54 protein-coding genes and 2 riboswitches (2 of these 56 cut by a window edge) are annotated in these 57,671 nt (G+C 44.3%); of the genes, 43 read left to right on the forward strand and 11 right to left on the reverse strand.

All coding sequences use genetic code 11. From position 1 onward, the window contains the following. The 8 genes from asnB to HNQ82_RS07380 all read left to right on the forward strand — a co-directional run. Positions 1–1,280, forward strand: partial view of an asparagine synthase (glutamine-hydrolyzing) gene (gene asnB, locus HNQ82_RS07345; RefSeq protein ID WP_183248594.1) — the 3' portion only. The gene continues 571 nt to the left of window position 1, outside the view; 1,280 of the gene's 1,851 nt are visible here — the last part of the coding sequence; the start codon falls outside the window, past its left edge; it ends in the stop codon at positions 1,278–1,280. Between the two features lie 81 nt (positions 1,281–1,361). Beyond that, positions 1,362–2,882, forward strand: coding sequence for a phytoene desaturase family protein (locus HNQ82_RS07350; protein WP_183248453.1), 1,521 nt, complete (start codon positions 1,362–1,364; stop codon positions 2,880–2,882). Beyond that, positions 2,882–4,306 (forward strand): phytoene desaturase family protein, encoded by a 1,425-nt coding sequence (locus HNQ82_RS07355; protein WP_183248455.1) that lies wholly within the window; start codon positions 2,882–2,884, stop codon positions 4,304–4,306. The genes HNQ82_RS07350 and HNQ82_RS07355 overlap by 1 nt, the downstream gene beginning before the upstream one ends. Beyond that, complete coding sequence (locus tag HNQ82_RS07360; RefSeq protein WP_183248457.1) at positions 4,306–5,157, forward strand: phytoene/squalene synthase family protein; 852 nt, start codon at positions 4,306–4,308, stop codon at positions 5,155–5,157. The genes HNQ82_RS07355 and HNQ82_RS07360 overlap by 1 nt, the downstream gene beginning before the upstream one ends. Next, positions 5,144–5,872 (forward strand): carotenoid biosynthesis protein, encoded by a 729-nt coding sequence (locus tag HNQ82_RS07365; protein WP_246348934.1) that lies wholly within the window; start codon positions 5,144–5,146, stop codon positions 5,870–5,872. The genes HNQ82_RS07360 and HNQ82_RS07365 overlap by 14 nt, the downstream gene beginning before the upstream one ends. After that, the gene (locus HNQ82_RS07370; protein ID WP_183248460.1) at positions 5,869–6,534 is read left to right on the forward strand and encodes a lysophospholipid acyltransferase family protein; all 666 of its coding nucleotides are present in this window, start codon (positions 5,869–5,871) and stop codon (positions 6,532–6,534) included. The genes HNQ82_RS07365 and HNQ82_RS07370 overlap by 4 nt, the downstream gene beginning before the upstream one ends. Continuing rightward, positions 6,531–7,613, forward strand: a complete 1,083-nt coding sequence (locus HNQ82_RS07375; RefSeq protein ID WP_183248462.1) for a glycosyltransferase family 2 protein — start codon at positions 6,531–6,533, stop codon at positions 7,611–7,613. Before HNQ82_RS07370 ends, HNQ82_RS07375 begins: the two co-directional genes overlap by 4 nt. Then, a complete protein-coding gene (locus HNQ82_RS07380) occupies positions 7,589–9,055 on the forward strand; it encodes a phytoene desaturase family protein (protein ID WP_183248464.1) in 1,467 nt (488 codons plus the stop codon). Before HNQ82_RS07375 ends, HNQ82_RS07380 begins: the two co-directional genes overlap by 25 nt. Here the strand turns inward: HNQ82_RS07380 and HNQ82_RS07385 are convergent. Then, positions 9,033–10,376 (reverse strand): MATE family efflux transporter, encoded by a 1,344-nt coding sequence (locus HNQ82_RS07385; protein ID WP_425486247.1) that lies wholly within the window; start codon positions 10,374–10,376, stop codon positions 9,033–9,035. The genes HNQ82_RS07380 and HNQ82_RS07385 overlap by 23 nt on opposite strands. 123 nt (positions 10,377–10,499) lie before the next feature. On the opposite strand from HNQ82_RS07385, the gene HNQ82_RS07390 reads away from it, so the two are divergent. Next, positions 10,500–11,348 (forward strand): helix-turn-helix domain-containing protein, encoded by an 849-nt coding sequence (locus tag HNQ82_RS07390; protein ID WP_183248469.1) that lies wholly within the window; start codon positions 10,500–10,502, stop codon positions 11,346–11,348. Here HNQ82_RS07390 and HNQ82_RS07395 read toward each other — a convergent pair. Beyond that, positions 11,332–13,095: an alpha-glycosidase gene (locus HNQ82_RS07395; RefSeq protein ID WP_183248471.1), complete on the reverse strand. Its 1,764-nt coding sequence runs from the start codon at positions 13,093–13,095 to the stop codon at positions 11,332–11,334. The two genes, HNQ82_RS07390 and HNQ82_RS07395, sit on opposite strands and share 17 nt — an antisense overlap. Positions 13,096–13,369: 274 nt before the next feature. On the opposite strand from HNQ82_RS07395, the gene HNQ82_RS07400 reads away from it, so the two are divergent. The 25 genes from HNQ82_RS07400 (at position 13,370) to cobO (ending at position 38,929) form a co-directional block, all read left to right on the forward strand. Beyond that, positions 13,370–14,662 (forward strand): extracellular solute-binding protein, encoded by a 1,293-nt coding sequence (locus HNQ82_RS07400; RefSeq protein ID WP_183248473.1) that lies wholly within the window; start codon positions 13,370–13,372, stop codon positions 14,660–14,662. 111 nt (positions 14,663–14,773) lie between these two features. After that, the gene (locus HNQ82_RS07405; protein WP_183248475.1) at positions 14,774–16,057 is read left to right on the forward strand and encodes a carbohydrate ABC transporter permease; all 1,284 of its coding nucleotides are present in this window, start codon (positions 14,774–14,776) and stop codon (positions 16,055–16,057) included. Position 16,058: 1 nt separating this feature from the next. Beyond that, positions 16,059–16,901 carry a sugar ABC transporter permease gene (locus HNQ82_RS07410; protein WP_183248477.1) on the forward strand — a complete coding sequence of 281 codons (843 nt, stop codon included), beginning with the start codon at positions 16,059–16,061 and terminating at the stop codon, positions 16,899–16,901. Between the two features lie 97 nt (positions 16,902–16,998). Beyond that, positions 16,999–18,513 carry an alpha-amylase family glycosyl hydrolase gene (locus HNQ82_RS07415; RefSeq protein WP_183248479.1) on the forward strand — a complete coding sequence of 505 codons (1,515 nt, stop codon included), beginning with the start codon at positions 16,999–17,001 and terminating at the stop codon, positions 18,511–18,513. A gap of 16 nt (positions 18,514–18,529) precedes the next feature. Continuing rightward, complete coding sequence (locus HNQ82_RS07420) at positions 18,530–20,857, forward strand: glycoside hydrolase family 31 protein (protein WP_183248481.1); 2,328 nt, start codon at positions 18,530–18,532, stop codon at positions 20,855–20,857. A 16-nt stretch (positions 20,858–20,873) separates the two neighbouring features. Next, positions 20,874–21,908 carry a LacI family DNA-binding transcriptional regulator gene (locus HNQ82_RS07425; RefSeq protein ID WP_055440504.1) on the forward strand — a complete coding sequence of 345 codons (1,035 nt, stop codon included), beginning with the start codon at positions 20,874–20,876 and terminating at the stop codon, positions 21,906–21,908. Positions 21,909–21,993: 85 nt separating this feature from the next. Further along, a riboswitch (cobalamin riboswitch) is annotated at positions 21,994–22,175 on the forward strand. Positions 22,176–22,316: 141 nt separating this feature from the next. Then, the gene (locus HNQ82_RS07430) at positions 22,317–22,679 is read left to right on the forward strand and encodes a (2Fe-2S) ferredoxin domain-containing protein (RefSeq protein ID WP_183248483.1); all 363 of its coding nucleotides are present in this window, start codon (positions 22,317–22,319) and stop codon (positions 22,677–22,679) included. After that, positions 22,676–23,428 (forward strand): energy-coupling factor ABC transporter permease, encoded by a 753-nt coding sequence (locus HNQ82_RS07435; RefSeq protein ID WP_183248485.1) that lies wholly within the window; start codon positions 22,676–22,678, stop codon positions 23,426–23,428. Before HNQ82_RS07430 ends, HNQ82_RS07435 begins: the two co-directional genes overlap by 4 nt. Beyond that, a complete protein-coding gene (locus HNQ82_RS07440; protein ID WP_183248487.1) occupies positions 23,425–23,694 on the forward strand; it encodes an energy-coupling factor ABC transporter substrate-binding protein in 270 nt (89 codons plus the stop codon). Before HNQ82_RS07435 ends, HNQ82_RS07440 begins: the two co-directional genes overlap by 4 nt. Beyond that, the gene (locus HNQ82_RS07445) at positions 23,687–24,409 is read left to right on the forward strand and encodes a CbiQ family ECF transporter T component (RefSeq protein ID WP_183248489.1); all 723 of its coding nucleotides are present in this window, start codon (positions 23,687–23,689) and stop codon (positions 24,407–24,409) included. Before HNQ82_RS07440 ends, HNQ82_RS07445 begins: the two co-directional genes overlap by 8 nt. After that, positions 24,393–25,172, forward strand: a complete 780-nt coding sequence (locus HNQ82_RS07450; RefSeq protein ID WP_183248491.1) for an energy-coupling factor ABC transporter ATP-binding protein — start codon at positions 24,393–24,395, stop codon at positions 25,170–25,172. The genes HNQ82_RS07445 and HNQ82_RS07450 overlap by 17 nt, the downstream gene beginning before the upstream one ends. A gap of 5 nt (positions 25,173–25,177) precedes the next feature. Next, positions 25,178–26,704: a precorrin-3B C(17)-methyltransferase gene (gene cobJ / locus HNQ82_RS07455; RefSeq protein ID WP_183248493.1), complete on the forward strand. Its 1,527-nt coding sequence runs from the start codon at positions 25,178–25,180 to the stop codon at positions 26,702–26,704. A gap of 5 nt (positions 26,705–26,709) precedes the next feature. After that, the gene (locus HNQ82_RS07460; RefSeq protein ID WP_183248495.1) at positions 26,710–27,531 is read left to right on the forward strand and encodes a sirohydrochlorin chelatase; all 822 of its coding nucleotides are present in this window, start codon (positions 26,710–26,712) and stop codon (positions 27,529–27,531) included. A gap of 10 nt (positions 27,532–27,541) precedes the next feature. Beyond that, positions 27,542–28,318, forward strand: coding sequence for a precorrin-6A reductase (gene cobK, locus HNQ82_RS07465; RefSeq protein ID WP_183248497.1), 777 nt, complete (start codon positions 27,542–27,544; stop codon positions 28,316–28,318). Beyond that, on the forward strand, positions 28,319–28,966 hold the full coding sequence (locus HNQ82_RS07470) for a precorrin-8X methylmutase (RefSeq protein ID WP_055440511.1): 648 nt from the start codon (positions 28,319–28,321) through the stop codon (positions 28,964–28,966). It abuts the gene before it with no gap. A 2-nt stretch (positions 28,967–28,968) separates the two neighbouring features. Further along, positions 28,969–30,081 carry a cobalt-precorrin-5B (C(1))-methyltransferase gene (locus tag HNQ82_RS07475; RefSeq protein ID WP_183248499.1) on the forward strand — a complete coding sequence of 371 codons (1,113 nt, stop codon included), beginning with the start codon at positions 28,969–28,971 and terminating at the stop codon, positions 30,079–30,081. After that, positions 30,047–31,252: a precorrin-6y C5,15-methyltransferase (decarboxylating) subunit CbiE gene (gene cbiE, locus HNQ82_RS07480; protein ID WP_183248501.1), complete on the forward strand. Its 1,206-nt coding sequence runs from the start codon at positions 30,047–30,049 to the stop codon at positions 31,250–31,252. The genes HNQ82_RS07475 and cbiE overlap by 35 nt, the downstream gene beginning before the upstream one ends. Next, positions 31,249–31,950: a precorrin-2 C(20)-methyltransferase gene (gene cobI / locus HNQ82_RS07485; RefSeq protein ID WP_183248503.1), complete on the forward strand. Its 702-nt coding sequence runs from the start codon at positions 31,249–31,251 to the stop codon at positions 31,948–31,950. The genes cbiE and cobI overlap by 4 nt, the downstream gene beginning before the upstream one ends. Continuing rightward, positions 31,947–32,714, forward strand: coding sequence for a precorrin-4 C(11)-methyltransferase (cobM, locus tag HNQ82_RS07490; protein WP_183248505.1), 768 nt, complete (start codon positions 31,947–31,949; stop codon positions 32,712–32,714). The genes cobI and cobM overlap by 4 nt, the downstream gene beginning before the upstream one ends. 1 nt (position 32,715) lies before the next feature. Further along, a complete protein-coding gene (locus HNQ82_RS07495; protein ID WP_183248507.1) occupies positions 32,716–33,795 on the forward strand; it encodes a cobalt-precorrin 5A hydrolase in 1,080 nt (359 codons plus the stop codon). Continuing rightward, positions 33,777–35,150: a cobyrinic acid a,c-diamide synthase CobB gene (locus HNQ82_RS07500; RefSeq protein WP_183248509.1), complete on the forward strand. Its 1,374-nt coding sequence runs from the start codon at positions 33,777–33,779 to the stop codon at positions 35,148–35,150. The genes HNQ82_RS07495 and HNQ82_RS07500 overlap by 19 nt, the downstream gene beginning before the upstream one ends. Continuing rightward, complete coding sequence (locus tag HNQ82_RS07505) at positions 35,143–36,657, forward strand: cobyric acid synthase (RefSeq protein ID WP_183248511.1); 1,515 nt, start codon at positions 35,143–35,145, stop codon at positions 36,655–36,657. The genes HNQ82_RS07500 and HNQ82_RS07505 overlap by 8 nt, the downstream gene beginning before the upstream one ends. Further along, positions 36,647–37,672, forward strand: a complete 1,026-nt coding sequence (gene cobT / locus HNQ82_RS07510) for a nicotinate-nucleotide--dimethylbenzimidazole phosphoribosyltransferase (RefSeq protein ID WP_183248513.1) — start codon at positions 36,647–36,649, stop codon at positions 37,670–37,672. Before HNQ82_RS07505 ends, cobT begins: the two co-directional genes overlap by 11 nt. Next, positions 37,665–38,414 carry a uroporphyrinogen-III C-methyltransferase gene (gene cobA, locus HNQ82_RS07515; RefSeq protein ID WP_183248515.1) on the forward strand — a complete coding sequence of 250 codons (750 nt, stop codon included), beginning with the start codon at positions 37,665–37,667 and terminating at the stop codon, positions 38,412–38,414. Before cobT ends, cobA begins: the two co-directional genes overlap by 8 nt. Beyond that, positions 38,408–38,929, forward strand: coding sequence for a cob(I)yrinic acid a,c-diamide adenosyltransferase (cobO, locus tag HNQ82_RS07520; RefSeq protein ID WP_080730293.1), 522 nt, complete (start codon positions 38,408–38,410; stop codon positions 38,927–38,929). Before cobA ends, cobO begins: the two co-directional genes overlap by 7 nt. A gap of 40 nt (positions 38,930–38,969) precedes the next feature. Here cobO and metH read toward each other — a convergent pair whose 3' ends face one another. The 3 genes from metH to HNQ82_RS07535 all read right to left on the reverse strand — a co-directional run bounded on the left by metH (position 38,970) and on the right by HNQ82_RS07535 (position 44,950). After that, entirely contained in the window at positions 38,970–42,359 is a 3,390-nt protein-coding gene (gene metH, locus HNQ82_RS07525) for a methionine synthase (RefSeq protein ID WP_183248517.1), read from the reverse strand. Beyond that, the gene (locus HNQ82_RS07530) at positions 42,352–44,199 is read right to left on the reverse strand and encodes a bifunctional homocysteine S-methyltransferase/methylenetetrahydrofolate reductase (protein WP_183248518.1); all 1,848 of its coding nucleotides are present in this window, start codon (positions 44,197–44,199) and stop codon (positions 42,352–42,354) included. The genes metH and HNQ82_RS07530 overlap by 8 nt, the downstream gene beginning before the upstream one ends. 67 nt (positions 44,200–44,266) lie before the next feature. Next, a riboswitch (SAM riboswitch) is annotated at positions 44,267–44,369 on the reverse strand. Between the two features lie 89 nt (positions 44,370–44,458). Continuing rightward, the gene (locus HNQ82_RS07535) at positions 44,459–44,950 is read right to left on the reverse strand and encodes a YajQ family cyclic di-GMP-binding protein (protein ID WP_032100792.1); all 492 of its coding nucleotides are present in this window, start codon (positions 44,948–44,950) and stop codon (positions 44,459–44,461) included. Between the two features lie 167 nt (positions 44,951–45,117). Here HNQ82_RS07535 and HNQ82_RS07540 point away from each other — a divergent pair, with 167 nt between their 5' ends. Then, a complete protein-coding gene (locus HNQ82_RS07540; protein WP_183248520.1) occupies positions 45,118–46,083 on the forward strand; it encodes a BMP family lipoprotein in 966 nt (321 codons plus the stop codon). Positions 46,084–46,095: 12 nt separating this feature from the next. Next, a complete protein-coding gene (locus HNQ82_RS07545) occupies positions 46,096–47,748 on the forward strand; it encodes a methyl-accepting chemotaxis protein (protein ID WP_183248522.1) in 1,653 nt (550 codons plus the stop codon). Between the two features lie 31 nt (positions 47,749–47,779). On the opposite strand, the gene HNQ82_RS07550 is transcribed toward HNQ82_RS07545, so the two are convergent. After that, entirely contained in the window at positions 47,780–47,905 is a 126-nt protein-coding gene (locus tag HNQ82_RS07550; RefSeq protein ID WP_003395443.1) for a DUF3941 domain-containing protein, read from the reverse strand. A gap of 29 nt (positions 47,906–47,934) precedes the next feature. Continuing rightward, on the reverse strand, positions 47,935–48,798 hold the full coding sequence (locus tag HNQ82_RS07555; protein WP_032100790.1) for a DegV family protein: 864 nt from the start codon (positions 48,796–48,798) through the stop codon (positions 47,935–47,937). A gap of 87 nt (positions 48,799–48,885) precedes the next feature. Between HNQ82_RS07555 and HNQ82_RS07560 the strand changes: the two genes are divergently transcribed. Then, positions 48,886–49,719, forward strand: a complete 834-nt coding sequence (locus HNQ82_RS07560) for a YitT family protein (RefSeq protein WP_032100789.1) — start codon at positions 48,886–48,888, stop codon at positions 49,717–49,719. A gap of 24 nt (positions 49,720–49,743) precedes the next feature. Here HNQ82_RS07560 and HNQ82_RS07565 read toward each other — a convergent pair whose 3' ends face one another. From HNQ82_RS07565 to HNQ82_RS07575, 3 genes are all read right to left on the reverse strand, one after another. Next, positions 49,744–49,917 carry a DUF3813 domain-containing protein gene (locus HNQ82_RS07565; RefSeq protein ID WP_183248524.1) on the reverse strand — a complete coding sequence of 58 codons (174 nt, stop codon included), beginning with the start codon at positions 49,915–49,917 and terminating at the stop codon, positions 49,744–49,746. Between the two features lies 1 nt (position 49,918). After that, positions 49,919–50,071 carry a hypothetical protein gene (locus HNQ82_RS07570; protein ID WP_167338088.1) on the reverse strand — a complete coding sequence of 51 codons (153 nt, stop codon included), beginning with the start codon at positions 50,069–50,071 and terminating at the stop codon, positions 49,919–49,921. An 88-nt stretch (positions 50,072–50,159) separates the two neighbouring features. After that, positions 50,160–50,966, reverse strand: a complete 807-nt coding sequence (locus HNQ82_RS07575; RefSeq protein WP_183248526.1) for a Cof-type HAD-IIB family hydrolase — start codon at positions 50,964–50,966, stop codon at positions 50,160–50,162. Positions 50,967–51,074: 108 nt separating this feature from the next. Here HNQ82_RS07575 and HNQ82_RS07580 point away from each other — a divergent pair, with 108 nt between their 5' ends. Together HNQ82_RS07580 and HNQ82_RS07585 are read left to right on the forward strand one after the other, a co-directional pair. Then, entirely contained in the window at positions 51,075–51,830 is a 756-nt protein-coding gene (locus tag HNQ82_RS07580) for an alpha/beta fold hydrolase (protein WP_183248528.1), read from the forward strand. Positions 51,831–51,900: 70 nt separating this feature from the next. Next, positions 51,901–52,608: a YwiC-like family protein gene (locus HNQ82_RS07585; protein WP_183248530.1), complete on the forward strand. Its 708-nt coding sequence runs from the start codon at positions 51,901–51,903 to the stop codon at positions 52,606–52,608. An 18-nt stretch (positions 52,609–52,626) separates the two neighbouring features. Here HNQ82_RS07585 and HNQ82_RS07590 read toward each other — a convergent pair whose 3' ends face one another. Next, on the reverse strand, positions 52,627–53,310 hold the full coding sequence (locus HNQ82_RS07590) for a Crp/Fnr family transcriptional regulator (protein WP_183248532.1): 684 nt from the start codon (positions 53,308–53,310) through the stop codon (positions 52,627–52,629). Positions 53,311–53,484: 174 nt separating this feature from the next. Between HNQ82_RS07590 and argC the strand changes: the two genes are divergently transcribed. The 4 genes in view from argC to argD are tightly spaced (at most 14 nt apart) and all read left to right on the forward strand, a layout consistent with a single transcriptional unit that may run on beyond the window. After that, complete coding sequence (gene argC / locus HNQ82_RS07595) at positions 53,485–54,510, forward strand: N-acetyl-gamma-glutamyl-phosphate reductase (protein ID WP_183248534.1); 1,026 nt, start codon at positions 53,485–53,487, stop codon at positions 54,508–54,510. 14 nt (positions 54,511–54,524) lie between these two features. Further along, the gene (argJ, locus tag HNQ82_RS07600; RefSeq protein WP_183248536.1) at positions 54,525–55,751 is read left to right on the forward strand and encodes a bifunctional ornithine acetyltransferase/N-acetylglutamate synthase; all 1,227 of its coding nucleotides are present in this window, start codon (positions 54,525–54,527) and stop codon (positions 55,749–55,751) included. 12 nt (positions 55,752–55,763) lie between these two features. Then, positions 55,764–56,522, forward strand: a complete 759-nt coding sequence (argB, locus tag HNQ82_RS07605; protein WP_183248538.1) for an acetylglutamate kinase — start codon at positions 55,764–55,766, stop codon at positions 56,520–56,522. Further along, positions 56,519–57,671, forward strand: the 5' portion of a protein-coding gene (gene argD / locus HNQ82_RS07610; RefSeq protein WP_183248540.1) for an acetylornithine transaminase. Its footprint extends 5 nt past the window's final position; the window shows 1,153 of its 1,158 coding nt (coding positions 1–1,153); the start codon lies at positions 56,519–56,521; the stop codon falls past the right edge of the window. The genes argB and argD overlap by 4 nt, the downstream gene beginning before the upstream one ends.

Here is a 57,671-nt window from a genome sequence, read left to right on the forward strand (position 1 = left end):
CGCGCACTCCGGGACATGGCGTATTTCGAACGATTTATGAACTGCGACCGGCCCATGCGATGATCGTTGCTGAGCGTGGCGTGCATCAATGGCGCTATTGGAACGTACAAAGCGTACCGCATGTCCATTCATTTGATGAAACGGTCGAGCATATTCGAACATTGCTCATTGATGCGATTACACGTCAACTTGTGTCAGATGTTCCGGTGTGTACGTTTTTGTCAGGTGGCGTTGACTCAAGCGCCATTACAGCGATTGCGGCGCAGGCGTTTGAACGAGAAGGAAAAGGACCGCTTCATACGTATTCGATTGATTACGAAGAAAACGAACAATATTTTACAGCCAACGCATTTCAACCGAATAGCGACGGGCCGTGGATTAAGCAAATGACCGATGCGTTTCAAACCGTCCATCATACGTGTGTCATTTCGCAACAACAGTTAGCTGATGAATTGCAAGTGGCGGTGATGGCACGCGACTTACCGGGGATGGCGGATATTGATTCATCACTTCTCTGGTTTTGTCGTCAAATAAAGCAACAGTTTGTTGTTAGTTTGTCGGGTGAATGTGCCGACGAAATTTTCGGAGGCTACCCGTGGTTTCATAGAAAAGAAGACTTCGAGCGTGACGGATTTCCGTGGATGCGGTCGTTAAATGAACGGTTCGATCTTTTACATGAAACGTGGCGCGAAAAACTGCCACTTCATGAGTATGCGCATATGCGTTATAAACAAACGCTTCGTGAAGTTCCTCACGCAGACGGAGAAAGCGCGGAAGAAGCGCGCCGCCGCGAATTATTTTATTTAAATATGGTTTGGTTTATGACGACGCTTTTAGATCGAAAAGACCGAATGAGCATGGCGGCAAGTTTAGAAGTGCGCGTGCCGTTTGCCGATCATCGCCTCGTCGAGTATGTATGGAACATTCCGTGGGAGATGAAAATGCATAACAATCGTGAAAAAGGCATTTTACGTAAAGCGTTGGAAGGGATTTTGCCAAATGACGTTTTGTATCGGAAAAAAAGTCCGTATCCAAAAACGCATCATCCGCGTTATACCGACATCGTTGCTGAACGGTTAGGGACGATTTTAACAAATCGTTCATCCGTTTTGTACGAATTGTTTGATGAAAAGAAGTTAAAACAATTAGTTGAGACAAAAGGAAACTCGTTTCGCATCCCATGGTTTGGTCAACTCATGTCTGGTCCGCAACTTTTAGCGTATTTCATTCAATTTCATGAATGGTTTGAGCATTACAACATTCATTTAAAAGACAGCTAAAAATGGCTGTCTTTTTTCTTTCTTGTTTCTTTATTATCTTGTATAATATTTGTATAACTTTTGTTTAATGGAGTGGATAACGTGAAAAAAATTGTTGTCGTTGGGGCGGGACCTGGTGGGCTTGCGGCGGCGATGTTGCTTGCCGCGAAAGGATATGACGTTTCCGTATTCGAAAAACAATCGTACGTAGGCGGGCGAAATGGACGATTCGAGCTGGGACCGTATCGCTTTGACATCGGTCCGACGTTTTTAAGCATGCCTCATATTATTGAAGAACTATTTACAGCCGCAGGAAGAAACATACATGACTACGTGAAACTAGTTGAATTAAATCCGATGTATGAACTTATTTTTCCTGATGTGAAGTTAGCGATGACGATGGATCGGCAGCGAATGAAAGAACAAATTGCTGCGCTATTTCCAGGGGACGAAGATGGTTATGAGCGGTTTATGAATGAAAACGAGCGGAAGTTGCAGGCGCTTGCACCCATTTTGCAAAGGAAAATGGACAGATTATACCATTATTTGCGACCGACGGTATTAAAAGCGTTGCCGCAATTGACGTTATCGCAGTCGCTATACGACATATTAAGTCGATATTTTCATGATGAGCGCCTTCGTTTAGCATTTACGTTTCAAGCGAAATATTTAGGGATGTCCCCGTGGGAATGTCCGGGTGCGTTTTCCATTTTATCGTATATGGAACATGCGTACGGCATTTATCACGTCATCGGTGGATTAAACGAAATTCCGAAAGCGATGGCGCGCATCGTTGCAGAATATGGGGGGCGCGTACATGTCAACACAGGGGTAAAAAAGCTTTGGCTTGATGGCCGTACGGTGAAAGGCGTCATATTAGAAAACGGTGAAAAAGTGGCGGCTGATGAAGTCATTATGAATGCGGATTTTGCTTATGCGATGACAAATCTCGTTGACGATGGGGTATTAAACAAATATCGGAAAGAAAAATTGCAACAAAAGAAATATTCATGTTCAACGTTTATGATGTATGTCGGGATAAACAAGCCGGTCGATCTTGCCCATCATACGATTATATTTGCGGATGATTATAAGCGAAATGTCGATGAAATTACGAAAGAAAAAACGATTCCGCACGATCCATCTATTTACGTACAAAATGCGATCGTCACAGATGCGACAGTAGCACCAAAAGGAAAAAGTGCGCTTTACATTTTAGCCCCTGTACCGAACAATACGAGCGGAATTGATTGGGAAACAGAGAAAGAACCGTTTCGCCAAAAACTATGGGATACGCTCGCGAAAAAGTTAGGATGGGGGCGTATGGAACAACATATTGAATATGAAAAAATCATTACCCCACATGATTGGCAACATGACATGTTCGTTTACGAAGGGGCGACGTTTAACTTAGGGCATCAGTTGTCGCAAATGATGGTGTTTCGTCCACATAACGAATTTGAAGAGTTAGAGCATTGCTGGCTTGTCGGTGGTGGGACGCATCCGGGAAGCGGTTTGCCGACGATTTTTGAATCGGCTCGCATTACCGCAAACGGCATATTGCACGCTCATCGTCAACCGCTTATTCCTGTTGGCGCTTTGCCGAAACGGAGGGAAGCGTGATGAACGTTGCTGTTGTCGGTGGCGGAATTGGTGGAATGATGACGGCGTTATGGCTAGCGAAACGCGGCGCGCATGTGACGATTTTTGAGCAAAACGATCGACTTGGCGGACGGCTTTCGTTTATTGAGCGAGACGGGTTTCGCATCGATGCTGGTCCAACGATTGTATTATTGCCAGAGAAGCTACGCACGTTTCTTTCCGATGTTGGTATAACGGAAGATGAATACGAGCTCGTTCATTGCGATCCGATGTATACGATTCATTTTTCAGACGGCGTATCGTATACAAAATATGCGGATGTAGAAAGACAAAAACAAGAAATTGCTCGCCTGTTTCCTGGAGAAGAAAAAGGATTTCAACGTTTTATGAATGAGATGAGGGAATATTTTGCAAAAGGCGATGAGCTCATTTTAACGAAGTCATTTATAAAGAAACAAACGTTTTTCACGAAAGAAACGATGGCGCTTTTTTCGCGCATGCGCGCCTATCAATCTGTGAAAACGAGCATGGCGCGTTATTTTCACGATGAACGGTTGCAGCTTGCTTATTCGTTACAAACGTTATATATTGGCGGCAATCCGTATACAACGCCATCGCTTTACTCGCTCGTTTCGTTTAGCGAGCATGCGCACGGCGTGTATTACGTAAAAGGTGGCTACGCAAGTCTCGTTTCTTTGCTTGCAAGAAAGCTAGAAGAAGCGGGTGTCACCGTCCGACTGCAAACGAAAGTTGAGCAGTATGAAGTGAACGGCTCCACTGTTGAGGCGCTTTATGCGAAAGGAGAAAAGTATCGTTTTGATGCATTTGTTATGAATACCGATGAGCCGACGATGATGACGAAAAAAAGAAGATGGATCCCTTCATCGAGCTGTGTGCTGCTTTATATGGGGCTTCGGAAAACGTACGATGCACCAATTCATCAATTTTTTTTACCCCATGATTTTCAACAACATATGGGCGATGTATTTGATCGCAAAGTCGTTCCGCAAGATCCGTCATTTTATACGTTTTATCCGTCAGCGGTCGATCGTACGCTCGCACCTGAAGGAAAAAGTGTGTTATATGTGTTAATTCCTGTACCAGCTGGACGGCATATCGATTGGATGAAACAAGATCGTTGGATCGTCCGCATCGTCGATGAAGTAGAAAAACGGGCGTTTCCGAATGTCAAACAGGCGATCGAGTGGATGCACGTGCGTACGCCGCTTGATGCGCACAGAGAAGGGTTGTATGATGGCGGCATGTTTGGGATCGCACCGACGTTATTTCAATCCGGTCCATTTCGCCCACAAGTGAAGTCGACACGTTACGAAAACGTATATGGCGTTGGTGCGTCGATTCATCCCGGTGGCGGGGTGCCGGTTGTCATGCAAGGGGCAAAGTTATGTGCACAACAAATATCTCGTGATTGGAGTGAAGAGTGATGAATATAAGGCAAGCGTATGCGCAATGTGAAGCGGTGACGGCACATCATTCGAAAACATTTTATCGCGCATTTTCAGTTTTACCGTTACATGATCGCAACGCCATTTGGGCGATTTATGCGTTTTGTCGTCGCGTTGATGATATTGTTGATGAAGGAAAACAGCCACATCAACAACTACGACAGTTTGAAAAACAATGGGAATCGTTTTTAGGCGGATATACAGAAAATGACTTTATGTGGGTAGCGCTTCGCGACGTATTTTCCCGCTATGATATGGACGCTGAACCGTTTTCGCATATGATTGAAGGACAAAAAATGGATTTGACTGTTCATCGTTATGATACGTTTTCCCAGTTGTTGCGCTATTGTTATTGTGTCGCAAGCACCGTTGGCTTAATGTTATTGCCGATTTTAGCGCCGCATCGTCGCGAACAGTTAAAAGAAAGCGCCATCGCGCTTGGAGAAGCGATGCAACTGACGAACATTTTGCGCGACGTCGGAGAAGATATGGCGCGTGGTCGTATTTATTTACCGCGTGAATGGATGAGCGTGTATGGAGTAAGTGAACAAGATATCGCTTTTGGTCGGGTGACGAACGCATTTATTGATTTATGGGAGCATATTGCACAAAAGGCAGAAGAGAAATATACGTATGCCGAAGCGGCATTTTCGCTTTATCCGCTTTCAGCACGTTTTGCCGTACGGGGAGCGACATTGATGTACAAAAGCATTTTACACGTTGTTCGTGAGCAACAATATGACGTATTTGCGAAGCGGGCGTTTGTGTCGGAAGAACGAAAAAAAGCGTTGCTCCAACAAATTGGGGGCGAAAACGTTGAAGTGGGGTGAGCGCTTATACCGCCTTTTTCTCATTTGGTATGGATGCGGACTTGTGCTCGTCGGTTTTCATCTTCTACCGCCGTGGTTAGAATGGGCGAACGTTGTTTTTTTAATGCTTGCGGGAATGATTGGTGCATTATTTTTAATTGAAAGGTACGGTCAACGGGGGATCATCGCAACAATTGCGATCTTCATTGGTACGATGGCGGTCGAGTATGTTGGGGCGACGTATAGTCTCATTTTTGGCTCATATGATTATACGAATCAATTTGGTATGACCATATTTGGCGTTCCAATAGCGATCGGCTTTGCTTGGCTTGCTGTGATCGGTTGCACGCATGCGCTCGCGTTACGTTTCGTTTCCCAAACAAGTCCCATCGTTGCTTCCGTTGTTGGCGCATCTTTGGCGGTCGTATTAGATTTAGTGATTGACCCGGTCGCATATGTTGCGAAACAATATTGGCTTTGGGAAGGAACGAGCATATATTATAACGTTCCGCTCCAAAATTTTGCTGGGTGGTTTGTTGTTGCGTTTGTCATTCATCTTTTATTGTTCGTTCTTCCTGGGCGCAAGGCAAGCTCAGAAAGGAGAGCGATGATTCTTTTTTTTCTTCTTGAGGCGATGTTTTTATTTCTTGCTTTACTAGAACAATTGTACGTTGCTTTTTTGCTCGGAGTATCGTTTGCGACGTTTATTTTTTGGAAATGGAGACGGTCGACATGATTGAAGCGAAAAAAAGTCGTTCGTTTGAATGGATGTTTTCCCTTTACAACACATGGTTGTTGCGCACGTCGTTTCATCGGCTATATGTGCGTGGACGCATCGTGCACACGCCTGCGTTATATGTGGCGAATCATAGTTCATGGTGGGATGGGCTAATCGCCTTTCAATTGAGCCGTTTTCTGTTTCAACAAAATAGTTATGCGATGATGAGTGAAGAAGGGTTAAAACAATATCCGTTTTTTCGTAAGCTTGGCGGTTTTTCGATTGATCGGACGAAACGAAAAGAAATAATGAAGTCGCTTGATTACGCCGTTTCGTTATTGTGCGATGGAAAAAGCGTTTGGATGTTTCCACAAGGGGAAGAACAACATATTGAAAAACGTCCACTTCATTTTTTTACAGGAGCTATATATGTCGCGGAACGAGCGAACGTGCCGATCATGCCACTTGTGTTTTATCATAGTTTTCGTCACCATCGTAAGCCGGAATGGTTTATTCATATTGGCGAGCCGTTATGGGTGGCTCATATGACAGGAAGCGATCGGAAGGAAAAAACGGCTGAACTCGAACGCATTTGCACCGCACAACTAGATGAAGTGAAGAGGTTGGTTGTGAGTGAACAGCTTCAATCGTTTACACGTTGGAACGGAGGGGCGTTATGATCGGGGTGTGGGTAAGTTTTTTCATTTGGACCGTTTTTAACGCTTTGTTTCTTATTTCGCTTCCGAAACGTCCACAAATCGTCGCTCGCCCGCTTGTCAGTGTCCTCGTTCCTCTTCGCAATGAAGAGCGGAATGTTGTCCGTCTCGTTCGTTCGTTAAAGCAGTTGACGTATGAGTCAGTCGAATTTTTGCTTCTTGATGACCAATCGACTGATCGCACGTATGAGTTATTTTTGAAAGAAACGAAAGAGGACGATCGTTTTCAAATATGGCAAGGGAAGCCTCTTCCTAACGGTTGGGTAGGGAAAGTGCATGCGTGTCATCAACTGGCGAAACAGGCGAAAGGGGCGTATTTGTTTTTTATTGATGCGGATGTCGAGTTAAAGCCCGCAGTCATTGAAAAATTGTTGGCGGTCGCAGCCGCGTATGATGCGAAATTAGTGACGGGCTTTCCGTCGTTTCATCCGTCGTCGCTTCCGTTGATCGGCAAATGGCTCGTGCCGTTGCAACATTTTTTTATTTTGTTTCATTTGCCTTTATTTTTAGCAAATTATACGCATATGCGTTCCGCGACGGCGGCGCACGGAGCATGTTTGTTTTTCGAACGCGCGGCGTATGAAGCGATCGGTGGGCATGCGTCTGTAAAAAGTGAGCTTGTTGAAGATGTGATGATTGCCCGCAAAATGAAAGAGCATCGTTATCGTGTCATCCTCGCGAACGTAAGCACTGATGTCGTTTGCTATATGTATGAAACGAATAAAGAAGTATGGGAAGGCTTTTTGAAAAATGTGTACGTCGGATTGAATCGATCACCTTTTCTTGTTTTTTTACTTGCGATGTTTTACGGGATATTTTACGTCGCACCGCTCATTGTTGCTCCGTTGTCATTTATGTATGGAGCGGCGTATGCGACGCCACTCATCATCGTTATTGCTCAAAAAGCGTATGTCGAATGGAAGACGGAGCGCTCGATTTCGACGTGTTATTGGATGCCGATAAGTGCAGGAGCGTTTATCGCATTAATGTATGCATCGATGCGCGCGAAACGTTATGAATGGAAAGGGAGGACGTACACGTGAAAAAAGTCGTCATTATTGGCGGTGGGCTCGGTGGGTTGTCTGCTGCTGTGACGCTCGCCCATCGCGGTGTGGATGTGCAGTTATTTGAAAAAAATCGCCATTTTGGCGGGAAGTTAATGCCCGTTCAACTTGGCGACTATTATTTTGATTTTGGGCCGAATACGATTACGATGCCGTTTGTGTTTCGCCACGTCATTGAGCAAACAGGTGAGCGCCTTGAAGATTACATGACGTTTCGGAAATTGGCTGTCCATACGAAAAACGTGTACGAAGACGGCACAACGTTTTTTCTGTCAAGCGATCGCGACTATATGAAAGAGCAGCTTGCGCGTATTGATCGCATCGGGGCGTTGCGATACGACGATTTTATTCGCGAAGTGGAGCGGCTGTATAAACTCGCGAAAACGTACTTTTTTCCGCGCATGTTTCGCTCGTTTGTTGATTATATGTCGCCATCGCTTGCGCTTGCTCTTTTGTCTGCTCGTCCGTTTGAGACGCTTCATTCTTTTTTTAGCCGCTATTTTACAAATGAACATGTCATTCAAGCGTACGACCGTTATGCGACGTATATTGGTTCATCACCGTATATGGCGCCAGCGACGTTTGCGATGATCGCCTATTTAGAAATGGTTGACGGGGTATATTATGTGGAAGGAGGAAACGCCCGAATTGCCCATACGTTTGCGATGCTTGTGAAACGAGCAGGGGCAACGTTACATACGAATCGGGCGGTCAAACGCGTCATTGTAAAAAACGGTACGGTAAAAGGAGTCGAGCTTGAAGATGGGGAAAAGGTGGAAGCGGACGTCGTCATTATGAATGCCGATTTGTTGCGGGCATATCGAGAGCTTGTTGATCCTCACGATCGTTCGTATGAACGAGTGGAGCCGTCCATTTCTGCATTTGTCATGTTAGTTGGTACAAAACAAACATGGGATGATTTAGCTCATCACAACGTTTTCTTTTCGGCGAATTATAAACAAGAGTTTGAACATCTATTTGCCGGACGGTATAGCGAACATCCGACAATATACGTTTGCGCTCCGCCGTTTACAACCGATGGTACATCGTTGTTCGTGCTAGTGAATGCTCCGCCGCTTACGAAAGATGGGCGTATGCAAGTCGATGAACAAGCATATAAGCAGCTCGTGTATGAAAGGCTTCGGGCATATGGGTTGGACATTGTACCAGATGTCGAACAAGTGATCACTCCGCTTCATATTGCGGAACAGTTTGGCGCATATCGCGGGGCGTTATATGGGATGGCGTCCAATCGACGTCGGGATACGTTTTTACGTCCGTCGAACGCATGTCGGCAGGTGAAAGGGTTATATTTTGTTGGCGGGACGACCCACCCAGGAGGCGGGTCGCCGATGGTTGTCATTAGCGGACAAAATGTCGCGAACCATTTGCTCGGTGCTAAGCTGTCGCTCCCTTTTTGACGAACGATTTTGTGCGCCATACGTTTGATTTCCAACGCCAATAGACGAGCAAGCCACGTAACCATTCGTCCGCAGTAAACGCGAGCCAGATACCGACTAAGCCGAGATCGAGCGAAATGCCAAGCACATAAGCAAGCGGAACGCTCACCCCCCACATTGAAGCGATGCCGATATAGACGGGAAATTTCACATCGCCGGCCGCGCGTAAAGAGTTAATGATGACGAGATTAAACGAACGCCCTGGTTCAAGAAGCATCGTAAGTAAAATGAGCGTTCCGCCTGTTTCAATCATCTGTTTGTTACTTGTGAAAATGGAAAACAGTTGATCAGAAAAAACGGAAAACAACGCTGCTATCGTAAACGAAATGATGACTGCAAGACGCAAACTTCGTAAGCAACGGGTATACGCTTCATGAAAGCGTTCTGCCCCAACGAGATGACCGATCATGATTTGCGTCCCTTGCCCAATGGCGACGCTAAATAAAAAAATAAACATCATGATGTTTTGTGTGTATACTCTCGTCGTTAACGCCTCAGTGCCGAGCATTGTAATGAAATAGGTGATGGCAAGTTGTGACGTATTGTAAGCGACATGCTCGCCAGCCGATGGGATGCCAATTTTTAATAATTGTTTGATGTAACTAAATGCAAACGCCTCTTTCGATAAAAGCGGGAGAGGGTGCGGGAGACGTTTCATGATGAGCAAAAATCCAATGACAAGCCCGATGATACGGCTAATCGTTGTTGACCAAGCGACCCCTTCAACACCTAAAACCGGTAAGCCAAACGGTCCGAACAACACGAAATAGTTGCCGATGATGTTTAATATGTTCACCCCAATTGTAATATTCATCATATCGCGTGTAAAACCGTAGCTACGTAAAATGGCGCCAAGCGTCATAATAAGCGCTTGCACAAACGAAAAGCCACCAACAATCCATAAATAAGCACGCGCATCAGCCATCAACTCGTGTGGAACGTTCATTAGTTGAAGTAAACGATCGCTTCCTGCCCAAAGCGCAATGCTTAATATGACGCCAAATAACAAATTCGCCCAAATGGAAGCCGCTCCAATATAGGAAGCTGTTTTTTCATCATTTGCTCCAGCATATTGCGCAATTAAAATCGATGTGCCGGTCGCGATAAAACCAAACATGACAACGACCATAAACAATAGTTGATTCGCAACACCGACAGCCGCCACCGCTTCATCAGCATATTGACTGAGCATAAACGTATCGGCATTGCCCGTCAACATATGAAGCGTCAATTCAATAAAAATGGGCCATGTGAGCGCAAATAAAGAAAGCTTTTTTGCCAAACAAGACAACCCCTTTACGATTTCCGACTTACAAACTGTTTTTAGTTTAATGGATTGTATATAATAGTGAAAAGAGAAAAAGGCGATGACTTTTGTACATTTCCGACTTAAAGGGGAGATTGTATGTATATATCGTTTTCCGTACCACCGTTTCCTGTTTTTATTAAAGGGGGAGAGGCGGTTTTTCAAAAAGGAATGAAACATTTTCGGCGTACATTTTCCGTATTTGATTTACTGTATGTACAAAAAGGGACGTTATATATGACAGAACAACAAGAAACGTTTGCTGTTCGTGAGGGGGAATACGTCATTTTATGTCCGGGCTTTGAACATTATGGACATGAGCCTTGTGATGAAGATACATATTTTATTTGGGTTCATTTTTCTGCACCACAATACGAGCGTGTTGAAAAACAGCCATGCGGATGGAGTGATATTATTGAACGAGAGGCAACGTATGTGGACTATGCGCAATATCGTTTATTGATTCCGCAATACGGGAAGTTGAACCAAACAGGAATGGAAACGATGCTTCAACATATCGTACATGAACAGCAAACACCTGATCATTCGCTGTCGCAACAGTTGTTATTTGCACAGTGGATCGTTCAACTGCAAAAACAAACGCTTCATATTCCATCAGCGGCTGAACATGTGTGTAGAGAGGCGATGGAATATATTCATCGTCATTATGATGAACCGTTTGAAATGGAGCATCTTGCTCATGCGCTTCGACTTCATCCTGACTACATTTCGCGCTGTATGCAAAAAACGATCGGAATGAGTGCGCTGCAATATGTAAACGATTATCGATTGAAAGTAGCGAAGAAAAAATTAGCCGCGACGAATGAAACGGTCGCGGCGATTGCAAAACAAGTCGGATTTGAAGATGGCGCATATTTTTCGCGCGTATTTAAAAAAATGGAAGGGATGACACCGAGCGAATATCGTCGTTTTATACAGCGGACGTAGGCTGTACAAGCAGCATGAGAAACCCGTATGGTTCAATATTTATCGTTTGTTCACTCATGCATTCGTTTGTCCAAAGGTTGATGACCGTTTTGTCTTTCAGTGAAAATGGAACGGTCCATGTCAGCGATGTGTCTGCATTGTTTAACACGCAAACGATCGTTTCATCATCGTACGTTTTCACGTAAGCGATATGATTTGTTGTGTCGTTTGCTTCTAACATATGAAATTCTCCAAAACGCAAGGCGCGATATTGTTTGCGTAATGAAATAAGCGTCTGTACGTGCGCGAATATATCGCGGTCTTGCTTTTCTTTTTCCCATACCATACATTTTCGGCAAAGCGGGTCTTGCCCACCTGTTAAGCCGATTTCATCCCCATAATAAATGCATGGGGAGCCGCTGAAAGAAAGCTGGAATGTAAACATGAGCTTCACTTTTTCTTTTTGTTCACCGCATTGCGTTAAAATGCGCGGTGTATCGTGGCTACCGAGCAAGTTAAACGCCACTTCATTTACGTTGTTCGGATAGTTATGCAACACGTTCACGATCGTATGAGCAAATTCGCTCGCTTTTACGTTTTCTTTCGCAAAGTAGTTGAGCGCCCCGTTTGTAAACGGATAGTTCATAACCGCATCAAATTGATCTCCGCGAAGCCACGGCATTGCATCATGCCAAATTTCCCCGAGAATATAAATGTCCGGTTTGATCGCTTTTACCGCTTGACGAAACTCGCGCCAAAATTGGTGATCGACTTCATTCGCAACGTCTAAACGCCAGCCGTCAATGTCAAATTCGCGAATCCAATATGTCGCGACATCTAATAAATATTGTTTCACTTCCGGGTTTTCTGTATTTAATTTTGGCATCTCTGGCACAAACGCAAACGTATCGTAATTTGGAATCGGTCCCGTTTGAAGCGGGAATTCACGAATGTGGAACCAATCTTTATAGCGTGATTTCGCGCCGTTTTTTAATACGTCTTGAAACGGGGCGAAATAATAGCCGCTATGGTTAAATACTGCATCAAGCATGACGCGGATGCCTTTTGCATGGCATGCTTCAACGAGCCGTTTAAATGTTTGTTTGTCGCCAAATTGTGGGTCGATTTCGAAATAGTCGATCGTATCGTATTTATGGTTCGATGGCGCTTTGAAAATAGGTGTAAAATAAATGCCGTTAATGCCGAGTTCGACAAGATAGTCTAATCGTTCAATAATGCCTTCAAAATCGCCACCAAAAAAGCTCGTTGTCGTTGGTTCCACGCTTCCCCATGGCAATGTATTTGGTGGGTTTAAGTGTGGATTGCCGTTAGCGAACCGTTCAGGGAAAATTTGATACCAAACGGTGTCTCTCACCCAGCTAGGCGCATGAAACACGTCGATGCGGTTTAAAAATGGAAAACAAAAATAGTATGCTGTATCGTCTGTCGGTGCTTGTTTATAAAAGCCTTTTTCTGTATAAATAAGCACGTCTTCTCCTGCGTGCAATTCAAACCCATAGCGCAAGCGGCGATGCGGGGGTTGCACAGCGATAAACCAATAATCAAACAAAGCGTCACAACCGCTTTTTTGCATAGATTGTTTGTCAAATTGCCATGCGCCGTCTTTCCAAACGTACGGGTCACCAAATAATAAGTATACTATATCGACATCATCTTTTTTTGTCCGCAGACGAATATGTAGCGTTCGCTCGTCGTATGCATAAGCAAACGCATCTTTTGGACGGTGGTAAATCGCTTCTTTTAACATGTTTCAAACACTCCTTTCAACTGTAAGCGCAATCGATTGCGCTTTTTATCACATATTTGTACACTCTTTCTGTTTTGAATGAAGGAAGCGGATACATTGCTTATGTCAAGCGTAAAATGAACGGAACTAAAAAGTCAACATTCATTCAAAAAAAGATGAAAAAAATAGTTGTCAAAACGGAAAATGATTGTATAATGAAGATAAAGGTTGTGCAATCGTTTTCGCAAAAATGAAAGCGTTTGTACGTATTGCTTAAAACACAGGAGGGGTCGAAATGAAAAAGACGGTATCCATTTTTTCATCGCTTGCATTACTTGCAGGTGTGATGGCAGGTTGTGGTCCACAAGATGAGGCAAAGCCGAAAGAAAATGAAAATGAGGGAAAAACAGAAGTATCAGAAGACGGCATGCCGCCAAAACCAGAAAAACTTGTCGTTTGGGAAGACGTGAAGCGCGGTGTGGCGTTAGAGCCAGCGATTAAAGCGTTCGAAGAAAAGTATGGTATTAAAGTCGAGTACAAAGAAGTGGAAATGGCGACAAAACAGCGCGATCAACTGCGTTTAGACGGCCCGGCTGGCACAGGTCCTGACGTCATTACTGTTCCACATGACCAAATCGGTCAGCTCGTTACAGAAGGACTTATTCGCGAAATTCAAGTCGATCAATCGGTATTAGATACGTTTACAGAATCTTCGATCGCAGCGCAAATGTATGATGGAAAGTTATACGGACTTCCAAAAGCGGTAGAAACTCCTGTATTCATTTATAATAAAAAATTAATGGACAAAGCGCCGGAAACGATGGATGAGTTGTATCAATTCTCTAAAGAATTTACAAAAGGCGAACAATACGGTTTCTTAGCGCTTTGGGATAACTTCTATTTTGCACACGGTGTGATCGCTGGTATGGGCGGTTACGTATTTAAAAACAATAACGGTGCGTTAGATCGCAACGACATCGGTTTAAATAATGAAGGAGCAGTCAAAGGAACAGAATATATTCAAAAATGGTATAAAGAATTGTTCCCGAAAGGTATTATCGGTGAAAACGGCGGTTCAGCTATGGACGGCTTATTCAACGAAGGAAAAGCAGCATCTGTCATGAACGGTCCGTGGGCATTCCAAGGTATGCGTGATGCAGGCATCGATATCGGTGTCGCACCAATGCCGAAATTGCCAAACGGTGAGCCTGTGAAAACATTTATGGGTGTAAAAGGATGGCACGTATCTGCGTTCTCTAAACATCCTGAATGGGCAACAAAACTAATCGAGTTTATTACAAACGAAGAAAATGCGAAAAAACGTTTCGAGTTAACGCGTGAAATTCCGCCTGTGAAGTCGCTCATTAACGATCCGTTAATCGCAGAAGATGAAGGGGCAAAAGCGGTTGCGATCCAATCTCAATACGCGATTCCAATGCCAAACATTCCTGAAATGGCAGAAGTATGGGGACCAATGGCGACAGCACTTCAACTTGTGGCAAACCAAAAAGCGGAGCCAAAACAAGCGCTTGATGAAGCTGTAAAAACAATTAAAACGAACATTGAAACAAACCATCCAAGCAAGTAAGAAATAAGCGGTACCTCTCTTGTAGAGGTACTGCTTCAACTTTCTTTTATTTGTTTAGTTATTCACATTCAAGTGCGCTCCTCGCCATTGTTTAGAAAGGAGACAAAATCAATGGAAACACCAATGTATCAATCGAACCATCGGAAAATTGCCCTCGGTTTATCACTTATTCCGGGATTTGGACAACTGTATAATCGTCAATACGTGAAAGGTATCTCATTTTTTATTTTAGCTGCTTCGTTTTTTATCGTTTTTAAAGATTTATTAAATATGGGATGGTGGGGAATCTTTACGCTCGGTGAAGTTGTCGGACGTGACCATTCCATTTTCTTGCTTGTTGAAGGGATTTTAGCGGTTATTATTTCGGTATTTGGACTTGGGTTTTATGCGTTTAATTTGCGCGACGCCTATAAAAATGGGCAAAAGCGCGATTTAGGGTTGAAAATTAGCTCGTTGCGTGAGCAATATCGCGCGCTCGTGGACAACGGCTTTCCATATTTAATGATTTCACCAGGTTTCATTTTACTTGTGTTTGTCGTCATTTTTCCGATTATTTTCGTCGTGTTATTGGCGTTTACAAACTATGATTTGTATCATTCTCCGCCAGCAAAACTTGTTGATTGGGTTGGATTTCAAAATTTTATTGACTTAGTGAAGCTCGATCTTTGGCGGAAAACGTTTATTAATGTACTTGCTTGGACGATCGTTTGGACGTTTGGGGCAACAACGTTACAAATTGCGCTCGGTATTTTCCTAGCCATTATCGTGAACCAAAAAGATTTAAAAGGAAAAGCGATCATTCGGACGATTTTCATTTTACCGTGGGCCGTTCCAGCGTTTGTAACGATTCTCGTTTTCTCAGGTATGTTTAACGAATCGTTCGGTGTGATTAATAAAACGATTTTAGCATCGCTCGGCATCGGGCCGATTGAATGGATGACAGATCCGTTTTGGACGAAAGTAGCACTTATCCTCATTCAAACGTGGCTCGGCTTCCCGTTCGTCTTTGCCATGACAACAGGGGTATTGCAAGCGATTCCGAACGAATTGTATGAAGCGGCGACAGTCGATGGCGCTTCAAGTTGGCAAAAGTTTACGAAAATTACACTTCCGCTCGTGTTGTATGCGACAGCGCCAATTTTAATTACGCAATATACGTTTAACTTCAACAACTTTAACATCATTTACTTGTTTAATGGTGGCGGCCCTGCGGTATCTGGGCAAAATGCAGGTGCGACAGACATTTTAATTTCGTGGATTTATCGTTTAACGATGACGTCTGCGCAATATTCGAAAGCAGCAGCGATTACGTTATTGCTTTCTCTCGTTGTCGTATCTGTGGCATTATGGCAGTTTAGAAGAACAAAATCATTTAAAGAAGAGGATATGATGTAATATGGATATGAAAAGACAAAAACTCATTCGGTTGACGTTGTCGTATGCAGTCATTATAGCGATGACGATCATTATCGTCTATCCGCTTCTTTGGGTCGTTGGCTCGTCATTTAACCCGGGGCAAAGCTTATCAGGGTCGAAAATGATTCCAGATAACGCCACGCTTGCCCATTATAAGAAGTTGTTTGATACATCGCAAAGCGATTATCTCACTTGGTATTGGAACTCGTTAAAAATTTCGACGTTAACGATGATTTTTTCCGTCATTTTAGTTAGTTTAACAGCATATTCGTTTTCGCGTTATCGGTTTATTGGACGCCAAAATGGGTTGATGACGTTTTTAATTTTGCAAATGATCCCAAACTTTGCAGCACTCATTGCGATTTTCATTTTGGCACTTTTAACGGGATTAGTCGATACGCATTTAGGGTTAATTCTTGTATACGTCGGCGGTGCCATTCCGATGAATACGTGGCTGATGAAAGGATATTTAGATACGATTCCGAAAGAGCTCGATGAATCAGCGAAAATTGACGGAGCAGGGCATTTGCGTATTTTCTTTCAAATTGTTTTACCGCTTGCGAAACCGATTATCGCGGTTGTGGCGCTCTTTACGTTTATCGCGCCGTTTGGAGATTTCATTTTAGCGAGCGTGCTACTTCGCAGTAAAGAAAAATATACGCTTGCGGTCGGATTGTACGATTTAGTCGCAAAACAATTTGGTAGTGAATTTACAACGTTTGCGGCAGGATCCGTTTTAATTGCGGTGCCGATCGCTATTCTCTTCCTTTCATTCCAAAAGTATTTCGTCTCTGGCTTAACGGCAGGTGGAACAAAAGGGTGAGAAACGGAAGGAAAGAATCGCTTAGGTTCTTTCCTTTCTTACTATTTCGAGATATATTATCATAAGAAGCTTTGGAATGAATGGAGAGTGAAATGAAATGAAACGTGTATTTCGCGCGCTACTTATTTTTGTTTTGTTGTTGTCCGTAACGACGCCAGCGAGTGCGAAAACGGAGCGAACGTGGCAAGATGAACGCGTGTATTTTATTATGGTCGACCGTTTTAATAACGGCAATCCGAAAAATGACTATGAAGTGAACGTACATGACCCGAAAGCGTATCATGGCGGTGATTTGCAAGGAATTATTGACAAGCTTGACTACATAAAAGAGATGGGTTTTACAGCGATTTGGCTGACCCCGATTTTTGCGAATGAAAAAGGCGGGTATCACGGTTATTGGATTGAAGACTTTTACAAAGTGGAAGAACATTTCGGCACGCTCGATGATTTTAAACGGCTTGTAAAAGAAGCGCATAAGCGCGATATGAAAGTCATTTTAGATTTTGTCGTCAATCATACAGGATACAATCATCCGTGGCTAAACGATCCAGCGAAAAAAGATTGGTTTCATGAGAAAAAAGACATTTTCAATTGGGCGAATCAACAAGAAGTCGAAAACGGCTGGCTATTTGGTCTCCCCGATTTAGCACAAGAAAATCCGGAAGTGAAAGCGTATTTATTGGATGTCGCGAAATGGTGGATTCAAGAAACGGACATCGACGGCTATCGTTTAGATACGGTCAAACATGTGCCAAAGTGGTTTTGGGACGAATTTTCTAAAGAAGTGAAATCGGTGAAACAAGACTTTTTCCTTCTCGGTGAAGTGTGGCATGACGATCCACGCTACGTTGCGGAATATGGGAAGCATGGGATTGATGCATTAATTGATTTTCCGTTTTATAAGGAAGCGTCTGCTATTTTTTCAAACGTCGATCAATCGCTTGAACCGCTTTACAACGTATGGAAGCGAAACGAGGCGTTTTATGAACGTCCGTATTTGCTTGGCACGTTTTTAGATAATCATGATACTGTTCGTTTTACACGATTAGCATTGCAAAATCGCATTAATCCGGTGACGCGTTTAAAGCTTGGATTGACGTATTTGTTTTCAGCACCAGGCATTCCGATTATGTACTATGGAACAGAAATAGCCCTTGATGGCGGGGAAGATCCAGACAACCGTCGTTTAATGAACTTCCGTACCGATAAAGAGCTCATTGACTATGTGACAAAGCTCGGTGAATTGCGCGAGAAGCTTCCGTCGCTTCGCCGAGGTGATTTTGAGTTGCTTTATGAAAAAGACGGCATGGCGCTCTTTAAACGAACGTACGAAAACGAAACAACGGTCATTGCGATTAATAACACGTCAAAAACGCAAAAAGTGACGCTCGATGACGAACTGGAACAAGGAAAGGAATTGCGCGGGTTGCTTGCAGGCGATTTAGTGCGCAGCAAAGACGGCAAGTACGACATCATTTTAGATCGCGAAACGGCGGAAATTTACGTGCTTGCGCCAAAAACGGGATTAAACATTCCGTTTATCGCGGCACTTGTTGCGGTATATACGGCATTTGGACTGTTTTTATACTTCGCGAAAAAACGAAAAGCATGATGATGGGGGAGAGAACATGCTAGAGGATACGAGTTTTGCGATTCGACCGATCGATCAAGCGGACGAAAAAGAAGTGTGGCAACCGATTGGAGATGTGCAAAAAATTGAAGGTAAAAAACAAATATTTGCATTGACGTGCGACGAAGCAGTTGTTAATATTCATTTTTATCGTGGCGATATCGTTCGGGTGACGATCGATCCGTTCGATGGGAAGTACGATTCGGTTAGCCCAGCGGTCATCGCAACGCCAGAAAAAGTAGACGTGCACGTTCGTGAAGGAGAAGATGGCTGGGAGTTGCAGACAAAACGATTAACGGTCGTCATCGAGCGAAGCCCGTTTCGGTTAGCGATATACGACAATGAAGGAACGCTGCTTGTGCGCGATGAACAACCTGTATGTTTTCAAGCAAAAGGGCGTATGCGCTGTGCACACGCGCTCACCCCGACCGATGTCGTATATGGATTAGGAGAAAAAACAGGTGTGTTAAATAAGCGCGGTGCAGTATGGACGATGTGGAATACGGATGTGTACGCGCCGCACAATTTAGAAACAGACCCGTTATATCAGTCGCATCCGTACATGATGGTGTTAAAAAACGGGCATGCGCACGGCATTTTTTTCGATCATACGTACAAAACAACGTTTGATTTACGCCATGAATTGTTTTATACGTTTACATCAGATGGTGGGGCGCTTAATTATTATGTGTTTGCTGGGCCACATCCGAAAGATGTGTTAGCGCAATATACGCATCTTGTTGGACGCATGCCGCTGCCACCGAAATGGGCGCTCGGGTATCATCAATCGCGTTATAGTTATGAAACAGAGCAGGAAGTGCGTGAACTTATCGATACGTTTCGGGCGAAACATATTCCGCTTGATGCGGTATATTTAGACATTCATTATATGGATGAATATCGTGTTTTTACGTTTGATCAAAAACGGTTTCCACATCCGAAATCGTTGATTCAATATGCAAAGGAACAAGGGGTTCATATCGTGCCGATTGTTGATCCGGGCGTGAAAGTTGACGCGGAGTATGATACGTATCGTGATGGAGTGCAAAAAGATTATTTTTGTAAATATGCTGACGGAACGTTGTACAAAGGAGACGTTTGGCCGGGGACGAGCGTGTTTCCAGACTTTTTAAAGAAAAAAGTGCGCAAATGGTGGGGCGAGCAGCATACGTTTTATACGGACATCGGCATTGAAGGTATTTGGAACGATATGAATGAGCCATCGGTATTTAACGAGACAAAAACGATGGATGAACAAGTCGTCCATGACGGATGGAAAACGCATCGCCAAGTGCATAACGTATACGGGATGATGATGACAGAGGCGACGTATCACGCATTGAAAAAGCAACTGAAAGGAAAACGCCCGTTTGTGTTGACGCGCGCAGGATTTGCCGGTATTCATCGCTACGCAGCTGTATGGACAGGCGATAATCGTAGCTTTTGGGAGCACCTTGAGCTGTCGATACCAATGTGCTTAAACTTAGGATTATCCGCAGTGGCGTTTTGCGGGGCAGATGTCGGTGGGTTTGCACATGATGCGAATGGAGAACTGCTCGTTCGATGGACGCAAGTTGGGGCATTTTTCCCGTATTTTCGCAATCATTGTGCGATTGGTTTTGCTCGGCAAGAACCGTGGGCATTTGGGGAAACATACGAACAAATCGTAAAACGATATATTGAATTGCGATACGAATGGTTGCCACATTTATATTCGTTATGCTTTGAAGCGTATCAAACAGGTGTGCCGATGATGCGCCCGCTTATGATGGAATATCCGAACGATCGCGAAACGTGGAACGTCTCGGATCAATTCATGGTTGGCGATCAAGTGATGATCGCACCAATGATACGTCCATATACAGCGCATCGCATCGTTTATTTCCCAGAAGGACGTTGGATTGATTATTGGACAAAAGAAGTGTTTGAAGGCAGTCGGCGGTATATCGTGGAAGCTCCGCTTGATCGTTTGCCGATATATGTAAAAGAAGGGGCGATGATTGCTCACGCCGATGTGAAGCTATCGACGGCTATGGCTGATGAACAAATGACATTGTACGTGTATACAATGAAAGAAGGAACATCGACATACACGCTTTATGATGATGACGGAACAACGTTTGCGTATGAAAAAGGGGAATATATCCGCATGCATATTCGAGCGACGTTTGTTGATCATACCGTTCATTTTGACGTAAAAACAGATGGGACGTACCAACCAACATGGCAATTGCATGTCGCGTTTGTTGGGGACGTGCCGACAACGATTGTTGTCAATGGGGAACAACGAGTCATCGACGAAGCGACAAACACGTTTGTTTTGTAAGAGATGGGGGATTTTTATGACAGTAACGATTAAAGATGTAGCGAAGCGAGCAAATGTGGCGCCATCGACTGTTTCCCGCGTCATCGCAGATAGCCCGCGCATTAGTGAGAAAACGAAGAAAAAAGTGCGTGAGGCGATGAAAGAGCTTGGCTATCATCCGAATTTTATCGCGCGCAGTTTAGCAAATAAGTCGACGCAAGTGATCGGGCTCGTTATGCCAAGTTCAGCAGATAAAGCGTTTCAAAACCCGTTTTTCCCAGAAGTTATCCGTGGCATTAGCAAAGCGGTGCATGATCGGCAATATGCATTGCAGTTATCGACAGGGGAAACGGAAGCGGAAATTTACGATGGCGTTGTGCATATGGTGCAAGGAAAGCGCGTTGATGGTGTAATTTTGCTGTATTCGCGTGCGAACGATAAAATTATGGCTTATTTACAAAAAGAAGATGTGCCGTTTGTTGTCATTGGAAAACCGCATAAAAAAGCAGAGGAAATTACGCACGTTGATAACGATAACGTGCGTGCGGCGCGCGAAGCGACAGAATATTTAATTGAACTTGGTCATGAGCGCATCGCGTTTGTCGGTGGAAACGTCAATCTCATTGTGACGATGGATCGTTTGCGCGGTTATGAAAAAGCGTTAAAATCTGCAGGGCTTGTATACAGAAAAGATTACATTGTGCATGAAGAATTTTTAAAAGAAGGCGGACAAGAGGCGATGAAAGAGTTGCTTTCACTTGCTGAGCCGCCAACCGCACTCGTCGTGGCGGACGATTTAATGGCGCTCGGTGTGTTAAATACGCTCGCTGAAATGGGATTAAGCGTGCCGGGAGATGTATCGATCGTCAGTTTTAACAACGTACTTTTATCGGAAATTTCTCGTCCACCGCTTACATCGGTAGACATTCATATTTTTCAACTTGGCTTTGAAGCGGCAAGAAATTTAATTCAACAAATCGAAAACCCGAATGAGCCAATTAAACGAATCATCATCCCACATACGATTGTGAAACGATTTTCGTGCGATTACTACAAAGCGCCTTCTGAATAAGAAGGTGCTTTTTTATAAAACAGGCTAGGCGAGAAGAAAAAAATGGTGTATCATATTCTTAACATTCGTGCTCTTTGAAAAACAATATACGATGAAGCAAGTACGGTGCATACGTCCGTATGCTTAAAAGGGAAGAACGGTGCAAAGCCGTCGCGGTACCCGCCACTGTGATGGGGAGTTTCGTTGCAATATGCCACTGATTTTTGGGGAAGGCGCAACGAGATGATGAACCTAAGCCAGGAGACCTGCCTGCTTGCGATACGTCGGCTGCCTACGGGAATATAGGTAGACGTGCGGGGACGATGAAAAATAAACAACAATTGTGAAAGTTTTATTGTTTGAATCTTTCGTTTTTTCTGCACCTCTACCTAGAGGTGCTTTTTTATTTTTAAAAAAGGAGCGACATATATGGCGACATGGGATTTACAAGGAACGAAACATCATGTGTTGATTTGTAACGGAGGGAGTTGTATGCGAAAAGGTGGAGAGGAGGTGACGCAAGCGATTCGTGATGAAATTGACAGGCTACAATTACATGAGTACGTTCATACAACGCGGACACGATGTAACGGTCGCTGTGAAGATGCGTGCGTCGTTATCGTTTATCCTGAAGGAATTTGGTATCGTGCCGTTGATGAGCAGATCGGAAAGGACATCGTACGAAAACATGTACGCGATGGTGAAATGTTGCATGAATATGTGACGTACACATACGATGAAGGCTTTGTCATGCCTAAATATAGCGTTGCGACAAGGGGGAAGAAAAAGTGAAGAAACCGTTGTTTTGGATTGTTAGTATGTGCGCTACGGTCTATATTTTATTTGCACTTTCACCTTCCGCATATGCGATGCACATTATGGAAGGGTTCTTACCTTGGCAATGGGCGCTCATTTGGTGGTTGCTATTTTTACCGTTTTTCTTTATTGGTTTACGTACAATGACGCGTCTGATGAAACAAAAGCCGGAGGTGAAATTACTCCTTGCACTCGCTACAGCGTTTACATTTGTTTTGTCGGCATTAAAAATTCCATCTGTCACAGGCAGTAGTTCGCATCCGACAGGGACGGGGTTCGGGGCGCTTTTATTCGGACCGTTTGTTATGACGGTCATCGGTACAGCAGTATTATTGTTTCAAGCGTTTTTGCTTGCGCATGGTGGATTGACAACGCTTGGGGCGAATGCATTTTCGATGGCTGTCGTTGGTCCATTCGTTGCGTACGGCTTGTTCGTTTTATGTAAAAAGTGTGGAATATCGTTGCGTATGTCCGTCTTTTTAGCGGCGATGATGGCTGATTTGGCGACATACGTCATGACGTCGTTTCAACTCGCCCTAGCATTTCCAGATGTAACGAGTGGCGTATGGGGCGCATTTTTAAAATTCGCTTCAATTTTTGCGGTGACACAAGTACCACTTGCGATTACGGAAGGACTCTTTACTGTTGTCGTATGGAACTTTTTGCATACGTACTCGGAGCGAGAGTTAGATGTGTTAGAGGAGAGGGGAGTGTTTTTTAAATGAGCAATCGTATATTGTTGTTCATTGCCGCATTGTTGATCGTGTTGCCGCTATTTATTGTGAAAAATACGGAGTTTGCTGGAGCGGATACGCTTGCGGAAAAAATGATTCAACAAATCTCACCACATTATGAACCTTGGTTTGATGTCGTATTTGAACCACCGAGTGGAGAAGTAGAGACGTTATTATTTTCTTTACAAGCTGCGCTTGGTGCTGGGGTAATCGGCTACATCATCGGTTTATACAAGGGAAGAAAAAGAAATGGTTAGTTGGCTTGATCAATGGGCGTATCGGAATCGCCTTTCGAAATTAAATGCTACATTTAAGCTAATATTTGCGCTTATTTTGCTCATATGGGCGCTTCTTGGGACGAATGTTGTCCGCTTAATCATTATCGTTTGGTTGCTCGTTTGGTTGCTTGGATATGCACGTTTGCCTTCGAGTGTTTGTTTACGCGTTTGTATGCTCATATCGCTCGTTATTCTCGGAAGTAGCATACCGCTTCTTTTTTCATTTGATGGCGCAATTCACTTCATAAGTGAAAGCTTTTCATATGTAAGTACAGTTTTTTTACGGGCGTTTACAAGTTCGCTTGTTCTCTTTTTCCTTGCAGCAACAACACCATTTTTTCGTATTGCTCACGCATTAAGCAAATGGCACGTTCCTAAAGCATTTATTGAACTGTTGTTGTTGACGTATCGTTTTATTTTTATAGTAGAAAAAACAGCAAAAGAACTGTTTGTTACGGTGCAAATAAAACGTGGGGAGCGGGATTGGCGCTTTGCTTCACTAGCTGTTGCACAGTTGTTACGTCAAACATTACATCATTATGAGGCGATGATGATTGCACAACAGGCGCGCAACGTTTCTTTTGCTGTTCCAATGTGTGCAGATGAACAGTTGCCAAGAAGGTATGTCATCGAAGCGTTTATTGGAATTGTTGTTCTATTTATTTTGGAGGGCTTATATGCTACGGTTTCATAATGTTCATTATACGTATCGGAACGGCGCATACGTGTTAAAAGGAGTATCACTTACAATTGAACGAGGAAAAAAATATGCGCTCATCGGAAAAAACGGTTGTGGGAAAACGACGTGGTTGCTTCATGCAAACGGTATTTACCGACCGACCAAAGGGGATGTGTATTGGGAAGGAGAGAAAGTAGCAGATCGTCAGCAATGGCGAGATTTGCGAAAGCATGTTGGTGTCGTTTTTCAAAACCCAGAACATCAATTTTTAGCACCGATGATTGAGGAAGAACTAGCGCTTAGTTTAGAAGGAAATCACGAGCAAATGGCACAAATTATGAAACAATTTTCGCTTGAGAAGTGGCGCGATATACCGATACATCATTTAAGTCTTGGACAAAAAAAATGGTTATCGCTTGCGGTGGCGATGGCGCCCAAGCCTCATTTACTTATTGTCGATGAACCATCTGCTTATTTAGATGTTTCGCAGAGCGAGCGCTTAGTCATGAAACTAAATGAGCTGCATAAAGAGGGTACAACGCCCGTTGTCATTACGCACGATCTTGATTTCGTTTGGCAATGGGCGGATGAAGTGTTTGTTATGCATGATGGTCGCATCGTTTTGCATGGAACACCGGCCTTTGTATTTACAAAAACGAACATATTTTATGAGCTTGGTTTGCCGCTTCCACTTCTTTTACGCATATGGCTGAAGGAAAACAAGATGTGTACAGAACAGCAATTGTTTGAATGGATTGAACGATGGAAAAGGGAGTGAAAAGGATGGCTGGAAAATTGTTTGTTGTCGGCTTTGGTCCGGGAAGTGTCGATCATATGACAAAGCGAGCTCGCGAGGCGATTGAAGAAAGCGATGTTATTGTCGGCTATAAAACGTATGTCGATTTAGTCATGGATCTCATCGATGGAAAAGAAGTCATTAGCACGGGAATGACAGAAGAAGTGAGCCGGGCTCAAGAGGCGATTAAACAGGCGGAACGTGGTAAAAAAGTGGCTGTCATATCAAGTGGAGATGCAGGGTTGTACGGTATGGCGGGGCTCATTTACGAAGTGTTAATTGAAAAAGGATGGGAAAAAGAAACAGGCATTGAAGTGGAGATTATTCCGGGTATTTCAGCCATTCATTCTTGCGCCGCTTTATTAGGGGCACCCATTATGCACGATTCATGCACGATTAGTTTAAGCGACCATTTAACGCCATGGAACGTCATTGCAAAAAGAATAGAAGCAGCTGCCGCAGCGGATTTCGTTATTGCGCTATACAATCCGAAGAGCGGTCGCCGTACGCAACAAATTGTCGAGGCGCAGCGTATTTTATTAACATACCGTTCACCAGACACGCCCGTTGGTCTTGTGAAAAGTGCGTACCGCGAGCGGCAACATATTGTATTAACGAGTTTAGGGGAAATGTTAGAGCATGACATCGGCATGTTAACGACGGTCATTATCGGAAATTCTTCCACGTTCGTTCATGACGGTCTGATGATTACCCCTCGTGGCTATGAGCGAAAATATAAGCTATCAAGCGCTGTCCAACCGTTAAAACTGCACGAGCGATTGCGACCAGAAGCGGAACCATGGGCGTTAACGAACATGCGCTCATTAGCGGAAGAAGCGTATGAAAAAGTGGCTGCTCCAAAGAAACAAACAACGGAACGGTTGGAAGTAGCAGTTAGTCCGGGAGTGGTAAATAAAACATTTACGCCAAAGCAAATGATGGATCTCGCTCGCATCGTCGGCGAGCAAGGGATGATTACGTATACGGCGGATCATTATTTAAAAGTAACGGTGGAAACAGAACGACCAGACGACATCGTCCGTGAACTTTTAGAAGCAGGTTTAACGGTTGCACCAACGGGAAATGTGTGTGTTATAAAAGCGTGTGACTTTTGTGAGGGAGAAAAAAAAGATGCGATTCCTTATGTCGAGCAACTGCATAAACAATTTGGCGGCATGGATTTGCCAAAAGAACTGCGCCTTGGATTTAACGGGTGTGGCATGGCATGTTACGGGGCTGTCCATGAAGATATCGGAATTGTTTATCGTAAAGGGGCGTTTGATTTATTTTTAGGTGGGAAAACAGTAGGAAGAAATGCACATCCTGGACAGCTTGTCGCCGAAGGCATTCGTCCAGATGACATTGTGGAAACGATCGCTCGTATTATTGTGCAATATAAAGAAGAAGGATATGCAAACGAGCGATTTCATAAGTTTTTTGAGCGAAAAAAAGAGGTCGGTGGCTTTGCTTATGGACAAACGATCAAAGCAGAGCCTGCGGCATGTGGGGAGTGATGAAAATGAAAGCTGTTTTATTTGTTGGACATGGAAGTCGAGATGAAGAAGGAAACGAACAAGTACGTCAGTTTGTTCAAACCATTTGTCCACAAATTGATGAGACGTTTTATGTGCATACATGTTTTTTAGAATTTGGTGTTCCATCAGTCATTGATGGCATTGCCCATTGTGTAGAACAAGGGGCAACAGATGTTATTGTCATTCCAATCATTTTACTTCCAGCTGGACATTCCAAGCTGCACATACCGGCAGCGATTGACGAGGCGAAAGAGCGCTATCCACACGTTTCATTTACGTATGGGCGACCACTTGGTATTCATAATGATACGTTTACGATTTTAAACGACCGACTGCAAGAAGCAGGAGTTGTTACGGATGAGCAAACAGCAATCATTTTGCTTGGACGCGGAGGAAGCGACCCCGATGCGAATAGCGATTTATATAAAATTGCTCGCTTATTTTGGGAGCGAAATAAACAGGCGATCGTTGAACCTGCGTTTATGGGTGTCACAAATCCGTCATTAGATGAGGCTGTCGTAAGATGTGTTAAGCTCGGAGCAAAAAAAATCGTTGTTTTACCTTACTTTTTATTTACAGGCGTGCTTATTAAGCGATTAGAAAAGAAAGTTTCTGAGTTTCAAAGCATGTATCCGCATATGTCATTTGTATTGGCGCATTATTTTGGCTTTCATCCGTCGCTACAAACGATTGTGCTTGATCGGTTACAAGAAGTGCTTAGTCATTCGGTTCATATGAATTGTGATACGTGCCAATATCGGCTTCATATGGCTGAACATCACCACCACCATCATCATGATCATTGAGGTGAGATGAATGATTATTATGTTGTCGGGAACGAGCGATGCAAGGCAATTAGCGTTAGCCATTCGTGACGCAGGGTATGACGTATTGGCTACAGTTGTCACCGAACACGCCGCAGAACAAATGTCATATGTCGGATTGCGTGCGCATATCGGACGTTTAAACGCGCATGAAATGGTTGAGATCATAAAACAACATAAAGCGAAAGCGATCGTTGATGCGAGCCATCCATTTGCAGAAGAAGCGTCGCAACAAGCGATGCAAGCAGCAGAGGAAGCGAACGTTCCGTATATCCGCTATGAACGAAAAGAAAGCGTCATTATGTATGATCGCGTTACATTCGTCGATAGCTACGAAGCGGCAGCAGAGTACGCAGCGAAAAAAAGAGGGGTCATCATGCTTACGACAGGAAGCAAAACGTTGCATATTTTTGCAGAAAAGTTGCTCCCGCTTCCTGATGTTCGTCTCATTGCACGTATGTTGCCACGGAAAGACAATATGGAAAAGTGCGAACAATTACGCTTTCCGCAAGAAAATATTATTGCGATGCAAGGACCGTTTACGAAGCAACTAGATATGGCTTTGATGAAACATTTTGGTGTGACGCTCCTTGTAACGAAAGAAAGCGGACGAGTGGGATTTGTCGATGAAAAAATTGCAGCAGCGCAACAACTTGGCATTGAAACGGTTGTCATCCGCCGTCCGAAACTTTCTTATCCCGTCGTTTATCATGAGTTTTCTGACGTCATTCGTGCGTTGGAAGAAATGAAAGAGAAAGGAGAAAAATAAATGGATTTTCGAACAACGTTTCGCCCATTAACTGTTCAGCCAGAACAAATTGAACAAAAAAGCTTTCAAATCATTGATGATGAGATAGGAGAGCACTCATTTGCTGAACAGCAATACGCTATCGTTCAACGCGTCATTCATGCAAGCGCCGATTTTGAGTTAGGAAAGAGTCTTTTATTTCATCCTCGTGCGATTGAAGCGGGCATTTCAGCGATTCGCGCGGGAAAAAAAGTCGTTGCTGATGTACAAATGGTACAAGTTGGAATAAACAAAGCACGTCTTGAAAAATATGGTGGGAGTGTGCACGTGTATATTTCTGATGATGATGTCATGAAAGAAGCGAAGCGATTAAACACGACGCGTGCGATTGTTGCGATGCGCAAAGCGGTGAAAGAAGCGGACGGAGGCATTTTTGCCATTGGCAATGCACCAACCGCTTTGCTTGAATTAATTCGATTAGTGAAAGAAGGAGAGGCACGCCCAGGTTTAATTATCGGTCTCCCTGTCGGCTTTGTCTCAGCAGCGGAATCGAAAGAAGAGTTAGCGAAACTGGATATTCCATTTATTACGAACATCGGAAGAAAAGGAGGGAGTACGGTGACAGTGGCCGCGTTAAATGCCTTGTCTATTTTAGCGGAGCGAGGATAAGTATGGAAAAGGGAAAATTACGTGAGGGGTATACGACCGGGGCATGTGCAACGGCTGCGACAAAAGCGGCGTTATGTGCGCTTATTACCGGCATCAAACAAACAGAAGCGACAATTATGTTGCCGATCGGGCGGGAAGTCACTTTCCCGATCGTTTCTTGTGAAATGGAGAAAGATCGAGCGAGTGCGACCGTGGTGAAAGATGGGGGGGACGACCCTGATGTGACGCACGGTGCTTCCATTGTTGCGACAGTTAGCTGGATCGACGAAGGCATTCTTATTGATGGAGGAGAAGGGGTCGGTAGAGTAACAAAGCCCGGACTTCCCGTTCCAGTTGGCGAAGCGGCCATTAATCCGGTACCACGGCAAATGATGACCGATGTTGTTCACGAGTTGCTTACGGAATACGGTGTGAAGCGTGGGGTACGCATTGTTATTTCCGTACCGAACGGAGAAGAAATTGCGAAGAAAACGTTAAATGGTCGTCTCGGCATTATTGGCGGCATTTCTATTTTAGGCACCCGCGGCATCGTCGTCCCGTTTTCGACATCTGCTTATCGAGCAAGTATTGTGCGTGCGCTTGAAGTTGCCGTCGCGTGTGGTTGTGACCATGTGGTTATTACTACAGGAGGACGAAGTGAAAAATATGCGATGATGCAATATAGCCATCTTCCAGAAGAAGCGTTTATTGAGATGGGAGATTTCGTCGGTTTTACGCTGAAACAATGTAAGCGTCTCGGTATGAAAACTATATCGCTCGTTGGGATGATGGGGAAATTTTCAAAAGTCGCTCAAGGAGTAATGATGGTGCACTCGAAAAGTGCTCCTGTCGATTTTCATTTTTTAGCAGATGTTGCGAAGCAAGCAGGTGCTCCGCCACCTCTCATTGAAGCGGTGAAACAAGCGAATACAGCGTCACAAGTTGGAGATATGATGTACGCAGCAGGATATATGTCGTTTTTCGATTTGTTATGTGATTATTGTTGTCAACATGCGTTGCGGGAAGTGCATGGTGGAATGGTCATTGAAACGACGCTTTATACGTTAAAAGGACAACGGTTAGGAAGGGCGGTGCGAAACGATGGAGCGAATGAAATTAATCGGAATTGGAGCTGATGGGACAGATTCTCTTCCTTCCCTGTATGAACGATGGATTCATGAGAGCGAGCGGCTCGTGGGCGGAGAAAGGCAGCTGTCTTTTTTTCCTCACTACAAAGGGGAAAAAATTGTTATTCGAAGCAACTTATCATCACTTTTTGAAACGCTTGTAAACGAGCCGAAAAAAACGGTCGTTTTAGCATCAGGTGATCCGTTATTTTACGGAATCGGTAGTTATTTAGCGAAAAAAGTTCCGATTGAAGTATATCCCTCTATCAGTTCACTCCAATGGGCGTTTGCGAAAATAGGGGAAAGTTGGCATGATGCGTACGTTGTTAGTTTACATGGACGTTCGATGAAAGGGTTTGCTCAGCGTATAGATGGAAAAGAAAAAGTAGCTATTTTAACAGATGAAACGAACGATCCGCGTGCGATTGCTTCATATCTTTTAGAATATGGAATGACGGAATATGAGGCGTTTGTTGGCGAAAATCTTGGTGGGGAGAACGAGCGTTGTCGCTTTTTTACATTAGAGGATATGATGCATACATCGTTTTCCCCATTAAATATCGTCGTTTTACGACGTGTAAATAAAGAACCGAGCTGGACGTTTGGTATAGAGGATGAAGAGTTTTTTCAGAGAAAACCAGAAAAAGGGCTCATTACGAAAAAAGAAGTGCGTGTATTAAGCTTGCAAGCACTTCGCCTCCATGAAAAAAGTGTCGTATGGGACATTGGTACGTGCACAGGATCGGTCGCTATTGAAGCGGCGAAAATCGCTCGGGAAGGAGCGGTATTTGCTGTTGAGAAAAACGCGTTAGATATTGAAATATGTCGGAAAAATATGAAAAAATTCCGCACAGACTTTACACTCGTGCACGGTCGAGCGCCAGAACATTTAGAGCAGTTTCCTGATCCAGATGCCGTCTTTATTGGGGGGACATCAGGAAGTTTACGGGATATTATTGCAGTTTGTTGCACGCGGTTAAAACAAGGGGGACGCATCGTCATCAATGCGGTCACAATCGAAACGTTATATGAAGCGACAGATGCGTTACGTCATCACGGTTACGATGTCGATATTTTGCTCGCTCAGTTTTCACGAAGCAAGCCAATTTTACAATTGACACGGTTTGATGCATTAAACCCGATATATATTATTTCAGCACGAAAGGGGGAAAGCAAGTGATCGGTACGTTATATGGCATTGGTGTCGGACCGGGCGATCCAGAACTATTGACAGTCAAAGCATTTCGGCGATTGAAAGAAGCGCACGTGATTGCTTATCCAAAAAAGACGAATGGCAGTAAAAGTTATGCGCAACAAATTGTTGATGCGTACTTTTCTTCAGCGGAAAAAGAGATGCTTGGTCTCGTTTTTCCAATGACGAAAGACGAAAATGTATTGCGTGAAAAATGGAATGAAACAGTCGAAACGGTATGGACTTATTTGCGTGAGGGGAAACATGTGGCGTTTGTGACAGAAGGCGATCCACTTTTATATAGCACATTTATTCATTTTATGCGCACGATGCAAATAAAATATCCAGACGTGTCAATTGAAATTGTTCCCGGCATTTCATCTATAAATGGCGCAGCAGCACGCCTGCAGTTGCCGCTAGCGGACGGCGATGAAACGATCGCTATCGTTCCCGCACGCGATGATTATGATGCGATGAAAAAAGCGATTCAAGAGCACGAGTGCGTCGTATTTTTAAAAGTAGCAAAAGTCATGCCACTCCTTCTCTCTCTTTTAAAAGAGATGAATTTGGTGAAGCAAGCGGCAGTCGTGACAAAAGTGACGTCTCATGAAGAGGTCATATGGGACATTGAGCAATTAGAACATGTGTCGTTGCCATATTTAACGTTAATGGTGGTGAGAAAGTGAAAATATATATTGTTGGAGCTGGTCCGGGAGCGAGCGATTTAATTACAGTCAGAGGAATGAAGTTGTTGCAGCGAGCGGATGCCATTTTTTATACGGATTCGCTTGTCAATGATGAATTGCTTACATATGCAAAAAAAGACGCGCGCATTTTTCGGACATCGGGCATGCATTTAAAGCAAATTGTCTCACTTATGTGTGAAGAAGTGAGAAGCGGGAAGATGGTCGTTCGTCTTCATACAGGTGATCCATCAATTTATGGAGCAACGATGGAACAAATCGTACTTTTGAAAAAAGAAGGCATTGACGTCGAAATTGTTCCGGGAGTTAGTTCTGTATTCGCTGCTGCCGCTGCGGCGCAAATGGAGTTGACCGTACCTAATTTGACGCAAACGGTTATTTTAACACGTGCGGAAGGAAGAACACCGGTTCCAGAAAAGGAGAAGCTCACTTTGCTCGCTGAACATCATTGTACGATTGCTCTTTTTTTAAGTGCAACGTTAACAAAAAAAGTGACAGCTGCATTTCTTGAAGCTGGCTGGAGTGAGCATACCCCTGTCGTTGTTGTATATAAAGCGACGTGGCCGGACGAAAAAGTCGTGCGTTCGACTGTTGGTACGCTTCATGAAGATATGCAGCGCCATGGCATTCGACAACATGCACTTATTTTAGCAGGTTGGGCCCTTTCTAACGAACTTGATGAATCATGTCGTTCTAAATTGTACGATGAAACATTTACACACGGCTATCGTAAAGGAGAGAAGTAAAATGTATGCCGTTGTAGCGATTACGAAACATGGGGTAGAAATCGCAAGAAAACTGTATGACCAACTTCCGCATGCGCACATTTATTACACTGATAAATTTGCAAAAGGCGACGAAGCGAAAAAAGGCATTCATTTATTTTCGGGAAACGTTCGCTTTCTGTTGGCGGAATTGTTTTCCGCATATCGCGGGCTCATTCTTATCATTTCACTCGGTGCTGTTGTGCGCATGATTGCTCCGCTATTAAAAGATAAAAAAACAGATCCTGCCGTTGTAGTGATTGATGATAAAGCAGAACATGTCATTAGTGTATTATCTGGTCATTTAGGAGGAGCCAATGAGCTGACAAGAAAAGTGGCGAATTTGCTTGACGCTCGTCCGGTCATTACGACAGCATCCGATGTACAGCGAACGATTGCGGTTGATTTATTCGGTCGCTCGTTCGGGTGGGAATGGGAAAATGAAAACAATTTGACGCCTGTGAGCGCTGCGGTTGTTAATGAGCAACATGTTGCGATTGTACAAGAATCAGGAGAGCGCAATTGGTGGACGTATGATACGCCGATTCCATCAAACATTCGGCAGTATGCTTCGGTTGCCGAAGCGCTTGAAGCGGAGCCGGATGCGGCGCTCGTTGTGACGCATCGCTTGCTTGAAAAAGAAGAAGAAGACATTTTACAAAACGGGGTGTTGTATCGTCCGAAAGTGATTGTCATCGGCATCGGATGCAATCGCGGAACGAGTGCAGAAGAGATTGAACGAGTGATTTGCGATACGTTGCAGCAGCTCCGCTTCTCTATGAAAAGCGTGAAAGCATTATGCACAATTGATTTAAAAAAGGACGAGGAAGGTTTATTAGCTGTCGCAAATAAATATAACTGGCCGCTTATTTTTTACACGGCAGAACAATTAAACGCTGTCCCGATCGACGAACCGTCTGAAACAGTGTTTCGTTATGTAGGGGCATACGGCGTCAGCGAACCTGCCGCGAAGCGATATAGCGGACAACAACAACTTGTTTTAACGAAGAAAAAAAGCGGTAACGTGACGATTTCCGTTGCGCTATGGGAGGGAGAGCGGTGAGAAGAATTGTCGTGGCGGGAACGGGAAGTGGTGTTGGGAAAACAACGGTGACGCTCGGATTAATGAGCGCATTTAAACAAAAAGGATATGTTGTTCAAGGATTTAAATGTGGACCAGATTACATTGATCCAACGTATCATACCGCCGTGACGGGGAGACGTTCGCGCAATTTAGATAGTTGGATGGGGAATGAAAACGTTGTGCGCGACGTATGCAAAAGAGGAAGCGAAGGAGCGGATCTTTCCATTATTGAAGGGGTTATGGGGCTATTTGATGGAAAGTGGGCGACAACAAATGAAGGATCGACTGCGGAAATTAGCATCATGACCGAAAGCCCTGTCTTATTAGTCGTTGATTGTTCAGGAATGGCGCGTAGCGCCGCAGCGATTGTACGCGGCTTTCAATCGTTTCATGAGCGCGTTCGAATCGTTGGCGTCATTGCGAATCGGGTCGGAAGCGAAGGGCATTTTCGGCTTGTGAAAGAAGCGATTGAACAACAATGTCACATTCCTGTCGTCGGCTATTTGCAAAAAGAGAGCGATGTAACGATTCCAGAGCGCCATTTAGGTCTTGTTCCATCTGTCGAACGAGGAGAACTTCAGCCGTTTTTTGATGAGCTTGGCAAGCGAACGTCTAAAACGGTTGATTTGGATGCAATATGGGAATTGGCGGAGGCGAATGATCTATCAAGCGCGCCTTTTTTTAAACCGAAGCAAACGTATGACGTGCGTATTGCCATCGCGAAAGATGCCGCATTTCATTTTTACTACGAAGAAAATTTGGAGATGCTTCAGGCGTATGGAGCGACGCTCGTGTACTTTTCACCGCTTGCCGGCGAACGTGTACCAGATGACGTTGACGGTTTGTACATTGGAGGGGGATTTCCAGAGGAATTTGCCGCGGAACTGGCGCGTCATGAAGAAGTAAAACAGTCGATTGTCGAAGTGATTGAAAGTGGTTTGCCGACGCTTGCGGAGTGCGGGGGATTTATGTATTTAACAGAAGGGATCGTGACGACAGCTGGGCAATATTACGAAATGGTCGGCGTCATTCCTGGGCATGTGCGCATGCAACGAACGCTTGCGGCGCTCGGCTATCGCGAAGTGATGGGAGCAGAAGGAAACTTTTTGTTTGAACAAGATCGAGCGAAAGGGCACGAATTTCATTATTCAACATTTATTCCGAGAACGGAAGGGAAGTTTGCGTATGAAGCAAAAGGGTTGCGCGGATGCAAAAAAGATGGTTATATGGACAAACGCCTCGTCGCTGGTTACGTTCATTTTTATTTTCCATCCAACCCTTCGATTGTTGAACGATGGCTGAAAACGTGTGAAGAGGTGAAGTGCGATGCGTAAGGCGCTTCCGATTATGTTTCAAGGAACACATTCGGATGCTGGAAAAAGTGTCATTGCGACCGCTTTTTGCCGCATTTTTGCACGAAACGGCTGGAAGACGGCACCGTTTAAATCACAAAATATGTCGCTCAATTCATATGTGACAGTCGATGGAAAAGAAATCGGGCGCGCGCAAGGGGTACAAGCGGAAGCGGCAGGTGTGTTGGCAACGACGCATATGAACCCGATTTTAATTAAGCCGAGCCGCGATCAAGAAGCGCAAATTGTCGTGCATGGAAAACCGTATGCAAATATGAAAGCGACCGCTTATCGCAACGAGTTTTTTAATATCGGTCTTGAGCTCGTTCGACAGTCGCTCGACACATTGATGCAACAATACGATCGTCTTGTCATTGAAGGAGCTGGCAGCCCAGCGGAAGTAAATTTAAACGATCGCGAGCTCGTGAATATGCGCGTGGCGCGTATGGCGAATGCGCCTGTCGTGCTTGTTGGCGATATTGAGCGCGGTGGAGTGTTTGCGAGTTTAGTTGGCACGTTGCAGCTATTAGAGGAAAAAGACCGCAAGCGTGTCATCGGGGTCATTATTAATAAATTTCGCGGCGATGCTTCGCTTCTTCAGCCTGGATTGCGTTGGTTTGAACAATATACAGGTGTGCCGGTGCTCGGTGTTGTGCCGTACGTGCCGATGCGAATCGATGCTGAAGATTCGGTCGTGCTTTCCCGGTATGCGACAAAAAAAGACGATACGAAAGCGATTGATGTTGCGGTCATTCAATATCCGCGCCTGTCGAACTTTACAGACGTCGATCCGTTTTTTGCTGAACCGGATTGTTCGGTGCGGTTTGTGACCGATGTGTCGGTATTAGGAGAGCCCGATATACTTATTTTGCCCGGAAGTAAAAATACGATTGAAGACGTTCAATTTTTAAGAGAAACAGGGTTGTTTTCTGACATCCAGCGTTTGTATGAGCGAACGGATGTGACGATCATCGGCATTTGCGGCGGCTATCAAATGCTTGGTGAGCGCATCAAAGATCCGTTTCATGTCGAAACACCGCTCGATGATATAGATGGATTAAGTTTGTTGCCGGTGGCAACGACGCTTTCGTGTGAAAAAACGACGGTGTTATGCGAAGGAAGATTAACCTATAAAAACAAAACGTTTCATGTAAAAGGATATGAAATTCATATGGGACGTTCGATCGTGAAACACGGTGAGCCACTTATTTTGCTCAACGGAAAAACAGATGGGTGTAAAACGAAAGATGAGCGCGTGATCGGAACGTATATGCACGATTTGTTTCATAACGATGCGTTTCGTCATTACTTGTTAAATGATATGCGGTGCAAAAAACAGCTTCCACCACTAGTGGAGCGACCGCTTTATCGGCAATTACGTGAGCAAGCATTCGATGATCTGGCAAATTGCATTGAAACACATGTCGATGTAAAAGCGATTGAACAAAAAATGATCGCATTTCAAGGGGGAGAGGATCATGCTTTATAAACAAATCGGGGAAGAAGTGCGCAACTATATTGATCAACTAACAAAGCCGCGTGGCAGTCTCGGACGGCTTGAGGAACTAGCGATCGAGGTTGCGAAAATGACAGGGGAACGTTTTCCGCGCGTGACACCGCCGGGCGTGCTCGTCTTTGCAGCCGATCACGGCATCGCAAAAGAAGGGGTGTCTGCTTATCCGCAAGAAGTAACGGCGCAAATGGTGCTTAATTTTGCACGTGGCGGAGCCGCGATTAACGTATTTAGTAAACAAATTGACGCCACGTTTGCAGTTGTCGATGTTGGTGTGGCGGTTGATATTCATGAAGAAAGCGTCATCAATGAAAAAGTGGCGTACGGAACGAACAATTTTGCGTACGAAAAAGCGATGACGAAAGAAGACGCAGAGCGAGCAGTGCAAGTCGGATATCGGCAAGGAAACCGAATGATTGACAGCGGTATTCGTTGTTTGATCGTTGGGGAAATGGGAATCGGAAATACGACAACTGCAAGTGCATTGTTAGCGGCAATGAGCGGTCGCCACGTTGCAGAGCTTGTCGGGAAAGGAACAGGCATTCATAATGAGGCGGTGAAACATAAACGGGCAGTCATTGAACGAGCACTTATGCTTCATCAGCCGAAAGCGTCTGATCCGATTGATTTATTGACAAAAATCGGCGGACTTGAAATTGCAGCGATGGCAGGGGCGATGATTGCAGCGGCGGAGCGGCGCATTCCAATTTTGCTTGACGGTTTTATTTGTACCGTTGCCGCACTTGTTGCGACACGTTTTGATGAAGACGTCGTTCATTATATGATTGCTAGTCATGAGTCTGTGGAGCCAGGGCATCGCATCGCCCTTCAGTTGTTAAACAAAGAGCCGCTCGTTCGTTTACATATGCGCCTTGGCGAAGGAAGCGGAGCAGCGGTCGCCTTTCCGATTGTCAATATGGCAATGGCGATGCTTCGTATGGCGACATTTTCGTCAGCTAACGTATCAACTGGGAGCGATCATCATGAATAAAGGAAAAGTATACATTGTTGGTGCAGGTCCTGGTGATCCGAAGCTGATTACTTTATATGGACGGGAGTGTATCGAAAAGGCGGACGTTATTATTTACGATCGGCTCGTCAATACGCAGTTGTTAACTTATGCGAAAGAAGAAACAGAGTTTTTATATTGTGGCAAAGAGCCAAAAAAGCACGGAAACATTCAACAACAAATTCACAAATGGCTTGTGGAATATGCAATGAAAGGAAAAACGGTCGTTCGGTTAAAAGGTGGTGATCCGTTTATGTTCGGTCGCGGCGGCGAAGAAGCAGAATATTTACGAGCACATGGCATTCCGTATGAAATCGTGCCGGGTGTGACAGCTGGTGTGGCAGCGCCAGCATATGCGGGCATTCCGGTGACGCATCGCAACTATGCGGGTGGAGTCACGTTTATTGCGGGACACCAAAGCGGGGAACGTGATCGCATTCGCTGGGATGCGCTCAGTCATGCGACGGATACAATTGTATTTTATATGGGGATGGGAAATATCGGTTACATTTGTGAACAGCTGCAACGTCATGGAAAAGATGGCCATACACCTGTCGCAGTAATTGAATGGGCAACGACAAATAAGCAGCGGACGGTCGTTGGCACGTTACAAACGATTGTTGACATCGTACAAGAGAAAAAACTTTCTTCTCCTGCCATTATTGTCGTCGGGGATGTTGTGAAGCTGCATGATCGGTTAAAGTGGGTGGAAGAAACGTGGTGATTGTTTATACGGGAGACGGAAAAGGGAAAACGACTGCAGCAGTCGGTCTTGCTGTTCGCGCGGCAGGACATGGAAAAAAAGTGATTGTCATTCAATTCATTAAGTCGCCGCACCGTCCATATGGTGAGGCGAAAGTATTACAGCAGCTCGGCATTGGCGTGCATCAAACAGGTGTAGGATTTACATGGACGAAAACGCCGACCGAGCATCGCGAAGCGTTACAAAAAGGGTGGGCGCTCGCGAAAGAACGTGTGCTGTCAGGAGAGTACGATATCGTTATTTTAGATGAGCTAAACGTCGCGTTAGCGATTACATCGTTTCCGATTGATGATGTTTTGCCACTTCAAGATGTTGTGCATACGTTGCTGAATAAGCCAGCGCATACGCATGTTGTCGTGACAGGAAGAGGTGCAAAAGAGGACATCATTCAACTTGCTGATTTAGTGACGGAAATGAAAGAAGTGAAACATTACTATCATCAAGGCGTTCAAGCGATGAAAGGGATTGATTTATAAAGAATGGATATTGTGAAAAAGCTGATGGCGATCAGCTTTTTCACAATACGTTAAAGTATCTTGCCTCCGGATGGGCGAAGACGATCGCTGAAACGGACGCCTCTGGTTCCATCATATAGCCTTCCGTTAAATGAATGCCGATTTCTTCTGGGCGTAAAAGGCGGAACAGCTTTTCTTGGTCTTCAAGATTTGGACAAGCAGGATAACCGAAAGAAAAACGTTGTCCTTGGTATTTTGCCGCAAACCGTTCTTCCATTGTAAAATCAGGCGAATCAGGAAAGCCCCAACGGTCGCGCATAATTTGATGAACGCGCTCGGCTAATCCTTCCGCTAGTTCAAGCGCTAACGCTTGAATCGCGTGGCTTTTTAAAAACTGCCCTTCTTCTTTGAAACGTTGGGCTAAATCGCGCACGCCTCGGCCAGCGGTGACGGCAAATAGTCCGACGTAGTCGATTTGTTCATTAGAAAGATAGTCGGCTAAACATAAATACGGTGCTTTCGTTTGTCTTGGAAACGTAAATGTCTCGATAACCGTTTGTTGATCGCGTGGGTCGTAAATGATGACCGTATTGCCGTCGCTTTTTGCTGGGAAAAATTGATATACCGCTTTTAGTGCAAGTGACGTTGTTTGTTTGGCTTCAGCGAGCAGTTCGTCGATCAACTCTTTTAACATCGTCGCTTTTTCATTTCCTTCCGCCAGCAGCTTTTTTACGCTTCCTTTTAAACCGAGATGGTGACCAAGAAGCATTTGCCAATTGACGTACGGTTCAATATGGGAAAGCGGAATGTGTTGCAATATATGTCGCTCTGTATCGGTCGGAACATAAACGGGTGCTGGCTTCACGTTCGATTTTGTCATAACGGCGACGGCGCTTTGTCGTTTTGTGACATGTTCGATTTTTTCTTTTTTCTCATAGGTGATGTCTTGTTGGACGATGCGATTCGCAAGCGTAAGTCCTTCCATCGCGTCTTTCGCATATAAAACGATGCCGTCATATTCTGGGGCAATTTTTGTATCGGTAAATTTGCGCGATAGCGCTGCACCGCCGACTAAAATCGGTAGCGAAATGCCCGCTTGTTTTAAGTCTTGCGCAGTGAGCACCATTTGTTGTGCGGATTTCACAAGCAACCCCGATAAGCCGATCATATCGGGCTGTTCGTGACGCACCGCTTCGATGAGCTGTTGCGGTGTTACTTTAATGCCTAAATCGACGACGCGAAACCCGTTGTTGCTTAAAATGATGTCGACTAAATTTTTGCCGATGTCGTGCACATCGCCTTTGACGGTCGCAAGCAACACTTTTCCTTTCACGCTCGTTTCATTTTTCTCCATATGCGGTTCTAAAAAGGCGACTGCTGCTTTCATCACTTCTGCGCTTTGCAGCACTTCGGCAACGATAAGCTGGTTATCATTAAACAAGCGACCGACTTCATCCATTCCGTTCATGAGCGGCCCGTTAATAATGTCAAGCGGGCTGTACGTTTGTAAAGCGAGCGTCAAATCTTCGATCAGTCCGTCTTTCGTTCCTTCAATGACGTATGTGGCGAGCCGTTCTTCTAACGTCATATGGACGTTTGCTTGTTTTGGCTGTTTTGTTTTATCGCGATAAAATTGAATAAACGCGTTTAACGTTTCATCATTCGTGTCAAATAACAATGCCTCGGCTAAGCGTACTTCTTCTTCTGGAATGGAAGCGAATCGCTCTAATTTTTCTGTATTGACGATTGCATAATCAAGTCCGGCTTGTGTGCAATGGTATAAAAAGACGGAGTTTAACACTTCGCGTCCGACAGGTGGCAAACCGAAGGAAACGTTACTAATGCCGAGCATCGTTAAACAGTTTGGCAAATGTTGTTTAATGAGCCGAATGCCTTCGATCGTCTCTTTTGCTGCGCCAATATATTGTTCGTCTCCTGTGCCGATCGGAAAAACGAGCGGATCGAAAATAATGTCGTGTGGTGAAACACCGTATTTGTTGACGAGCAAATCGTACGAACGAAGGGCGATGTCTAGCTTTCGTTTTGCGTCAATCGCCATCCCTTGTTCGTCAATCGTGCCGACGACGACCGCTGCCCCGTATTGATGAAGAAGCGGAACAATTTTTTCAAACCGCTCTTCTCCGTCTTCTAAATTAATGGAGTTAATGATCGCTTTTCCTTGCGAATACGACAATGCGCAGGCGATGACGTCTTCATCGGTCGAGTCGATCACAAGCGGCACTTTCACTTTTTTCACGACTTGTTGAATAAATTGCTCCATATCTTCTTTTTCATCGCGGTCAGGGTCCGCTAAACAAATGTCGATAACGTGCGCCCCGTTTTTTACTTGAGCGCGGGCAATTTCTGCCGCTTCTTCATATTTTCCTTCGGCGATGAGCCGCTTAAATTTGCGCGAGCCGATGACGTTCGTTCGTTCGCCGACAAAAAGCGGGCGCATCGTTTCGTCGTAAATAAGCGCATCGATGCCAGAGACGGCGTGCACCGCAAACTGCTTCGGAATCGTGCGCGGTGGGATGTCACGCACAGCTTCGGCAATGGCGCGAATATGTTCCGGCGTCGTTCCGCAGCAGCCGCCGACGATATTTAACCATCCTTTTTCGGCAAATTGGCGAATTTTTTTCGCGAGCATGTCCGGTGTTTCGTGATAATGTCCTTCTTCGTCTGGAAGACCGGCATTCGGATAACAGCTGACGGCCGTGTTCGCTAATGAAGCGAGCGAGCGCAAATGATCGGTCATAAATTCAGGACCTGTTGCGCAGTTTAAACCGACCGCAAATGGCTTCATATGTTGAATGGAAATAAAAAACGATTCGATCGTTTGCCCGGCAAGCGTTGTTCCCATCGGTTCAATCGTTCCAGAAATCATAAGCGGCACTTGCTTTCCAACCGTTTTGAACGCTTCGGTAATGCCGAGAAAAGCAGCTTTCACGTTTAACGTATCTTGGCACGTTTCTAACAACAACAAATCGACGCCGCCAAGCAGTAAGCCGCGCGCTTGTTCTTCGTAGGAAGAAACGAGTTCAGCAAACGTTGCTCCCCCTGTGACGGACAGCGTTTTTGTCGTCGGACCTATCGAGCCAGCGACAAAGCGCGGGTGTGCAGTCGTCGTATATTTTTCTGCCGCGCGTTTCGCGAGTTTCGCGGCTTCGATATTTAATTCAAGCGCCAAATGGCCGAGGTTGTATTCGTCTAAGACGATGCGTGTCGCTCCGAACGTATTCGTTTCAACGATGTCTGCTCCTGCGGCAAAATAAGCTTCATGAATATGTGAAATGACGTGCGGAGCAGTGAGTGTTAAATATTCGTTACATCCTTCGTACGCTTCACCGCCAAAATCGTCCGCTGTTAAGTTGGCTGCTTGAATCATCGTTCCCATCGCACCGTCAATAATTAAAATTTTTTTCTCAAGCTGTTCAAATAAACTAGCCATGATAAACCGTCCTTTCTTTTGTGAGCCGCTCTTTTTCATGAATGTAGCGAACGAGTTCGACCGTCATATCGTAACGTAAAAATGGTGTAATTAAATAAATGCCTTGGAATAAATCGAATGCTGCATCGATGAGTGATTTGGCGATCGCCAAGCCTTCTTTTGTTGATTGAACAGGATCGTTGGCGCACGTAGCCATGCGGGCACGAATGTCGTCTGACAGCGTAATGCCTGGCACTTCATGATGTAAAAAGTCAGCGTTGCGCGCGCTTGTAATTGGCATGATGCCGATGTAAATCGGCGTTGGTAAATGTTTTGTCGCTTCATATACGTCTTTGATTTGTTTTTCGCTATACAGCGGTTGTGTTAAAAAGTAGTGCGCCCCGCATTCAATTTTTTTCTCTAGCCGCTTGACCGCTTTATCTAAGTGGCGCACGTTCGGGTTAAAGGCCGCAGCGATGGAAAAGTTCGTTTTTTGTCCGAGCGGTTTACCCGAGTACGAAAGCCCTTCGTTAAATTGCCGAATTAACGAAATGAGGTCAAACGATGATAAATCATATACGGACGTTGCGCCAGGGAAATCGCCTACTTTGGACGGGTCGCCTGTTAAAGCGAGTACATCGGTCATGCCGAGCGTATGAAGTCCCATTAAATGCGACTGTAAACCGATTAAATTGCGGTCGCGGCACGTAATATGAATAAGTGGGCGCATATTTAGTTGTTGTTTGACGATTGTTCCGACAGCGACGTTGCTAATGCGAGGTGTCGCAAGCGAGTTGTCGGCAAGCGTTAGTGCGTCAATATGTGCGTCTTTTAATGCTTTTGCGCCTTCTAAAAATTTCGTTAAGCCGAGTTTTTTTGGCGGATCGAGCTCGACGATAATCGACCGTCGCGTGCGTGCAATATCGGCAAGGGAAGGTTGTTTCGTTTGTTCTGCTTCTTGAACGACAATGGTATGCCGTTGTTTCACTTCTTTTTTATATACAGGTGTGCGATCGGGAAGGGCGCGAGCAATCGCGGCAATATGTTTTGGCGTCGTGCCGCAACAGCCGCCAATGAGTCGAACCCCTTGATCACGAAACGCCCGTGCCGTTTCTTCAAAATATTGTTCGCTCGTTTCGTAAATGAATCGACCGTCGCGATATTGTGGCAAACTCGCATTCGGGTACACCGATAAAAAGGCGCGCGTTGGAATCGGTACTTCTTCGAGCGAGCGCAACATATGATACGGACCGAGATGGCAGTTTAAGCCGACGACATCGGCACCAAGTTGTTCTAATTGACGAAGCGCCTCGGTAAGCGGCATGCCATGTTGCAAGACGCCAATGTCATGAAGCGTGACGTGGGCGATGATCGGCAACGTCGTTTCTTTACGAGCGATGGAAAGAACGGTTTGTAATTCTTCGAAATCGTAATACGTTTCAAGTAAAAGCCCGTCAACGTCTTCGCTTAACAGGACATACAACTGTTCCCGAAACGTCCGTTTCACTTCTTCAAGCGAAATCGTACTTTTGTTTGTGCTGCGCAATCCTCCGATCGTACCGAGGACGTAGGCACGTCCTTTTGCTGCTTGTTTTGCAAGTTGGACAGCCGCTTTATTGATTTCTTTTACATCGTCCTGCAAACCGTAGCGAGCAAGTTTCACATAGTTGGCGCCGTACGTGTTCGTTTGGATCACTTCAGCGCCTGCTTCGATATACGCTTCGTGAATATGAACGATTTCTTCCGGTTTTGTTACGTTTAATTCTTCAAAGCAACGGTCGATGCCGTGCGCATATAATAACGTTCCCATCGCTCCGTCGGCGATGACGATGCGTTGTTTTAAATCGTCTAACAGTCCCACGTCCATTCCTCCGTTTCTTTTTCAAACTAAAACGTCTTCTTCATAAGAAGAAGACGTTGTGCGCTCCTTCTTATCTTCCAAGCGAATCGCTTGTCTGGACTTAGCACCTTGACGATCGTCAGGTTGCTGAAGGTTCATCGGGCCAGTCCCTCCCCTTCTCTCGATAAGATGTTGTATGAAGTTACTCATAAATGTAACTGATTTTTTAGAAATATTCAACTATTTTATTTGAAAATAAAAAAGAAGGCGTGTTGCCCTCTTAACGATAGTTGACGAATTGGACGTCGATTGGCAAGTCTGCTTCGCGAATGGCGGCGATCACTTTTTGTAGATCGTCTTTACTTTTGCCGCTGACGCGAATTTGATCTTCTTGAATTTGACTTTTTACTTTCAAGCCTGTATTTTTAATGATTGTGTTAATTTTTTTCGCGTTGTCTTTGTCGATGCCTTGGACGAGTTTGGCACGTTGGCGCACCGTTCCGCCAGAAGCAGGTTCTATTTTTCCGTATTGAATGTTTTTCGTTGGCACACCGCGCTTAATGAGCTTGCCGATGAGCACGTCTTTGAGTTGTTCGAGCTTAAATTCATCATCAGAAATGAAAATGAGTTCATCTTTTTCAAGCGAAATGTCGCTTTTGCTTCCTTTAAAATCATAGCGGTTTTGAATTTCTTTTAACGCGATGTTGATGGCGTTTGTTACTTCTGACAAATCGACTTTCGACACAATATCAAATGAACTTTCTTTTGACATATACATCACCTCAATATAAATTCGTTGTGTTTCCATTATAGTCGATTGTTGACATATGAACAACTTTACAAAATCTTTATATATAAAAAGTAAACAAACTGTCGAATGTTGTCGATATAATAAATGAAGTAGGATTTGATCGAAAGATAAGGAGATGAGGGAATTTTATGAAAAAAATCATTTCACTCATGATGGCATTCGTTTTGTTGCTTGCCGCTGGGTGTTCACAAACGAGCTCCTTTCAGCCGAAAGAGCGTGTGAAAATTGGCATTATGTTATCAGACGTCGGACTTGGCGATCAATCATTTAGCGACTCGGCATTTCAAGGGTTAATGAAAGCGAGAGATGAGCTCGGCATCTTTTTTGACTACCGTGAGTTAAAAGAAACAGGAACGTATGAAAAAGGGTTAACAGAACTTGTTGAAGCAGGAAACGATCTCGTCATCGGACTTGGCTTTATGGTGCAACAAGATTTAGAAAAAGTCGCAAAAAAATATCCGAAACAGCAATTTATATTAATTGACGCGGTATCTAACCTCCCAAACATTACGTCCATTACGTTTAAAGAAGATGAAGGGAGCTTTTTAGCAGGTGTTGTCGCAGCAATGCTGACGAAAACAAACAACGTCGGCTTCGTTGGTGGAGCGGATGTGCCATTGATTCGGAAGTTTGCGAACGGCTTTATTCAAGGGGTAAAAGCGGTGAAGCCAGAAGCAAACGTGCAAGAAGTGTATGCCGGCAATTTTGGCGATGACAAGCTTGGAGCACAAATTGCCAAACAAATGATTGCCAACGGCGCAGATGTGTTGTATGCGGCGGCTGGGTTTACAGGTGTCGGGGTGCTACGCGAGGCGGAGATGAACAAAAAGTACGCGATCGGTGTCGATAGCGACCAATATTTTTATGCGGAAAAAGCGGTGGTCACATCGATGTTAAAAAATGTAGATGTTGCGTTATATACGGTCATTAAACAGTATGTTGAAAAGAAAGAAGTGCCAAAAGGAACGGTCGAACTTGGGTTAAAAGAAAACGGCGTCGATTTAGCACCGATTCGTGTCGTGACGCTCAGTCCAGAGCAACAGGCGACGCTTGAAAAATGGAAAGAAAAAGCGACAAACGGCATCACGCAATAAAGGAGGGATACGATGTCGATTAAACAACGATTATTATTTCATTCATTAGCAACGCCAGTCATTGCCGGCGCTATTATTGTGTTTATTATTATAAATATGCTTTCGATTCAATCGTCCAACCAAGATTTCGTGCCGCTTATGATGAAGGCGCAACATTTACAAGCAGAGCTGAAAGCGACGAAGCAAAGTTTAAGCAACTATGCGTATAGCCCAACAGAAGGAAATAAACAAGAAGTACTTATTCATTTGGAAGAATCAGAAAAGTTGCTTCGCGTATTAAATAAAGGACTGACCCAATCGTACATTCGTGCTGCACTTGAACAAGCGAATAAAAAATTTGACGTGCTAGCTAAAGAATCGAAAGCGGCACTTGATGGGCGGAACGTAGCAGAAATTCGCCGCCAATCGATGCGAGCAGAAGGGGTATTAAACGATATATATGTCGTCAACACATATGTGAGCGAATATTATACGTACATGCAACAAACGTTACAAAAACAAATTTCAGGCGTTATTACGATTTCGATTATTGCGATTGCAGTGGTGTTATTGTTTGCAGGATTTAGCGGATTTAGACTAACACAAAAAATTACGGTGCCGCTAAGAAAAATCGCTGAAAATGCGAAACAAATTGCAAGCGGCGATTTGCGTATTGAGACTGTGAAGTATAGCGGGAGAGACGAGCTTGCTGATTTAAATGAAGCATTTGCAACGATGGCTGATCAGCTGAATGGCTTGCTTCAATCGGTTGATACAGTCAGTAAGCAAGTAGAGGCGTTTGCGAAAGAAATTGATGAGGAAACAAAAACGTTAACAGAAATTAATAATCAAGTAGCTGTATCAACAAACGAATTGTCCGCTGGAGCGCAAAGCATTTCTGAAGATTTACAACATGCGGTACAACTCATTGAACGAATGGAACATACTGTACAAGAAAACGTTGGGCGCACTGAACAAACGGCTCGTTATAGCGATGAAGCGGTCGAAGCGATTGTGCACGGTCAAGCGGCGTTAGCGGAACAAAAAGCGTTTATTGATGAAAATGCACAGGCGACTGCCTCTATTGAACAATCGACGGAACAGTTTGCGACGTATGCAAGAAAAATTGAAGATATGGCAAAAGCAGTATCCGACATTGCAACGCAAACGAACTTATTGGCGTTGAATGCGGCGATTGAAGCGGCGCGAGCAGGAGAAGCAGGAAAAGGGTTTGCGGTTGTCGCTGAAGAAGTGCGCAAACTTGCGGAAGAATCATCGAAAGCGACAAGCCAAATTTTTGAGATGGTTCACCTCATTCAATCGGGGTTAACGAACGTCACCGAAGCCGTTCGTCGTGGGGTAGATATTGCTGAAGCACAAACGAAAGCCATTGAAACGACGACAGAGGCGTTTAGTGCTATTGAGAAAAAAGTACACCATATTACGACCGATATTCAAGCGCTTGTCATCGGCATGAATGAATCGAAAGAGCTTGGCAAAAACGTCTTGCAAAACGTTGAAAGCATTAGTGCGGTCGTTGAACAATCGGCAGCAGGCAGCGAAGAAATTGCCGCGTCGATGGTGGAGCAGTTAGAAGCGTTCAAAAAAATGAGCGAAAAAGTGACGACGTTGCGTCAACTTACAGATGATTTACAACGGACGATGGCAAAGTTTCAAATGAAATAGAAAAAGATGCTCCGCGCGAGCATCTTTTTCTTTACAAATGATTCGTTTCTTTTGAGTAGGCGCGTTTGCCAGCTTGACGGTTTTTTTCGCGCTCCATATTTTTTTCGTGTCGTTTGGCATTATTGTCTTTTGCTTTTTTGTCGTTATCGCTTGTCATATTCTTGCCCCCTTTGAAAAGTAGTGTAATCATTGCTCGAGTTGTTTATTCAAGAAAAAGAGGGCGATCGTGCCTGGACCAGCATGCGCTCCGATGGCGCCGCCAATTTCAGAAATGAAAAATTGTTTGCAACCGAACGTTTCTTCAATCATCGCTTTTAGTTCGAGCGCCGTTTGTTCGTCATCGCCGTGACTAATGCCGATGAGTTGGTTTTGCACGTCTGCTCCGCGCTCTTGCATAAGTTCGACCATGCGCTTCAGTACTTTTTTCCGTCCGCGCACTTTTTCAATCGGAATTAACTTTCCGTCCTCGACGTGAAGAAGCGGTTTAATGTTTAATACTCCACCGACAAACGCCGCTGTTTTGCTGACGCGCCCGCCACGTGCTAAATATTGCAAATCATCGACCGTAAAAATATGTTCCATATGACGACAATACGTTTCAATGGTTGTCACGACATGTTCATACGGCATGTCGCTTTCCGCAAGCTCAACCGCTTTTTTCACGACAAGCCCAAGACCGAGTGAGGCGCATTTCGAGTCGATGACCGTCAATTTTGCGTGAGGGTATTGTTCAAGCACATCGTTTTTTATCATGACAGCTGTTTGATATGTACCTGACAAAGCGGAAGAAAAGGCAATATAAATGGCAGGGATGTTTTCTTTGGCGAATGTCGTAAATAGCTCTTCCATTTGTGAAGGTTTTGCTTGCGACGTTTTCGGTGCATCCCCATTGCGCATCGCATCGTACACTTGCTTTGGTTGAATGGTTAGTTGGTCGTCGTAGTCGCGGTCGTTTATATGTACAGCTAACGGTAAAAAAGCAATTTGTTTTTCTTGTATAAAAGAAAGTGGCAAATCGCACCCGCTATCCGCTATAATTTTAATATTCATTTCCATCACCCCTATGTATGTACTTATTTTAAGTGTAGCGATTATGATGAAAAAAAACAATCTTAGTGCTTTGTAGGAGGATGTTCTGTGGACGTAAAAAAACTATTTGTCGTCATCATCGGTGGATTATTAAACGCCATCGGCATGAATTTATTTTTAATTCCAGCGAACGTATATACGAGCGGGTTTGCTGGAGCTGCACAGCTTATTTCTAAAGTTGTCGGCGACTACACACCTTATGCGATTTCGACAGGTTTGTTGCTTTTTGTATTTAACATTCCTGTCGCTATTTTAGGATGGAAAAAAGTAGGGAAGTCGTTTACGTTTTATAGCTTTTTGAGCGTTGTATTTATGTCGCTATTTCTCGAACTCATTCCCGTTCGTTCGCTTTCTGAAGATATTTTATTAAATGCGGTATTCGGTGGGGTCATTGCAGCTGTCGGAACGGGTTGGACGTTAAAATGGGGGGCGTCGACAGGGGGACTAGATATTATTGCGCTCGTGTTGTCGCGCGTAAACGATCGATCTGTTGGGACGTACATTTTTGCGCTTAACTCGATTATTATTTTAACGGCTGGATATATGTACGGTTGGGAGAAGGCGCTATATACGCTCGTGACGTTATATGTGACAACGCGCGTCATTGATGCGATTCATACGCGCCATCAAAAATTAACAGCGCTTATTATTACGACAAAAGGGGAAGAGATGAAACAAGCGATCAAATCGCAAATGATTCGAGGCATTACTGTCATTCCAGCAAAAGGTGCATTTTTAAATGAAGATAAAGATATGTTAATGATCGTCATTACACGTTATGAATTGTTTGATTTAAAGCGCATTATTAAAGAAGTCGACCCGAAAGCGTTCACGAACATCATGCAAACGACAGAAGTCGTCGGGTTTTTTAGAAAAGAGTAAAAGCTGCGCGACGTGCGCAGCTTTTTACAAAGTATCAAGTTCATCTTGTAAATCGTGTAGTTGTCTTCGCTCGGCGTCGTTAGCGTTCGCAAAAGCGGATGAAAGCGTATTTTTTGCGACAGCGATCGCGCGTTCTGTGCGCTCTGCTTTCGCTTTGGCAACCGCCTTTTTCGCTTGTTGAAATAACGGATTCCCCATATTAAAATCCCCCAAGATTTGCATGATCCGCTTTTTCTGCTTTGCGTCGTTCCGCTTCTTCATACGTCATATGATATGGAATGCGCTCATCATGTTTATACACTGCATCGGCACCTTGTTGAACGAAACGTTTTGATTTATTTCGTTTACCCACACGACATTCCCCCTTGTTTGCCGCTTGTGACGCATATGGCGTCGCATATAGTTTGCGCATATGGCGCTACAATACGTGAGGGAATTTTTTATAACTTTAATAATGATTGCAAATAAATAGCGATGCCATCTTCTTCATTTGTTTTTGTCACATCGTCTGCGATTGCTTTAAGCGGTTCAATCGCATTGCCCATCGCAACGCCTACGCCTGCCCATTTTAACATCTCGATATCGTTATCTTCATCGCCAAAAGCGATGACACGCTCGCGTGGGATGCCGTAAAAAGAAGCAATTTTTTCAAGACCGACCGCTTTATGAATGCCGGTACGGACGATTTCGATGACGTGCCACGGGGCTGTCCAACTGCGATGGTCGATGACGTTTGCGTGCACTTCTGACAAATATGTGCGAATGTGCTCAACGTTTTGTTCGTCAGATAAAATTAAAATGCTTGTCGGCTCTTTACGTAAAATGTCATGCAAGTTTCCGATATATACGTTTGGGTTCCCTAAATTAAATAAATCAAGCAACTGCTCGTCATGTTCATGAAAATAAACATCATCCATCACTTCGGCTAAAATGTTGCGCACGTTGTACTTTCGGCTTACTTCAACAATTTCTCTTACCGTTTCTAACTGCAATGGCGTATGGTACATCCCCCAACTGTCGTCTTTCGGATGATGGACGAATGCACCGTTAAAATTAACGATCGGTGTCGTTAAGTCGAGTTGTTCATAATACATTTTGCTGGCACGATACGGTCGTCCTGTCGCAATGACAACGATATGACCGGCTTGCTTTGCTTGTTGAATGACATCGTATGTACGATCAGAAATCGTTTTATTCTCTTTTAATAACGTGCCGTCTAAATCAAGCGCAATTAAATGTTGTTCCATCGTCGTTCCCCTTTTCGTTAAAATCGTTTCTTTATTAGTGTATCGTTTTTCCAAAATATTTGTCTATATGGTAAGATAATGTTAAAACATAAACTGGGAGATGAGAACATGGTGTCAATTATTCGCGAGTCGATCGCAAACGTTCCGTGTTTGCATGTAGTGAAAGAAGATGATAAACATCATATGCGCCCACTTGTCATTTTTATTCATGGATTTACGAGCGCGAAAGAGCATAATCTCCATTTCGGCTATTTGCTTGCGGAAGCTGGATATCGTGTCGTTTTGCCGGATGCGTTGTATCATGGGGAACGTCCAAATCCGCTTTCTGACAATGAATTACATTTGTCGTTTTGGGATATTGTGTTAACGACTATTCGCGAATTAGAACAAATAAAAAATGAGCTTGTGGCGCGAGAACTTGTTGATCCAAAGCGCATTGGCGTCGTTGGGACATCGATGGGGGGCATTGTGACGTTCGGTGCGTTGACGCAATATGACTGGATTCGCGTAGCAGGTTCGCTTATGGGAAGCCCGTGCTATCAAACGTTTTTTGATTTGCAATTGCAGTTTGCCGAGCGAAAAGGGATGACATTGCCACTTTCTAAACAGCAACTCGACGCGTTACGCAACACATTAACGGTATACGATTTATCGCTACAACTAGAAAAATTAAACGGTCGTCCGCTTTTCATTTGGCATGGAAAACAAGATGACGTCGTTCCGTTTGATTATACATACGCCTTTTATAAACAAATCGAACCGTTTCATCAGCCGCTTACAATGCTAGTTGATGAACATGCGGGGCATAAAGTGACGCGCGAGGCGTTTTTACAAACGGTTCAATGGTTTGTCACACATTTATAAAAATATGTGATGAGAGTCACAAAAAAAGAGGGAAGGTGATGATACAATCGAAGATGAAGGAGGGGATGTGATGGTTATTCCAAAACAACACGGCGCTTGGGCGATGTTAATTATTCCGTTTTTGTTTGGTATCGATATCGGTCAGGCGACGTGGCTTCATCTTCCACTTTTTATCGCATGGTTTTTTCTTTATTTAGCGACGTATATATGGACGTTAATCGTGAAAAAACAAGCGAACGCTCGTCATAAACAATGGTTTGCCACATATATGTTGATCGCGCTCGTCTTTGTCGCAATTCCACTTGCTTACAAACCGACGCTTTTGTATTTCGGTTTAGTTATGATTCCATTTTTTGTCGTCAACATGTATTTTGCGAAAAAGAAAAAAGAGCGTTCGTTTACAAATGATGTCGCTGCAATTATCAACTTTTCGATTGGCGGGCTTGGAAGTTATTACATCGGTACAGGGAACATCGATGAAAAAGCATGGTTGTTGTTTGTTGTCTCGATGTTATTTTTCATCGGAAGTACATTTTACGTCAAAACGATGATTCGCGAAAAAAATAACCCACGCTATAAGTGGGCATCATGGTTGTTCCATATCATCATCATTGTCGCATGTGTGGCAACGGGAAACGGTTGGCTTGCTCTCGCGTATGTACCAAGCGTCGTGCGTGCCATTTATTTTTATGGAAAAGCGATGTCGATTAAAAAAGTAGGGATTTATGAAATTGTAAATGCTGTTTATTTTGCGCTTGTTATCATGATTATTTATTAAGCCGACAAATGTGTCGGCTTATTTCATGTTACATATATCAATGGGGCAGCCTTCACAGCGAATTTCATCTTTTAAAAATTGCACATCGTGAATCGTGATTTTCCCTTTCTCGACGGAAATGATCTCAAGCTCTTTTAATTCTTTTAATAAGCGGCTGACGACTTCGCGGGCGCTGCCGCAAAAGTTGGCAAGCTCTTGGTTTGTCATTGGGAAGTCGATTAAAATGCCGTCGTCTGTTTCGACCCCATAGCTATTTGCTAACCGAATAAGTGTGGAATACAGTGCCCCTTTTTTTCCGTGTAAAATTAAATCGCGTATTTTCGTTTGCATCCGCTGTAATTGTAAATGAATCCATTGCATAAATTGCAACGCAAACACATGATCTATCAACAATTTTTCTTCGAGTTGCTGCTTGTTAATCACAGCTAACGTTCCTGTTTCCATCATTTTTGCGCTGACGGTACATGTGCACGTCAACTGGAACGGAACGATCTCCCCAAACGCATCGCCTTGCTCACAAATGCGAAGCAACAGTTCGCGTCCTTCCTCGGTCGTTTTGCTTAATTGTACTTTTCCTTTGCATACAATATATAGTTCGTTTGTCGTTTCCCCTTCGCGAAAAATATATTCTCCTTTTTGTATGTCGATGATATGGTGAGGGAGGGAAAGAAGCTCGGATAAGGAGATCGGTCGAATTGTCATACGCTAACCACCTTTTGTTGTTATCTAATTCCATTAAAAAGAAAAATATATATGGCGTCAATAAAGGAAGTGGAAAAACGAAAAAATATTTAAATATACATTTGATTTTATTTTTATGCAGTATTATAATGATAACTAAATTTATAAAATATACAGAAAGTGGGGAACGGTTTGATGAAAGTCTCCATTATTGGAGCGACAGGATATGGGGGAATTGAGCTCATTCGCTTATTGCAACATCATCCGTATATGCATGTCGCTTCCGTCCATTCATCTTCACAAAGTGGTGTTTTGCTACACAATGTATATCCGCATATGAAAGAACGTTTTGTATTGCGCGATATCCGAATCGACGAAATGGAAGGAGAGCTCGTTTTTTTAGCGACGCCGCCGGGCGTATCGAGCGAATGGACGCCAAAATTGCTTGCGGCAGGATATAAAGTCGTCGATTTATCTGGAGACTTTCGTTTGCGTGATGGGAGCGTATATGCGAAGTGGTATAAAAAAACGCCGCCGAGCGAAGAAGTGTTGAAACAGGCAGTATACGGTTTAACGGAATGGAATCATGAACACATTGCGAAGGCGAACTTAATCGCCAATCCTGGATGTTATCCGACAGCAACGTTGCTCGGATTAGCGCCACTTGTTATTGAAAAATGGATTGTGCCGCATTCCGTCATCGTTGATGCGAAATCAGGCGTATCTGGCGCAGGACGAGGCGTTTCGCTTGGCGTTCATTTTGCAGAGACGAATGAAAACGTAAAAATATACAAAGTCAATACACATCAGCATATCCCAGAAATTGAACAAATGTTAGGTGATTGGAACGAACATATCGGACCGATGACGTTTAGCACGCATTTAATTCCGATGACGCGCGGCATTATGGCGACGATTTATGCGGAGGCTGCATGCGCATTATCGCATGAAAGAATCATAGAGTTATATAAAGAAACATATAAACATTGCCCGTTCGTGCGCGTTCGGGAAGCGGGATCTTTTCCGTGCACGAAAGACGTGTACGGCTCAAACTATTGCGATATCGGGATCGCTTATGATGAACGAACAAACCGCATCACCGTTGTGAGCGTCATCGACAATTTAGTGAAAGGTGCAGCGGGGCAGGCTATTCAAAATGCAAATGTGATGTGCGGATTTGATGAACAAACGGGATTGACGTCAATGCCGCTGTATCCGTAAATGGAGGGATAAAAGTGAAAGTGAAAGAAAAAAAAGTGAAATATATAGCCGATGGAACGATTGTCACGCCAAAAGGATTTCAAGCAGCAGGTGTGCATGCGGGCTTACGTTATACGAAAAAAGATTTAGGGGTGATCGTTTGCGATGTGCCAGCGACGTGCGCGGCAGTATATACGCAAAACGTGTTTCAAGCTGCACCGTTGCAAGTAACAAAGCAAAGCATCGCTGTTGAAAACAAGCTGCAAGCAGTAATCGTCAACAGCGCGTATGCCAACGCATGTACAGGAGAACAAGGCTTAAAAGATGCGTATGAGATGAGAAAATTGTGTGCGGAGACGTTCGGGCTCCATGAGCATCTTGTCGCTGTGGCATCGACAGGGGTGATTGGTGAATGTTTGCCGATGGAAAAAATTCGTGCAAGCGTTCCAAAGTTGAAACCAACAGCGGAATGGACTGGAGCGGTTGATTTTCAAACAGCGATTTTAACGACCGATCTTGTCATGAAAAAAACGTGCTACGAAACGATCGTGGACGGTCAAGTGGTGACCGTTGCAGGAGCGGCAAAAGGATCGGGAATGATTCATCCGAATATGGCGACGATGCTTGCTTTTCTTACGACGGATGCAAACGTTCCGTCAGATGTGCTGCAACATGCGCTTCGTTCGATTACAAATGTGTCGTTTAATCAAATTACTGTTGATGGAGAAACGTCAACGAACGATATGGTCATCGTCATGGCGAGCGGATTAGCAGGCAATGAACCGCTTTCTCCTCAACATCCGGATTGGGAAAATTTTTATGAAGCGCTTCGCCAAACGTGTGAACATTTAGCGAAACAAATTGCGCGTGACGGTGAAGGGGCAACGAAATTAATTGAAGCGCGTGTGAAAGGTGCAAAAACAGATGAAGAAGCAAAATGGGCAGCCAAACATATTGTCGGTTCGAATTTAGTGAAAACAGCGGTGTATGGAGCGGATGCAAACTGGGGAAGAATTATCGGCGCGATCGGTCATAGTGGAGCAACGATCAATCCCGACTGTGTTGACGTATGGATTGGCTCCATTCAAATGTTAAAGCAAAGCCAACCGGTACCGTTTTCAGAGGAAGAGGCGAAAGCGGCCTTAATGGAAGATGTTGTCGTCATTACGGTCGATTTACATCTCGGTGAAGGAGAAGGTATCGCGTGGGGGTGCGATTTAACGTATGACTACATTAAAATTAATGCGAGCTATCGCACGTAAGGGGGGAGCGGTGTGATTGTTATTAAATGTGGCGGCAGCGTGCTTCATGAGTTATCCCCATCGTTTTTTACGAGCGTAAAACAACTGAGAGAAAACGGGCTTGATGTTGTCATCGTTCATGGCGGCGGGCCAGACATTGGGCAGTTGTTGAAGGCGCTCAACATTCCGTCTGAATTTGTGAACGGATTGCGAAAAACGACAAAAGATGTGTTAGCCGTTGTCGAAATGGTGTTAAACGGAAAAGTGAATCAAACGCTCGTCTCTCTTTTGCAAGCGAACGATATTCGCGCAGTCGGATTATCGGGTGTGGATGATCGCCTTTTACAAGCAAGTCCAATCGATCTCGATGCGCTCGGCTATGTCGGTGAAGTCGTGAACGTTCGTGGGAAGCTTGTGCATACGTTGTTGCGTCACGGATACGTTCCCGTCATTGCGCCAATCGGTGTAGATGAACGTGGGCAAACGTATAACATTAACGCAGATACAGCCGCAGCGGCTGTGGCGCAGGCACTTTCGGCTGATAAACTCGTTTTTGTCACAGATGTGGATGGCATTTTAAACAATGGGGAAGTTGTGAAAGAAGCAACAGCACATATGATTGAAGCGATGATCGCAGATGGAACGATTTCAGGTGGGATGATTCCAAAAGTCAAAGCCGCCCTTCATGCGCTCAACTCGGTCAATGAAGTGGCGATTGTAAGCGGAAAAGTTCCATTTTTTAAAGAAGGAACGTGGCGTGGAACGATGATGAAGAAAGAGGTGTATGTATGATTTTTCCTACTTATCAACGTTTTCCGATTACGGTTGCAAAAGCGGAAGGCACGAAAGTAATCGCGACGGATGGAAAACAATATATCGATTTTGTTGCAGGCATTGCGGTATGCAATCTCGGTCATCGCCATCCTATTGTGCAGCAAACGTTAGAAGCGCAGTTAAACGAAGTATGGCACGTGTCCAATTTATTTCATCTTCCGATTCAAGAAGAAGTCGCTTCCCTTCTTGTTCAACATTCCGTTGGCGATGCGGTGTTTTTTTGCAATAGTGGAGCGGAGGCGAACGAAGCAGCGATCAAGCTTGCACGTAAACATACAGGACGGTCGAAAATCATTACGTGCGAACAGTCTTTTCACGGCCGTACGTTTGCGACGATGTCAGCGACAGGGCAGGCGAAAATTCACGATGGCTTCGGCCCGTTGTTACCGACGTTTGTGTATGTGCCGTTTAATGATATAGATGCCCTTGAGAGAGAAATGGATGAAACAGTTGCAGCTGTGATGGTCGAAGTTGTGCAAGGTGAAGGCGGTGTTGTCGTCGGAGAAAAATCGTTTTTGCAGGCGGCAGAACAGCTTTGCCAAACGTATGGTGCGTTGTTCATTGTCGACGAAGTACAAACGGGCATCGGTCGAACAGGAACGTTGTTTGCTTATGAACAATTTGACATTTCACCAGATGTCATTACCGTTGCGAAAGGGTTAGGAAGCGGATTTCCTGTTGGGGCGATGATCGGAAAAAAACATGTTGTCGCAACGTTTAGCGCAGGGGTGCACGGTTCGACGTTTGGCGGAAATGCTTTAGCGATGGCAGCAGCGAAAGCAACGCTTGAGATCGTCACTCAGCCTTCGTTTTTACAAGAAGTACAGGAAAAAGGAATGTATTTCAAAAATAAATTAGCTGAGCAATTAAAAGACGTTCATATCGTTCAAGATGTGCGCGGTTTAGGGTTAATGATCGGCATTGTATGTAGCGAACCAGTCGCAAACATTTTGCCGCATATTCATGAAAAAGGGTTGCTCGCTTTAGCAGCGGGACCGAACGTCATTCGTTTATTGCCACCGCTCATTGTGACGAAACAAGAACTGGATCAAGCAACCGACATATTACAAGAAGCGTTAACATCGTATGAACGCAATTTTTTATACG

The organism is Anoxybacillus tengchongensis (assembly GCF_014201585.1).
GTDB classification, from domain to species: Bacteria; Bacillota; Bacilli; order Bacillales; family Anoxybacillaceae; genus Anoxybacillus; species Anoxybacillus tengchongensis.

What these genes read in the sequence shown, in the direction of transcription:
- HNQ82_RS07355 (WP_183248455.1), top strand. Translation starts at nt 2,882, where the DNA reads ATGAACGTTGCTGTTGTCGGTGGCGGAATTGGTGGAATGATGACGGCG.
- HNQ82_RS07360 (WP_183248457.1), top strand. Translation starts at nt 4,306, where the DNA reads ATGAATATAAGGCAAGCGTATGCGCAATGTGAAGCGGTGACGGCACAT.
- HNQ82_RS07370 (WP_183248460.1), top strand. Translation starts at nt 5,869, where the DNA reads ATGATTGAAGCGAAAAAAAGTCGTTCGTTTGAATGGATGTTTTCCCTT.
- HNQ82_RS07375 (WP_183248462.1), top strand. Translation starts at nt 6,531, where the DNA reads ATGATCGGGGTGTGGGTAAGTTTTTTCATTTGGACCGTTTTTAACGCT.
- HNQ82_RS07380 (WP_183248464.1), top strand. Translation starts at nt 7,589, where the DNA reads ATGGAAAGGGAGGACGTACACGTGAAAAAAGTCGTCATTATTGGCGGT.
- HNQ82_RS07390 (WP_183248469.1), top strand. Translation starts at nt 10,500, where the DNA reads ATGTATATATCGTTTTCCGTACCACCGTTTCCTGTTTTTATTAAAGGG.
- HNQ82_RS07395 (WP_183248471.1), bottom strand. Translation starts at nt 13,095, where the DNA reads ATGTTAAAAGAAGCGATTTACCACCGTCCAAAAGATGCGTTTGCTTAT.
- HNQ82_RS07400 (WP_183248473.1), top strand. Translation starts at nt 13,370, where the DNA reads ATGAAAAAGACGGTATCCATTTTTTCATCGCTTGCATTACTTGCAGGT.
- HNQ82_RS07405 (WP_183248475.1), top strand. Translation starts at nt 14,774, where the DNA reads ATGGAAACACCAATGTATCAATCGAACCATCGGAAAATTGCCCTCGGT.
- HNQ82_RS07410 (WP_183248477.1), top strand. Translation starts at nt 16,059, where the DNA reads ATGGATATGAAAAGACAAAAACTCATTCGGTTGACGTTGTCGTATGCA.
- HNQ82_RS07415 (WP_183248479.1), top strand. Translation starts at nt 16,999, where the DNA reads ATGAAACGTGTATTTCGCGCGCTACTTATTTTTGTTTTGTTGTTGTCC.
- HNQ82_RS07420 (WP_183248481.1), top strand. Translation starts at nt 18,530, where the DNA reads ATGCTAGAGGATACGAGTTTTGCGATTCGACCGATCGATCAAGCGGAC.
- HNQ82_RS07425 (WP_055440504.1), top strand. Translation starts at nt 20,874, where the DNA reads ATGACAGTAACGATTAAAGATGTAGCGAAGCGAGCAAATGTGGCGCCA.
- HNQ82_RS07430 (WP_183248483.1), top strand. Translation starts at nt 22,317, where the DNA reads ATGGCGACATGGGATTTACAAGGAACGAAACATCATGTGTTGATTTGT.
- HNQ82_RS07440 (WP_183248487.1), top strand. Translation starts at nt 23,425, where the DNA reads ATGAGCAATCGTATATTGTTGTTCATTGCCGCATTGTTGATCGTGTTG.
- HNQ82_RS07445 (WP_183248489.1), top strand. Translation starts at nt 23,687, where the DNA reads ATGGTTAGTTGGCTTGATCAATGGGCGTATCGGAATCGCCTTTCGAAA.
- HNQ82_RS07450 (WP_183248491.1), top strand. Translation starts at nt 24,393, where the DNA reads ATGCTACGGTTTCATAATGTTCATTATACGTATCGGAACGGCGCATAC.
- cobJ (WP_183248493.1), top strand. Translation starts at nt 25,178, where the DNA reads ATGGCTGGAAAATTGTTTGTTGTCGGCTTTGGTCCGGGAAGTGTCGAT.
- HNQ82_RS07460 (WP_183248495.1), top strand. Translation starts at nt 26,710, where the DNA reads ATGAAAGCTGTTTTATTTGTTGGACATGGAAGTCGAGATGAAGAAGGA.
- cobK (WP_183248497.1), top strand. Translation starts at nt 27,542, where the DNA reads ATGATTATTATGTTGTCGGGAACGAGCGATGCAAGGCAATTAGCGTTA.
- HNQ82_RS07470 (WP_055440511.1), top strand. Translation starts at nt 28,319, where the DNA reads ATGGATTTTCGAACAACGTTTCGCCCATTAACTGTTCAGCCAGAACAA.
- HNQ82_RS07475 (WP_183248499.1), top strand. Translation starts at nt 28,969, where the DNA reads ATGGAAAAGGGAAAATTACGTGAGGGGTATACGACCGGGGCATGTGCA.
- cbiE (WP_183248501.1), top strand. Translation starts at nt 30,047, where the DNA reads ATGGAGCGAATGAAATTAATCGGAATTGGAGCTGATGGGACAGATTCT.
- HNQ82_RS07495 (WP_183248507.1), top strand. Translation starts at nt 32,716, where the DNA reads ATGTATGCCGTTGTAGCGATTACGAAACATGGGGTAGAAATCGCAAGA.
- HNQ82_RS07500 (WP_183248509.1), top strand. Translation starts at nt 33,777, where the DNA reads ATGGGAGGGAGAGCGGTGAGAAGAATTGTCGTGGCGGGAACGGGAAGT.
- HNQ82_RS07505 (WP_183248511.1), top strand. Translation starts at nt 35,143, where the DNA reads ATGCGTAAGGCGCTTCCGATTATGTTTCAAGGAACACATTCGGATGCT.
- cobT (WP_183248513.1), top strand. Translation starts at nt 36,647, where the DNA reads ATGCTTTATAAACAAATCGGGGAAGAAGTGCGCAACTATATTGATCAA.
- cobA (WP_183248515.1), top strand. Translation starts at nt 37,665, where the DNA reads ATGAATAAAGGAAAAGTATACATTGTTGGTGCAGGTCCTGGTGATCCG.
- metH (WP_183248517.1), bottom strand. Translation starts at nt 42,359, where the DNA reads ATGGCTAGTTTATTTGAACAGCTTGAGAAAAAAATTTTAATTATTGAC.
- HNQ82_RS07535 (WP_032100792.1), bottom strand. Translation starts at nt 44,950, where the DNA reads ATGTCAAAAGAAAGTTCATTTGATATTGTGTCGAAAGTCGATTTGTCA.
- HNQ82_RS07540 (WP_183248520.1), top strand. Translation starts at nt 45,118, where the DNA reads ATGAAAAAAATCATTTCACTCATGATGGCATTCGTTTTGTTGCTTGCC.
- HNQ82_RS07545 (WP_183248522.1), top strand. Translation starts at nt 46,096, where the DNA reads ATGTCGATTAAACAACGATTATTATTTCATTCATTAGCAACGCCAGTC.
- HNQ82_RS07550 (WP_003395443.1), bottom strand. Translation starts at nt 47,905, where the DNA reads ATGACAAGCGATAACGACAAAAAAGCAAAAGACAATAATGCCAAACGA.
- HNQ82_RS07555 (WP_032100790.1), bottom strand. Translation starts at nt 48,798, where the DNA reads ATGAATATTAAAATTATAGCGGATAGCGGGTGCGATTTGCCACTTTCT.
- HNQ82_RS07565 (WP_183248524.1), bottom strand. Translation starts at nt 49,917, where the DNA reads ATGGGGAATCCGTTATTTCAACAAGCGAAAAAGGCGGTTGCCAAAGCG.
- HNQ82_RS07575 (WP_183248526.1), bottom strand. Translation starts at nt 50,966, where the DNA reads ATGGAACAACATTTAATTGCGCTTGATTTAGACGGCACGTTATTAAAA.
- HNQ82_RS07580 (WP_183248528.1), top strand. Translation starts at nt 51,075, where the DNA reads ATGGTGTCAATTATTCGCGAGTCGATCGCAAACGTTCCGTGTTTGCAT.
- HNQ82_RS07585 (WP_183248530.1), top strand. Translation starts at nt 51,901, where the DNA reads ATGGTTATTCCAAAACAACACGGCGCTTGGGCGATGTTAATTATTCCG.
- HNQ82_RS07590 (WP_183248532.1), bottom strand. Translation starts at nt 53,310, where the DNA reads ATGACAATTCGACCGATCTCCTTATCCGAGCTTCTTTCCCTCCCTCAC.
- argC (WP_183248534.1), top strand. Translation starts at nt 53,485, where the DNA reads ATGAAAGTCTCCATTATTGGAGCGACAGGATATGGGGGAATTGAGCTC.